This window comes from Acinetobacter sp. CIP 102637 (assembly GCF_000368425.1).
Lineage (GTDB): Bacteria > Pseudomonadota > Gammaproteobacteria > Pseudomonadales > Moraxellaceae > Acinetobacter > Acinetobacter parvus.
This window is the reverse complement of the sequence record NZ_KB849435.1, coordinates 234,743-292,413: the sequence shown is the minus strand read 5'-3', so window position 1 is coordinate 292,413 and position 57,671 is coordinate 234,743. Positions and strand designations below refer to the sequence as shown.

The following is a 57,671-nucleotide window of genomic DNA, read 5'->3' as shown; positions in this document are numbered from 1 at the left end:
GAACAAATCCGAGTCAAACTGCATGAAAAACACGGTGTATCCGTGTCTGTTGAAACTCTTCGCAAGTTTTTGCGAGATTCAGGCATGGTCTTCAAACGCACCCGCCACAGCTTGAAAAAAAAGAGACCCGACCGCATTTGGACAAGCGCAACAGCAGATTGAAGCATTACGTGAGCAAGCGGCACGTGGTGAAATTGTATTGGGCTATGTGGACGAAACAGGATTTTCGGCTACGCCAGATAACCGTTATGCATGGACAAAGATAGGCGATGTTCATGCGGTTGATGCTGTAAGACTAAAGCGAGTTAATGTGATGGGTTGTCTGCTGTCAACGGGTCATCTGATCACCAGTTGCCTACAGGAGTCCGTTAACAGTCGCTGGTTTTATGCCTATTTGATGGGTGTAGCAGCACAGGTGAAACGCAGCTATCAAGTTCCTTTGGTGTTGATTGTTGACAATGCCTCGATTCATCGCAGCAAACAGATGGTAGATTGGCGCAAGCTTCTTGTACAAGAGTATTCAACGACTTTGTATTTTCTACCTGCGTATAGTCCTGAGCTGAATAGAATTGAGATGGTTTGGAAGCAGATGAAGTATAACTGGCGGGATTTTAAGGTGATGAAGGCAGATCAAATAGAGCGTTGGGTTGGGCAGATTTCAAAGGGTTTTGGTAATGAATACATGTTTACTTTTTAGTTGATACTTAAGCAGTCGATGTTGTTATTACCAACAACAAACAAAAGATTATTAACTGATATAATAAAAAAAATAAGTCTTTTTTTTGATTTTTTAAACATATCTCATCTTTTATTTTATTAATTTGATAATCTTCATTTTAAGAGTTTATCTTTTCAACCTATACAAATGGAGAAAATCTAATGATTAAATCTATAGACCTTACAAATACAGAGCGACGTGTATCGACTGCTGAATTTGCATTAAGAATGAATATATCTGAAAAAGAACTATATGATCGAATTATAGTCAAATCATTATAAAACCAATACAACTCAGTCGATGAATTATTTAGAGTTTTTTTCGAATCCTGTATGGATAATAAAGTAGTTTGACTATAAAACTGGTCGCGTGAAAAGACCGATAAAGGATGGACGTAAAAACTTCTGGCTTAATAGCTATGTCCTTACCTGTATTCTAAATGAGGAAAACTCCATTCTTACGTCAAAATGAAATAGATGTTGCTCTAAGTCAAAAACGCCTGATTTTTCTCAGGCGTTTTTTTCAATATTTTCATTCATTCATTCAAGAGTTAAATTCTTATCTAATAAGATCTCTTCTTTTTTAAGAGATTAAAGATCTATAATTAAAAAGGTCACAAATAAAATTTGTGACCTTTTTTGCAACAAACTCATATGTGAGTAACACTATGAGTAAGCTAAATTCTGATATAATAAATTATTTTAAATTACAACAATTTAATATATCAGTGAGTAGTTTACATCATTCCGCCCATACCACCCATTCCGCCCATATCTGGAGCAGCTGGTTTATCTTCTGGGATATCAGTAATCATTGCTTCAGTCGTCAACATCAAGCCAGCAACAGAAGCTGCATGCTCAAGTGCTGAACGGGTTACTTTAGCAGGGTCAAGAATACCCATTTCCAACATATCGCCATATTCACCAGTTGCGGCGTTATAACCGAAGTTACCCTCACCGGCTTTAACAGCGTTGATTACAACAGATGGCTCATCACCCGCATTGGCAACGATCTGACGAAGTGGCGCTTCAATCGCACGGCGTAAAATGTTGATACCTGCTGTTTGGTCTTCATTAATGCCTTTCAAGCCATCAAGTGCATTCACCGCACGAACGAGTGCAACACCACCGCCTGCAACCACACCTTCTTCAACCGCTGCGCGCGTTGCATGAAGTGCATCATCTACACGATCTTTCTTCTCTTTCATTTCAACTTCAGTTGCTGCACCGATTTTAATGACTGCAACACCGCCTGCGAGTTTCGCAACGCGTTCCTGAAGTTTTTCTTTGTCGTATTCAGAAGTTGATTCTTCGATTTGCGCACGGATCTGTTGAACACGTTCAGCGATTTGTTCAGCATTACCAGCACCATCAACAATTACTGTGTTTTCTTTAGACACTGTGATTTTATGAGCAGTACCTAAATCTTGAAGAGAAGCTTGTTCTAAAGACATACCGACTTCTTCAGAGATTACAGTTGCACCAGTCAAGATTGCGATGTCTTGCAGCATTGCTTTACGGCGGTCACCAAAACCAGGGGCTTTAACCGCACATACTTTGATAATACCGCGCATGTTGTTTACAACAAGTGTAGCAAGCGCTTCGCCTTCAACATCTTCTGCAATGATTAGAAGTGGTTTACCTGTTTTAGCAACCGCTTCCAATACAGTGATCAATTCACGAATATTGCTGATTTTTTTATCCACAAGAAGAATGAACGGATTTTCAAGTTCAGCAGTTAAAGTATCTTGCTTGTTTGCAAAGTATGGAGAGATATAACCACGGTCGAACTGCATACCTTCTACAACGTCTAAAGCGTCTTCGAAGCCAGAACCTTCTTCTACAGTGATCACACCTTCTTTACCCACTTTTTCCATTGCTTGCGCAATCAATTTACCCACAGTGGTGTCAGAGTTTGCAGAGATCGAACCCACTTGTTCAATTGCCTTGAAATCATCAGCAGGTTTAGCATTGGTACGGATATTTTCAACCACAGTTCTCACTGCGATGTCGATACCACGTTTCAAGTCCATTGGATTCATACCCGCAGTTACTGACTTGATCCCTTCATTTAAAATCGCTTGAGCAAGTACAGTTGCAGTTGTTGTACCATCACCTGCAATATCATTGGTTTTAGAAGAAACTTCACGAACCAGTTGAGCACCCATGTTTTCAAACTTGTCTTTTAATGAAATTTCTTTCGCAACAGTAACACCATCTTTAGTGATGTGCGGTGCGCCGAAAGAACGGTCAATGACAACGTTACGGCCTTTAGGACCTAAAGTTACTTTTACCGCATCTGCAAGAACGTTTACGCCTGCAATCATTTTTGAGCGAGCTGAATCACCAAATTTTACGTCTTTAGCTGACATATTAAACTCCGAATCTTTTTAAATACTGAATCTGATAATAAATGTGAGTTATGTGTAGATTAGCTTTCAAGCACAGCCAAGATATCTGACTCTTTCATAATCAAGAGTTCTTCACCGTTTACTTTTACAGTTGTTCCCGCATAAGTACCAAACAATACTTTGTCTCCAACTTTAACATCCAAAGCACGTACACCATTGTCAGTGATCTGACCATTGCCCACTGCAATCACCTCACCCTGAGATGGTTTTTCAGCAGCAGAACCTGGAAGTAAAATACCGCCAGCAGTTTTGGTTTCTTCTTCTACACGACGAATCACAACACGATCATGTAATGGACGAATGTTGCTCATAATTAACTCCATCAGACTTAGTCTTTTTTGATAAATTGTTATGACAAGACAAAAGCGCCATAACAAAATTTGATATGCCACTTTTGTGGGGTTAAAAAAAATGGCTTCAAGGGGTAAAAGAAAAAAAATTCTATTTCTAGATGTTTTTTTAAACACAAGAAATCATGAAATGCTGTATTAAACACTTTCTGGGGATTGAACAAATATTTTTAACTTTTCATCAAACCAGTAATGCTCAATCTTGCCATTCCCTAAAATAACATTAAAACTATTGGTTGAGTCATGGTGTAAACGGCTCGAAATTGCAGTGCCTGCATGAATGTCATAGATAGGATGATTGACATTCAAATGATAAATCTTTGTAAGGTCATATACTGCTGTTTGATGTAAATGCCCATGCAACAAGCCAAACAGTCCCGTTTCGCCCCAGCGTTCCAAAGCAATCTTCCCTAAAACAGGACAATCCTTATCATCACGCTGATCAGGAGATATATAGAAAGGCTGATGAAAAACCACCAGCTTTATTTTATTTGAGGGCACATTGTTTAACTTTTCATAGGTTTCATGGATTTGTTCCATGGAAATATGTCCCCGCGTGTGGTAACGCCGCCGAATACTGTTTACCCCCACAATATAAAAATGCTCAGTTTCCAGCGTTGTTTCCAGGCGACCAAAAAATGCCTGATACAATACAAAAGGGGAGAAAAATCGGTTCCAGACCTGATAAAGGGGGATATCATGATTTCCTGGCACCACCAAATAAGGCAATGACAGGGAATCCAGAAATTGTCTGCAGGCATAGAACTGCTTAAAGCGGGCACGCTGGGTTAAGTCACCACTCACCACAATCGCTTCTGGACGATGTTGCTGGCAAAACTGCTGTATGGCCTGAATACATACCTCTCTTTCAGTGCCAAAGTGTAAATCAGACAGATGCAACAGCATTTGGCACCATTACCTTTAAAGCAGATTTTTCAACTGCGAATTTTAGCGGTGTCTGCATTTCCATCAGTTCTCCATCCACGGCCACAGTGAGCTTTTTCTTTTTACACTCTACCTGAATCTGTTCAGCACAGAATGAATAAACATCAGAAGCCTGATCAATTTTCCCCTGAATCAGTGTCCATAACATTTTCAGCAAACTTAACCGATCACTTTTGGCCACCACCACCCCTGCCAGCTTTCCATTGGCAGCACATTCCGCAATCCTCAATTTCATGTTACTGAGCTGAAGCTGGTTATTGCCAAAGAAAACCAGCGGTGTTGCAACAGGATATTTTCGGCCATCTACAGTGACCGTCAATGTTAATGATTTGTGTTCACGCAACAGCACATCCAAACCCGATGTATAGGCATTCAAGGGGAAACGGCCAAAACGCTGGTTATATAATTCACGTTTTTTTATAAATAAGGGATATAAACCCAGACTGGCATTATTCAGGTAAATCTGGTCATTCAGGGTGGCAACATGAACCTTATGTTCAATGCCTGTGGCAATCACCTCCGCAGCCAGACCCAGATCAATTGGGATATTCAGGGCGCGAGCAACATAATTAAATGTCCCTAATGGCATGATTCCCATTGAAATATCGGTATGCATCAATTTTTTGGCAACCGCATTCAAGGTGCCATCCCCTCCTGCCGCCACCACAACACCACGCGAATCGGCCTGCTGATGTCTGAAGAGTACCGATGTCATCATTTCATCAAAATTAAGCTGCTGATTTAACTCAAAAACTTGGATTTCAAACCCATATTGTGTCCAGAACGTCATAAGACGTTCATATTGCTCATCTTGTTGTGCTGCATGAAAACCTGATTTTTGATTATAAATGAGGGATAAAGGCCGTAAATTTTGACTCATACAACTTAACCTGAATAAAGTTAACAATCTTATTTTTGTTTACAAAATCAACAAATAAAAGCTTGTTTGTGTAAATTTCGAATGAACCTCATTCACATAATCAATAATAATTCTCAAAAAACCATAATATTTCAAGATATTGTTTTTTAATATAATTTTAAATAAAAATAACACATATAAAAAATTCAAATAGCGACTTAAAAAATGATCAACTCAATTAAAAACAATTACCTATATATAAATACACATGCTTGCATTAACAGATTCTGACATTCTTTAGTCTTATTTTTTTTATGATTTTATGCTTTAATACAGCCACTTTTTTTACTTCATCTATCTTACTGTCACCCAGTAAATGGAACTTGTACGTTGTACACACTTTAAAAAGGCATCACCATGACCCAAGTGAACGCACCAGAATTCGTTCGTCACCCTAAGCTAATTGCATGGGTGGAAGAAATTGCAAAACTAACCAAGCCAGCAAAAATCGAATGGTGTGACGGCAGCGAAGAAGAATATCAACGTCTGATCGACTTGATGATCGCTAACGGCACCATGCAAAAACTTAACCAAGAAAAACATCCTGGTTCTTATCTTGCAAATTCTGACCCTTCTGACGTTGCTCGTGTTGAAGATCGCACTTATATCTGCTCTCAAAATAAGGAAGACGCTGGCGCAACCAACAACTGGGTTGATCCTGCAGAAATGCGCGAAAAGTTAAATGGTTTATTTGATGGCGCGATGGAAGGCCGTACCATGTATGTGGTTCCTTTCTCTATGGGTCCATTAGGTAGCCACATTGCACATATCGGTATCGAATTAACAGACTCACCTTACGTTGCGGTTAGCATGACCAAAATGGCGCGTATGGGTAAGGCAGTTTATGATGTGTTGGGCACAGATGGCGAGTTTATCCCATGTGTACACACTGTTGCAGCACCATTAAAAGATGGCCAGAAAGACGTTGCCTGGCCTTGCAACCCTGAAAAATATATCGTGCATTATCCAGAAACCCGTGAAATCTGGTCTTATGGTTCAGGTTACGGCGGTAATGCATTATTGGGCAAAAAATGCCTTGCATTACGTATCGCATCAGTGATGGGACGTGAACAAGGCTGGCTGGCTGAACACATGCTGATTTTAGGCGTGACCAATCCACAGGGCGAAAAACATTACATCGCGGCGGCGTTCCCATCTGCATGTGGTAAAACCAACTTTGCAATGTTGATTCCACCAGCAGGTTATGAAGGCTGGAAGATTGAAACTGTAGGTGACGATATTGCATGGATCAAGCCAGGTGAAGATGGTCGCCTATATGCAATCAACCCAGAAGCGGGTTTCTTCGGTGTTGCGCCAGGTACAAACACCAAAACTAACCCGAACTGTATGGCTACCCTGCATAAAGACGTGATCTATACCAACGTTGCTGTAACTGACAACGGTGAAATCTGGTGGGAAGGTCTTTCTAAAGAAGTTCCAGCGAACTTGACCAACTGGAAAGGTCAGCCACATACAGGTGAAGATAAAGCGGCACATCCAAACGCCCGTTTCACTGTTTCTGCTGGTCAATGTCCATCTATTGACGCTGACTGGGAAAATCCAGCAGGTGTTCCAATTTCTGCGTTCATCTTCGGTGGTCGCCGTGCAGACACTGTGCCTTTGGTATCAGAAGCATTTGACTGGGTGGATGGTGTTTATAAAGCCGCAACAATGGGTTCAGAAACCACTGCTGCTGCTGTTGGTCAACAAGGTATTGTACGCCGTGACCCATTTGCAATGCTGCCATTTGCTGGTTATAACATGGCTGACTACTTTGGCCACTGGTTACAATTAGGTAAAGAAGTGGGTGCAAAAGCTGAAGCTGCTGGTAACAAATTACCAAAAATCTTCAATGTAAACTGGTTCCGCCGTGATGCTGAAGGCAACTTTGTATGGCCTGGTTTTGGTCAGAACATGCGTGTGCTTGAGTGGATCATTGACCGTTGCGAAGGTCGTGCAGAAGCGACTGAAACACCAATCGGTCTGGTTCCTACTTATGAGCAGTTAAACTGGGAAGGTATCGATTTCTCTAAAGAACAATTCGACACTGTTACAGCACAAGACAAAGACCAATGGATCAAAGAGCTTGAAAGCCACACTGAGTTATTTACCAAACTGGGTGATCGCTTGCCTCAGGCACTTAAAGATCGTCAGGCTGAGTTATTAAACGCGGTTAAATCTGCTTAATAATTAAAAATACAAAAGGTCGCTTCGGCGGCCTTTTTTATTTGGAGGATTTAGTAACGAAGTGCAACACATTTGTAAGTAGTTGAGAAAGCGATAATACGACAGCTTATCGTTTGGGTTGTTGAACTGACATGTTATTATCCTTGTTATTTTTATGATTTAATGATAGTTTTTAGTTCAAATAAATCAATATTATTTTGTTTAATACTTTATAAATAGGCGTCTTATGCAGCAAGTTTTAGCATCTTATGTGTCACCTCTGCTGCATAAGAGTAGTTAGGGCTTGTGTCACACACTGCGAGGAGTTCGGCTATGCAAAAGACCACGAAACTTCGCCTCATCGGAGGCGTTGTGCTGTTGTTCAACCTTTGGTTGATCGGGCGATACAATCTTCAAGGAATACCAGTCCTATTGCTTACCTTTGGATTTGCATTTGGCTATGAATTTCTTGTCGTGAGACCAGCAAAGCCAAAAAGTGGCTCAGAATCCGACAAGTAGTTATAGTAGGTAGAATAGGGAGCTTAACAACATGAAAAAGAACATTTTGTTCGGGGTGGTTTGCATAATTGCATTCATTCTTTGGAAGGTTGTTTTTTCAACTGATACTGCAAAGAGTGTGCTTGGTGCTGCTGTTGCATCTGGCCAAGAGCTAAATCCCGCACAAATAAAACAAATTGAAGAAATTGCAGCGGAGATTGCGAAGCAAAGTAATGCAAACAAACATCTGCATTTAGATGATATGACTGTATCTTTTAACGCCGTCTCTACAGGTAGAAACGTTCGCTTTGAGAATGTGCTGCGAGTAAAAAATGGGCTTTCCCAAAATGAAATAGCGCAATGGTTAGCCGCAACACAACAAGAAATCATTCCCCAAGCCTGCGCGCAGAATGCAAATAATCCAGCTTTTGAACGAGGGCTTTCCTACACATATTCCTATAGCAGTATCTACAAGCAAAAAATGGGAGATGTTCTCGTTGACAAAACAACTTGCAAAAGAATGGGATACTAGCTACCAACTGTGCCCTAACAATTCATTCAAGTCGACGCCGCTTCGCGGCGCGGCTTAATTCAGGCGTTATGCAACCAAAGAAAACAAAAAAATGGCATTTACCAGAATAGCCCCTCTTATAAGAATATTTGATGAAAACAAAGCCAAAGAATTTTATGTTGAATTTTTGGGGTTCAATATCGACTTTGAACATCGGGACTCCGATGACGCGCGTCTTTACATGCAGGTATCAAATTACTTTCACGAATGCCATCAGTACCTAACATTCGACCCCAAAAAAGCACCCTTTCCACTCCATCAGTACGCCACCTGAGTTAGTCGAACTCAGGTGACGTAGATAACCGTTATTTTAAAGACGGTATACTATACGAATTTTTAAGCAGCTTCGTTACCATGAGTTTTCACAGTAAGGTACGCATCTAGAGCTTCTATTTGTTTCTGAGTGAAGCTAAGACCCAACTTAGAACGGCGCCATAAAATATCTTGACTGCCTGTTACCCATTCAAAGCGACATAAATAATCCACTTCTTTGGCATACAGGCCGTGACCAAAATGTTTTCCGAGTTGGTCAACCGATGTTGCCTCGCCCAATATATTCCAGATCCGTGAACCATAAGTCGATGCCCAGCGTTTTGCCAATGCTTCTGGAGCATCCGTGATTTGTGCACGGATTTCCTGTATCAACTGTTCAACAGAATGCATATTTTCACCGCCAGGCAATGCCTCTGTCGCAGTCCAGCTTCCCTGCATCTCAGGGAAAAATGCCTTGAGCTGTTGCATGGCAGATTCAGCCAATTTACGATATGTTGTTAATTTTCCACCGAATACGGAAAGTAATGGTGCCTGCCCTTTCTCACCTTTGGACAAGGCCAAAGTATAGTCACGGGTAATGGCTGATGGATTATCCGATTCATCATCACACAGAGGACGCACACCCGCAAAAGTCCAAATGATGTCCTGTTGGGTGAGTTGTTTTTTGAAATGGGCATTGCTCACTTCAATCAGGTAATCAATCTCTTCCTGAGTAATTTTCACTTGTGCTGGATCACCCTGATATTCACGATCGGTGGTGCCAATCATGGTGTATTGGTCCAGATATGGAATGGCAAACACAATACGGCGGTCATCATTCTGCATAATAAAGGCTTTGTCACATTCATACAGCTTCGGCACAATAATATGACTGCCCTGAATCAGGCGGATCCCGTAAGGAGATTTAAGCTGCAAATCCTGCTTGATAAATTGCGCAACCCAAGGTCCTGCCGCATTAACCAAGGCTTTCGCCTTAATCTGGAATTGACCATGCTTATTTTCCAGATCGACCAGCCAATATTGCCCATCACGTTGTGCAGAAAGACAACGGGTTCGGGTCACTACATCAGCCCCTTTCTCACGGGCATGCATGGCGTTTAAAACCACCAGACGAGAGTCATCCACAGCACAGTCTGAATATTCAAAACCACGGGTAATAGCAGAGTTTAGCGGGCTATCTTCTTTAAAATAAACATTGTTTGAACCCAACAGCTTTTCACGTTTACCCAAATGGTCATAAAAGAACAAACCTGTACGAATCAACCATGCGGGACGTAAATGCGGACGATGCGGCATGATAAAACGCATTGGGCGGATAATGTGCGGTGCTTTAGCCAACAAGACTTCACGTTCAGCCAATGCTTCACGTACCAAACGAAATTCTTTATGTTCGAGATAACGTAGACCACCATGAATCAGCTTACTGCTGGCAGAGGAGGTATGGCTTGCCAAATCATCTTTTTCACATAAGAATACGGATAAACCACGTCCTGACGCATCAGCAGCGATACCAACACCGTTAATACCGCCACCAATAACAGCAAGGTCATAGATTTTGTCATTTGACTGAGGAGAAGTTTGCATATTATCACCGCAAATTTTCATTATTTTTCGATAATGAAAATTTAAACATATAAAATGAAAATAAACAATAAATTTTGTGCAAAAAAAATGCCAAATTATTGGCATTTTTAACAAATGAATAAAAAAGAAATTGATTATGAAATGGATGATAAATGCTTTAGGTCAATTTTCGAATCATAGAAACAAACTGTGTTTGACCACTAAAGAGATATAAAACAAAGCATTTAATGAAAAATTATTGAGCAACAACCAAATTCACACCTAAATCATGAATGGTTTTTAGATATTGCTCATTGGGTTGCTGATCAGTAAAGATACTATCTACTTGCTTCAATGAACCCAGACGGATCATGGCATTACGGCCAAACTTGCTACTATCCGCCGCCAAGAAAACCTGACGTGCACTTGAGAGGATTTCCTGTGACACACACACTTCCTGAAAGTCAAAATCCAGCAAAGTGCCATCCTCATCAATACCACTAATCCCAATCAGCGCATAATCCGCCTTAAACTGTTTAAAGAAATCAGCCGTTGCCTGACCAATCACTCCACCATCAGGGCGAACTCGACCACTGGCAATCAGTACTTCAAAATCCTCCTTGGTGCTGAGAATTTTGGCCACATTCAGGTTATTGGTAATGATCTTCAGCCCAGTATGGTTGAGCAAGGCATGGGCAATCGATTCCGTGGTCGTTCCAATATTAATGAATAATGACGCATGGTCAGGTACAGCAGCAGCCACCGCCTCTGCAATCCTGAGCTTTTCTTCAAGCATATAGCCGACACGCATCGTATATTCGGTATTTTCAACACTGGAATCATGTGCGGCCCCACCATGATAGCGGCGCAACAAGCCCTCATCCGCCAACTGATTAATATCACGGCGGATGGTTTGGGGGGTGACATCAAAATATTGAGCAAGCTCTTCAATACTGATATAGCCACGCTCTCTCACCAGTTCGAGGGTTTTTTGTTGGCGTAGGATCAAGCTCATGCTCATCCATCCTAAGTTATTTTAAATTACGAATGGCGTTATTTTACCTTAATTTTAAGCCCAGTCACGTGTACGTCCCACAGCTTTCAACCAACCTTGATAAAGTTTTTCGGTTTCATCCTGACTACACGCGGGTGTAAATGTTCGCTCAATGGTCATTCTGCTCTTCAATTCATTCAAATCAGACCAGAAACCAACGGCTAAACCTGCCAGGAATGCCGCCCCCATACCTGTGGTCTCTTTCATGGCTGGACGTTCAACCAAAGTCGATAAAATATCCGCCTGAAACTGCATAAGGAAGTTATTTGCGGTAACACCACCATCTACACGAAGTGTACGTAACTTCTCACCCGAATCCTGCTGCATGGCATCCAGCACATCACGGGTTTGATAAGCAATGGATTCCAGCGTTGCACGAATAATATGCTCAATACTCACGCCACGGGTAATTCCCAGAATCGCACCACGGGCGGTTGGGTCCCAATATGGCGCACCCAACCCCGTAAATGCAGGAACGACATAAACGCCATTACTGTCTTTCACTTTGGTTGCGTAATATTCCGAGTCATGCGAGTCGTTAATGGCCTTTAATTCATCACGCAGCCATTGCACACATGAACCACCATTAAATACCGCACCTTCGAGGGCATAGTTCACTTCACCTCGTGGCCCACATGCAATCGTGGTGAGTAAACCATGTTCAGATTGAACAATACGTTTACCTGTATTCATAAGCAGGAAACAGCCTGTGCCGTAGGTATTTTTTGCCTGTCCCGCCTCAACACACATTTGACCGAACAAAGCCGCCTGTTGATCCCCTGCAATTCCCGCAATTGGAATCCCAATTTCCTGACCACTGATGGTATGGGTATGCCCATATATTTCAGAAGAAGTACGCACCTCAGGCAACATGGCTTTAGGAATATTCAAGGCTTCAAGCAGCTTATCATCCCATTGCAATGTTTCAATATTAAATAGCATGGTACGTGAGGCATTGGTATAGTCAGTTACATGCGCCTGACCATTGGTCAGTTTCCAGATCAACCAGGTATCCACTGTACCAAACAACAGCTCGCCACGTTCTGCCCGCTCTCGGCTGCCCTCTACCTGGTCAAGAATCCACTTGATCTTGGTTGCCGAAAAATATGGGTCAATCACCAGCCCAGTGACCTTACGTACATACTCATCCCAGCCGTCCTGACGAAGCTGGTTGCAGATTTCATTACTTTGGCGGCTCTGCCATACAATCGCGTTATAAATCGGTTTACCTGTTTTTTTATCCCAGATAATTGTGGTTTCACGCTGGTTAGTGATGCCAATCGCGGCAATCTGGTCGCTTGAAATACTTGCCTGTGCTAAAGCCTCAACCCACACCGCACTTTGCGTTGCCCAGATTTCCATTGGGTCATGCTCAACCCAGCCTGGTTGCGGGTAGATTTGGGTAAACTCACGCTGGGCAATCGTAATAACATTTGCATCGTGATCCAACACGATTGCACGTGAACTGGTTGTACCCTGGTCAAATGCAACCACATATTTTTTTTGACTATCTGTAGAGATCATGGCATACCTATTCAGAATTGCCTTATGTATCAAAGCAATAAATGAAATACCTATTAAAAAAATGGGCCTCAACACTGCGATACAGCAACAACTTGTATATAAAAATAAAAAACTTGCACGATTATATGCAAAATTGTTCGAAAACGAAAATTCTTTCTCTCATTTTGAACCCAAATCATGATGAACAGCGTGAGTTTTAAAGATTCATCACAATACAAAATCTAATTTATGCGATACTAAGACTAGAAATAATAGGACTACTAATATGAAAAAAACTAATTTATTGATTATTGTGAGCGGTACACTTCTGGTTGCGGCATGTCAAAGCACTCCACATCAGTACAATGGTGTGACAGGTTATGAAATTGAAAATAAAACGGCAACTTCGGCAACACTAGCCTATACCTTGGCAGCACGTGGCAACAGTGAGGTTGATGAGAAAAAACTACAGCATGCCTGTAAACAAGTGTTAGGAATGGAAAAAACCTATAAAATTTCGATACTCAGTGTCAATGAAATTATGAACCCAACCAAACAGGAACAATATGGGGTGCAACTTGGCAACAGCCGTGCAACTTTTGGTCTATCCAACTCACCTGATTTAAACAACACTGAGGGCTATGCAACACGTCAGGCACTGGAAACACGCCCAACCACACTGAAAGTGGTTCGCTATACCTGTTCATAATGGTTAAAAATAAGGTGGTTGATTTAAACCACCTTAGCTTTATCTGCGTACTTATTATAAGGTCTTATAAAAACTGACATTGCGAAACTCTTTGGCTTCATCCAGATCAGGCCAGGTGGTTGCGCTGCGCTCATCAATCTTCATATATTTAGGGTGACTAAAGTTTTTAACCCGACTATCCGCTACCCAGACTTCTGGTGCGAATTTTAAAAACTCATCCAGAAAGAATCGGTTACACTGATCGTAAAGCACATCCGCAGCCAGCAAGACATCTACCTGTTCTGACTTGTACAAATCATCCAGATACTCAAGCTCGACATTATTTAGCAAGGCATTTTCACGACATGATTCCAAGCTAACCTGATCAATATCACAGCAGATGACCCGCTTTGCCCCTGCCATTTTTGCGGCAATCGCCACCACGCCTGAACCCGCCCCAAAATCCAGCACCACCTTGTCTTTAACATGATGCGGTTCTGCCAATAACCATTGCGCCATTGCTAGACCTGAGGCCCAACAGAAAATCCAGTATGGCGTTTCATTCCAGATACGGCGAATCACCTCATCATCCAGACGCTCAGTTGGGAAAACAGGTGGAATCAGCCATAGGGAAATTGGCGTCTCAGGAAGCTGTTGCGCCAATAAATCTGTATTTGGAATAACTTCATGCAACGCTTTCAGCAATTGCGCAGGTGCTTTGGCAAATTGAAAAGTACAGCTCATATTTCTTTAATTCTATACAATCCCCCTCTTTCATAAAGCATAGGTGTCTACATATCTGTAACCCCCTCCTACCCCCCTTAAAAAGGTGGAGGAACATCATTTGAATCAAGACCTTATAAGATTCACAGGAAGTCTCCCCTTTTAAAGGGGAGATTTAGAGGGGTTAAAAATCAGATAAATCAACATATTAAAACTTGTGTAGACACTTATATTCATAAAGAGAGGGTTAGGGGGGAATTTAATCCAAAGCTTTTTCAGCGGCTTCAACGGTCTGACGAATCAATGTGGTAATCGTCATAGGGCCAACACCGCCTGGCACTGGTGTATAGGCAGATGCAACTTCTTCAATTCCAACAAGTTGAATATCACCTACACCGCCGCCATCACGAGGATGGAAACCAGCATCAACCACAACCGCACCTTGCTTGATCCAGTCTTTCTGAATCAGTTCAGCCTTACCGACTGCACCGACAATAATATCTGCCTGTTTAACCAGCTCAGCAAGATTCTGGGTACGTGAATGGCAAATTGTCACTGTCGCATTGGCCTGTAATAGCATCATCGCCATTGGTTTACCTAAAATCGCTGAGCGACCCACCACAACCGCATGTTTACCTGCGATTTCAATGTTGTTTTCCTGCAAAATGGTCATGATGCCTGCTGGCGTCGCTGAGCCATAAGCAGACTCACCCATTGCCATACGACCAAAACCAAGGCAAGTTACCCCATCCACATCTTTTTCTAGTGAAATAGCATCAAAACATGCGCGTTCATCAATCTGTTCAGGCACTGGATGCTGCAACAAAATGCCATGCACATCAGGGTTGGCATTCAGTTTTTCAATTTCAGCCAGAAGTTGCGCTGTGGTGGTTTCTTTTGGTAATTCAATTTTAAGTGAGTCCATCCCCACACGACGGCAAGCATTGCCTTTCATACGCACATAAGTTGCAGATGCACCATCATCCCCGACAAGGATGGTTGCCAAAATTGGGGTACGCCCCGTTTTTGCTTTAAGTGCCTCTACACGTACCAACAAATCCGCCTCGATTTGTTTTGCCAATGCACGACCGTCTAAAACCAATGCCACAGCGTATCTCCCAAGTGAGTATAAGTAAGCGCTTACTAATTAGATAAGTATGCAAATGATACATGATAATTTGTCCAATATTCTTTTAGATGTTGTTTTTATGTGCATATTCACCCGAAACACTATTGTTTTTTTCCTAAAGATTGCTAATATGTGCATCACCAAGAGATGGCGGGGTGGCAGAGTGGTCATGCAGCGGACTGCAACTCCGTGTACGCCGGTTCGATTCCGACCTCCGCCTCCATTGGTAAAGCCCGAGTGGTGAAATCGGTAGACACAGGGGATTTAAAATCCCCCGCCCACAAAGCGTGCCAGTTCGAGTCTGGCCTCGGGCACCATTTTTCAGCAAATGAAATATGGTGCTAAAAATTCCAGCTTAATGCTGGTTTTTTTATGTCTGAAAATATTTGCAATAAAAATAAAAAAAGCCAAACAGAATGGTTTGGCCTCTACTGAAATAGGATTACGCTACTTGTTGCGCTGTTTTAATTGGCAATAAATTCACATCCAAACTCAACTGATGCTGTCTGGCTGTATCAACACTATATTCAGGCTTCTTGATTGAATCCACATAAACCCACTGTGACTGTACCTGTGCTTCATCAAATTGAACAATTAAATAACCTCTTTGATTTAAGTTGCAATAGTTCAGCTCATCAATCAAGGTGGTAAACGCAAATTCAAACTGTTGCAACTGAGCCAATGGGATATTTAAATATTTTTCCAAACCTGGCGAAGAAACTGAACTGGTTGCCAGCTCAACACCAACAAACACACCATCCTTGCTATATAGATTGGATGACCATGCATTATGGGTGTCCCCTGCAAGTACAACAACTTTTTTCTTTAATTGTGCCAAAGTGCCATACAGAATCTCACGCTCTGCAAAATAACCATCCCAGGCATCCAGATTATAAGGTGCAACGGTGAGAACGCGGGCTTTTTCCTGACTGGTTAAGCTCGGATCACCTTGCTTTAAACGCATCTTTAAGGTGACTAGCTCAGTAATTTGCATATTCATTTTATTTAAGGTGTCGGCAGTTGGATTGCCTGAAGTTATTTCTGCCAATGAAAGCAACAATTCAGCTGGAACCAGCATTTTTGTCATTAAAATCTGCTGCCCCAGTACATTCCATGTGGATGTCGATTGCTGTAGTTTTCCAAGTAACCAATCACGCTGGGTATAACCCATTAAGGTACGTGCTGGATTGGTTAAATCTGCCTGAAACTTTGCAATATCTAAACCATTCGCTGTCATATAGTTGGCATAGTCCAACTGCTCATCACGGGCAATAATACGGGTATCAAGCATAGTCAGTTGCACCAGCTTGCCAAAATCAAACTGGCGATAAATCTTGAGATGTTGTTCATCTATTGGGCGAATTGGCATCCATTCAAAATAAGCCTGTAAAGCTGCCAGTTTACGCTCCATGAACGGCCGCTCACTGGCCTGATGATTCTCTGCTCCATCTCGCCATGTGTCATTGGCCAATTCATGGTCATCCCAAATCACGATAAACGGATGACGTTGATGCAATGCCTGCAAGTCCTTGTCTTTACGGTATAAAGCATAACGCTTGCGGTAGTCATCCAGTTTAATAATTTCTTTATTGTTATCCGTTGCAAGTGTTCGTCCTAATTTTTCCGCATCTTCCGCCGCATAGCCATCCGCACCATATTCATAAATATAGTCACCGAGATGAATCACAACATCCACATTTTGCTTCGCCATTTCCCGATACACATAGAAATAACCTGCTGGATAATTTGAGCATGAACATACCGCAAAACTGACTTTTGAGGTGCTGGTTGCTAAGGTTTTAGTTTGACCGACTGGAGAAATCTTGTCACCAAAGATAAAGCGATAGAAATAACGCTGGTCTGGTTTTAAACCCGTGACATCCACCTTGACGGTAAAATCTTGCGATGCCGAGGTAAGGACTTTATCGGTTTTAATGATTTGCTTAAATTGATTATCTAGTGCAATTTCCCAACTTACCTGTAAACGAGCACTGGCATCATTCGGTGTCAGACGTGTCCATAAAATCACGCGATCCTGCAATGGATCACCACTTGCTACACCATGTTCAAAATTCACCTGAAGTGTTGCCGTTTCTTGGTCTGAACTGTCATTACATCCTGTAAAACCAGTGGAGAGGGACAATGCCCCGAAACCGAATAAGCTTTTTTGAATGAGTTCCCGCCGTGAAATTTTAGCTGTCATTTGATGGCTACCTTAGCTTTTATCGCAATAAATGAATAAAGCTAATGGACATACATGAAGCTTTAATCTCAGTTTGATGAAAGAATTATGAAAACAGTTTGTCCAAGTTTGGTTTTATCCGATAAATACATGAATTGACTGAAAAGAAAGCAAATACGTGGTTTTACTCTTGCCAAGTTTTCAAGTGTCCTCTATTATTGCGCTCATGCCCGAGTGGTGAAATCGGTAGACACAGGGGATTTAAAATCCCCCGCCCACAAAGCGTGCCAGTTCGAGTCTGGCCTCGGGCACCATTTTTCAGCAAATGGAAATATGGTGCTAAAAATTCCAGCTTAATGCTGGTTTTTTTATACCTGAAATTTAGGAATATAAAAAAATGCCTTAATTAAAAAACCAAGGCCTTCAATCTTAATGGTCTGCCGAGCTTCTGGTGAGAATGGACTTAAACGGATATAGCCCATATTTAAATGCTCACCTGATTTGCCCTGCTGGGTTTCAACCAGCTCATCTGCAACAGGGTCTTCTTTTGGTAATTCCCACGCCAGTAACGGCATCCACGCATATAAACGCTGTACCTGTGTTCTGGTCTGAATTTGCCAGGCCACGCGGTTAAACAGGTCTGCACGCATCGGGATGTGACGGTTCGGGAAATACACCATATCTGCCGAACCATTGGCATCGGGGTCAGAAAAAGCCTGTAGATAAACGGTGTTTACGCCCATACCATTAATTCGATCCAGTAAATGTCCCAGATTACGTTCCTGTTGCTGCGGATCAGGATCATAGATATAGTCTAAATCGACATGCATGATTTTTTGCGGACGATTATTGTCACCGAGGTTCAGTTCACGGTTCTTGATTTCCTGTGCAAGTGCACTGGTCGACATATTGCCCTGAATCAAGATACGGCTCATATTCTGAATGGATTGTTTGGCCTGGTCTGCCCCATCATCCAAGGTAATGGTAATCGGCATGCCCAATTCCTTGGCGGTTTTGACCAACTGCATATTGTAGCGGCCATAAGGCCAGACCATGACCCGCGGTGAACGTAGACCATGTGCCTTTAACAGGTCATTATTCTTTTTTAGGTCCTGATAGACACGTGCCTGATAATCGGCATCATTTTCATAACTTTTGCTTTTAGTATCATAAATGCGGGTAATTGCGGCAGGCTCCAGATTACCCTGTGGATTTGCATTAATCCCCTGATGCAAATGATAACTATGGCTGGCAATCTCCACCAAGCCACTATTCTGCATCTCCTTAAGCTCGTCCCAGCTCAAGATTTTGTTCCTTGCGATGCTTTCCCCACCAAAATCCACATTCTGGTTTTCTTTCGGTTCCAGCCATGAACCGACCAAAGCCAAAACCACAGGGATTTTTTTGGCACGAATTACGGGATAGGCATTTTGATAGAAAGATTGATAGCCATCATCCACCGTCAGTAATACAGGTTTACTAGGCAATTTATACTGGCCTTGATGGGCCTTGATCAGTTGATCCACATTAATAAAATGGAAGCCATTATTCTTTAACCAGTCAATATGTTGACTAAACTGCTGTGCAGTAACCGCATAACTTGGGATCAGTGCATCTTTATGCTCTGTGATTTCATGATAACCAATGACGGTTAACGTTGTCGCATCAATTTTTGGATTTTCCGCAAAAGTTGTTGTGGTTGCAACCACACCGAAAACAAGGCCTAAAAATATTTTTAAGGTCGGAGACACTAAACGTGTTGTCATAGAAATATTGTCTCGATACAGGAAAGTCGCTGGGGACGAAGCAGGCATGAATGGTCTTAGGATTTAGGCAACATCATAAGCATTCTAGCGTGTCAGCTGGAAGTAAGGATTGTATTTATAATTTTGCAAACTGAAAATAATCTTAAAAGTGTATATTATGAAATTTATCGTAAAATAATAGATATGATGGAAATACAATCATACCCCCAACCCTTGTGACGGTTAGGAGTATAAAACGCTATACAGACTAATATTCAATAGACTGGAAATTTGGATTTTCTGATAGCTGCTGTAAATAGTAGCGTTCTTTCTGGTAGAAATATTTACATAAACGGTTGACCCACTCACCACGGCGGAACGTCAATATTTTTTTATGGATACCATCATATTCCAGCAGCACAACATTGCGGTCATCTTCGGATGAAGCCAGACGGGTAATCTTATAATTATGAGGTGCATGCTGGTGAGCAGGTTGCAGGGCCCTTACGATTTCAACTTTTTAATCGCCATCAATCCAGTAATGCCGATCCATAAGCGCCTGTTCATTGACCCAAAATCCTGTTTGCGCCCCATCATGCGTATCAATCAGGAAAAAATGGTCCAGCTCTTTTAACAACTCTGATGCAGTGATATCCAAATAATCATTCATATCATACCTCTACTCATTCAAATTTTTATCGCTTGCCTGAGGCAATTACAGCATTTTTATATTTAAGCAACTATCATACGTGACCAAGCACAACCCTAATAGTGACCTTATAAGAAATTTGCCAAATTTTAAAATATGATTTTTTATTCAGCACATTGTCATTTGCAGGGAAATTGCTCTTTGAACTCAAAGATATACAGGACTATATAGAGAATCAACCATTTTTTCTCAGGCTATGAAAAAAATCAGATAAAAAGAAAGTCATTTAAAATCAAAAAGTTATTATACAATTATTAATAATGTTTTATATAACTGATTTTAAAGTGATTTAGCATAAATTCAAGCCTAAACCACTTTATTGTTTCTACAACGAACGGTCTATTCGTCGCGTGTCTTGATATCAAAAAGCTCAATTTCAAAGGTCAGGTTTGAGTTGGCAGGAATAATTTTTCCCATCTTACGTTCCCCGTAAGCCAAGTGTGCAGGAACAATCAGTTTGCGCTTGCCGCCAACCCGCATTCCCATAATGCCCTGGTCCCAGCCCTTGATCACTCGTCCAGTGCCAATCACGGTTTCAAAATAATTACCACGGTCTATTGAAGAGTCAAACTTGGTTCCATCTTCCAACCACCCTGTATAATGGGTGGTAATCAGGGCGCCTTTTACAGCCTCTTTACCCTCACCCACTTTTAAATCAATAATCTGTAATTCCGCACTCATCGCTCTCTCCAAATTTCTTTCAGTTCAACATTATTGCAATTGTTGCCACTGGATGTCGACCTGTCCCTTGTCACTGAGCAAAGTCCATTCACCATCCATGATATTCAGTTGCAACTGCATGGTACGTTCACACAATTGTTCAAGTGCCTGTGTGGTTTGCGGAGCCAGTTGCCAAACCGAGACATTGCCGAGTGTCTTGATTTTGGTATTTTTCTGCCACCAGTCATCTGCCTGCGAACCATAGGCAATCACGGCAACTTTCTTGCAACGCGCACTAGCCTTCTTTACTTTATCTTCCGATGGACACCCAACTTCAATCCATTTTTCCAGCAACCCCGTCAGGTCTTTCTGCCATAAGGCTGGTTCATCGGTTTCAAACAGGTCTTTGGTGAATTCCAGTTGCTCATCCGCATAACGCGCATAGGCGAGAATACGCACCATTAAACGTTCAATGGTTTCTGATGGATGTAATGCCAGCGTCAACTGGTAATCCGCATAGATATGCTCATCCATATTGGCAATATTCAGGTCTGCCTTATATATTGTTGCTTTTAACGCCATAAATGGTGCTCTTAAATATAGTGTGTTCAAATTTGGCGCTAAGCATACTCTATTTTATAGGACAACATGAGCCAATTTGACCAACTGGTTATCCATCTCTATTGATACGACACGCCAAGAACTGCGTTTCAAATGCCAACCAATCCTGCTGGACTTGGGTAATGATTTCTATTCGGTTATCAATACTTTCTTCCGCCGACTTATAGTTAAACTGTTGAGGATTAAAATTAAAGCTTTTCCAGCCCTGATCGGTATTAAAAATTCCCTTGATACGCACCCAGTCTTGCTGGGCACACAATAGGTCTAATAAATCATAAAAATTAAACTGCCAGCGCTTTGGTAATTTCCAACCTGCCACGGTATAGCCCTGGGCAGTCTCGACATAATGATAAGGCAGTTGCTTGATTTCCTGTTCCTGAACGGCGGCCTGTGTTTTTTGCAACTTTAATAAGGGCTGAATTTTACGTTGGACAGGCTGTTGGGCAATATCAATTTTTTCAAGCTCGACCTGCCCCTGCTCAGTCTCAAACCAATGTTGCACATAGGTCTGGTATTCCTGTTTTAACGCCAGATAAGCTTGGTGGTCAGCCTCATTCATCAAATCAATATGTGAGATGACCACGATTTGTGCCGCTTTCAACTGATCGGTATATAAGTTCTGCTGCACCCAGTCTTGGTCATGCAAACGGCTGCCATCCACAACCACCACCAAGGCCCGCATCGCCAGACTGCTTTGCCAATGGGGTTCTGTCAGTTGTTCCAGCAATTGTGCGGGATGCCCTAAACCTGTGGGTTCTATAAATAGTCGGTCTGGTTTGCTTTCACTTAAAAGACGCGCAAGCGCAATTTGCATGGGTAACTGACTACTACAACATAAACAACCACCCAGCAACTCCTTGACAGCATAGCCCTGTTGTTGACTAATTAAGTGCTGGTCAACACCGATTTGACCAAATTCATTCATCAATACCGCCCACACCTCATGTTCAGGCTTTTGGCTCAGTAAATGTTGCAGTAGCGTGGTTTTACCCGCCCCTAAAAAGCCAGAAATAATATGGGTTGCAACGGGTTGAGGTGCAATAAATTTCACAGTGTCTGACAGGTGCAAAAGATTTATTCTAACGGCAAAGTTGCCCATCAAAAAGTAACTTTAGAGATTTTATGGTGATTTACCATAAAACAAACACATCAACACACTTACCTAAAGTCTATAACAATGACCCAAACCCATTCATTCACAATTTATATTTTCAAATAAGGATGAAATACCTTTAAGTTACTTAAAGGTATCACACTGATTGATATCACCCGATTTCAGTCCCAACTGAAACCAATGCATACGCTGCTCACTGGTACCATGTGTGAAACTATCAGGGACAACCTGTCCTGTGGCACGTTTCTGCAAATAATCATCACCAATCTTTTGGGCAGCATCCATCGCTTCCTCGATATCACCCTGCTCTAGAAATTGTGTACGCTGCTGGTTCTGATGTGCCCAGATTCCTGCAAAACAATCCGCCTGCAATTCCAAACGTACTGAAAGCTGATTGCCCTGTGTCTGACTCATTTGTGAACGCGCCTGCTGCACCTGAGAGGAAATCCCCAATAGATTTTGAATATGATGACCGACCTCATGTGCAATCACATAGGCTTGCGCAAAATCGCCTGCTTGATCTTGACGCGCCAACTCAGTTTGATTGTGCTCTCCTGAAATGCCCATTTTTTGGCGCATTTCTTTGAAGAATGAAGTATCAATATAAACTTTTTGATCGGTCGGGCAATAAAATGGTCCCATCGCTGCTTGTGCCGTGCCACAACCAGAACGCACCACTCCATTAAACAGCACCAATCTTGGTGGTTTATAGGACATGCCCAACTGTTGAAAGATAGGAGTCCAGGTATCTTCTGTATCTGCCAGAATGGTTCCGACAAAATCACCGGCTTCTTTCTGGTCGGCAGTCAGGCTTTGCGGCGCACTGCCCTGTGAGGATTGCGCACTAGTCACAGCCTGGGTCGCCTGATAAGCCTGTTGGGGGTCAACCCCAAAAAACTTCCATGCAATAAAAGCAACAATAAGCCCCAGTATACTAATTCCGCCTGCTTTTGCCCCGCCACCACGACGGTCTTCAACATTGGTACTGATTCGACGATCTTTCCAGCGCATAGTGACCTCACATGATTATATTGTCCAAGATTTAAGCCGAAGCCTTTGACCACACTTTTTGAATCAACCCAACAATGATCAGTACAATGGCACCTGCAACCAGACCAATACCCAAATTAATCAAGGTTGGTGTCAATGCGCCAATAACTGAACCAATGCTTGGAATCAGTTCCATATGGTCTACCGTTTCTTCAGTAAAATGATGCAGTAATGGAATGGTATGGCTAATAATGCCACCACCAACCAAGAACATTGCAACCGTTCCAACAATAGAGAGTGTTTTCATCAACACAGGGGCAAAGGCCAGCAAACCACGCCCAATCTTATTTTTAAATTCAGATGCCTGTTGGGTTAAATATAACCCGAGATCATCAATCTTGACGATCATGGCAACAAAGCCATACACGCCAATGGTCATCCCAATGGCAATAACGCTTAATACAGTCACTTTAGTCATAAATGCTGCTGTTGCAACTGTACCTAACGAAATTACCACAATTTCAGCGGATAAAATAAAATCGGTACGAATCGCACCTTTCACTTTTTCTTTTTCAAACTTGACCAGATCAACTTCAACCTGTTGCAGGTTTTCACTCGCCTGTTCGGCTGTTTTGGCTTTTTTGTGGTGCAACATATGCACAACTTTTTCTACACCCTCATAACAGAGGAATAAGCCACCAATCATCAGCAAGGGATTAATCAACCACGGCGCAACCACGCTGATTAAAAGTGCCAGTGGAACCAGAATCAACTTATTCACAAAAGAGCCTTTGGCGACACTCCAGACCACTGGCAATTCACGGTCAGAACGCACACCACTCACTTGCTGGGCATTCAGCGCAAGGTCATCCCCCAATACCCCAGCAGTTTTTTTGGCTGCCATTTTGCTCATCACGGCAACATCATCTAAAACTGTCGCAATATCATCCAGCAGTAATAATAAACCACTCGCCATTTTTATGTCCTAGTTTGTATTTATGCGGCTATTGTAAAGTGGATTAAAGCCATTTTTATATTGATTTATTGAAAATTCTTTGCGTATTTTTTGTAGGCATGTTTTACAGAGACTAGGGTCTGTTGACATTTCACAGATGCTTGCGACAGAGGACATTTTTTAGATGGTACAAGGCATGGCTTACGAAATTTAGCTATCCTAAATGAGTAAGGCATAACGCAGTAGCGGCAAAAAATGCCCCTGTCCCGTAGGGTTATGGCTAAAACTTCCATAAACTGCGTTATGAAACTTGACAAGGGGGTCGCCATTGCCTGCGTTTCATGCCTTGTTTATGTTGTTTTAGCCTATAACGCAAGACATGGCTGAAATGGCAACAGACCCTACCCCTATTCCTGCAATATACCGTACAATATGCTGCATTAAATATTTATCAAATGACTGTATCCTGGAACATATCATGAGCAATGCTGATCAACGTCCAATAATTTTGACAGGCGACCGCCCTACTGGACAACTTCATCTTGGACACTTTGTCGGTTCATTACGCTCTCGTGTAGGCCTACAGGACAGCCATCATCAGCACCTTTTACTGGCCGATGCCCAGGCTCTGACGGACAATGCCGATAATCCAGATAAAGTTCGCAACAATATCCTACAAGTGGCACTCGATTATCTGGCGGTGGGGATTGATCCAACCAAAACAACCATTTGTGTGCAGTCCTGTTTACCTGCCTTGAATGAACTCACCATGCTTTACCTGAACTTTGTCACTGTGGCACGTCTGGAACGCAATCCAACCATCAAGTCAGAAATCCAGATGCGTGGTTTTGAACGTGACATTCCAGCAGGGTTCCTATGCTATCCAGTGGCTCAGGCAGCAGACATCACCGCATTCAAGGCAACTGTGGTGCCTGTGGGTGAAGACCAGATTCCAATGATTGAGCAAACCAATGAAATCGTGCGCCGTATCAACCGTCAAATCGGACAGGATTTATTACCTGAATGTAAGGCGCTGTTATCCAATATGGGACGTTTGCCAGGTTTTGATGGCAAAGCCAAAATGTCTAAGTCATTGGGCAACACCATTGTCTTAAATGCTTCAGACAAAGACATCAAGAAAGCGGTCAATGCCATGTATACCGACCCAAATCACTTGCGTATTGAGGACCCAGGTCAGGTTGAGGGTAATATTGTATTTACCTATCTGGATGCCTTTGATCCAAACAAGGAAGAGGTTGAGGAACTCAAGGCACATTACCGTCGTGGCGGTTTGGGTGACGGAACAGTTAAAAAACGTTTAGAGGGTGTGTTAAAAGAATTGATTAGCCCAATTCGTGAACGTCGTGAAGAATTGGCTAAAGATCCTGATTATATTATGGATATTTTGAAACAAGGCACTAAAAAATGCAGAGATATCACACAACAAACCTTAGATGAAGTAAAAGCGGGCTTGGGTTTATTTAAATTTTAATTTACGTTACTTTTACCACAAAAAAGCCCATATTTCTGGGTTTTTTTAATTAACTCATGGATTTAAGTCTAATTTAAGAACTACCCAATAAAATTTATAACTAACAATTTTCGTCACTTATTAACATCTATTAACAGTAGTTAACATGAATACCTATGAACTTGGTTAAGTTTTTTTATATGATGACTATGTAGATTAGAAAAAACTAATCTTATGATATTTCTCCTTTTCATCGGAACTGTTTTACAGATTCGTAGTTCTACGCAATGATCACCCCAATCATTGCGTTTTTTTTATGCCTATTTCTCGATTGTGAAAACATGTAAGTTTTTAGCAATAAAAAGTTAATTATAGCGGTCTAGCTGATTTTTTGATCTATGATAATTTTTCAATAACTACCACACACTGAGAGAGATTATTATGTCCATTGCTAAAGTCGTCGAAGTCAATTCTAGCAGCAACAAAAGCTTTGAAGATGCAATTCAAACTGGGATTGCTAAAGTCACTGAAACGGTCAAAAATGTTCAAGGTGCTTGGATTAACGAGCAAAAAGTGGTGATCAAAGACAATAAAATTACCGAATATCGTGTTAATTTAAAAATTAGTTTCCTCGTTGAATAAAAAATCTAATTTTTTAAAAATCCCCAAATGGGGATTTTTTTATTGCCATGATTTTAATAACATTTTCCAATTAAACATGATTATGCAAATACTCAAGACCTGATTGATCAATCTACTAAAAATAGTAATCCGAACGATTTAAGTTGAAATTGCCCTCCGTTCGCTTTACTCTTGTAACTGTTTTATTTTTATAAAAATTTTATTTATTATCTCAAAAAGATATAAGAGTAATGCAAATGATATGGGACTTATTAATCCATCCATCAAATATTGTTTTTAGTATTGCTTTAATGCTTTGCCTGTTTATTGGCGTACTTGAATTCATCTTGCTGCTGTTTGGTGGTAGCTCAAGTTTTCTCGAACAGTTTTTACCAGATAGCCTCACCGATGTAGACCATGCCGATGTCGGAGTGGATCATCCAGAGAATCTCTTTACCCAGTTGTTGGAATGGCTGTATTTAGGCAAGGTCCCCTTACTGATCTGGCTCATTATTTTCTTAATTGTATATGCATTAACAGGCCTGATCATTCAGGATATCTTCTTCCACCTAACCGAACATTACCTGTCTGCATGGATTATTGCACCTGCCTGTGTGTTTCTGTGTATGCCCATCGTGCGTATCAGTGCTGCGCTCATCGCCAGGATTATTCCCAAAGATGAAACCACGGTTATTTATAGTGAAGACTTGATCGGCAGGACAGCCCAAATCATTTTAGGGGATGCCAAACCCAACTCCCCTGCACAGGCCAAAGTGAAAGACCAGTTTGGTCAAACCCATTATGTTTTGGTTGAGCCAGAACTCGACATTGTTTTTCAGCAAGGACAAGAGGTTATTTTGACGCAGAGAACCAAGATTGGTTTTCAGGCAATTTCGATTTAATTTTTATATTGGATGATACGAGGGCATTTAAATGTTTAATTCAGCATTGACTGAAATTTTAATTATTACAGGTGTTATTTTTGCGGCACTGATTTTTATAGGGATTATTATTGCTCGCCTGTACACACGTTCCAGTAAGGAAGTGTCTTTTGTACGCACAGGCTTTGGTGGGGAAAAAGTAATTTTAAATGGCGGGGCAATTGTTCTGCCTGTATTGCATGAAATTATTCCTGTAAACATGAATACCTTGCGTCTGGAAGTCAAACGCGCTGCTGATCAGGCGCTGATTACCCGTGACCGTATGCGAGTGGATGTCATGGCTGAGTTTTATGTTCGGGTAAAACCAACAGGTGAATCCATTGCAACTGCGGCACAAACGCTAGGTCGTAAAACCATGTCGCCTCAGGAATTGAAAGACTTGGTTGAAGGCAAATTTGTTGACTCCCTACGTGCCGTTGCAGCTGAAATGGCGATGGAAGAACTGCATGAAAAGCGTGTTGATTTCGTGCAGAAAGTTCAACAGGTGGTATCAGAAGATTTGTCTAAAAATGGTTTAGAGCTTGAAACCGTTTCATTGACAGGTCTAGACCAAACCAGCTTTAAGTTCTTTAACCCTCAAAATGCCTTTGATGCTGAAGGTTTAACCAAGCTGACCGAAACCATTGAAGACCGCCGTAAAAAACGTAACGACATTGAGCAGGATGCTGACCTGGCGATTCGTGCGAAAAATCTGCAAGCTGAACAGGCAAGGCTACAAATCTCTCGTGAAGAGGAATACGCCAAGCTACAACAGGAACGTGAAATTTCAATTCGTAAAGCGGAACAAAGTGCTGAAATTGCAGCGCAGGAAGCAGCTAAAAAACGTGAAGCAGAAGAAGCGCGTATTGCTGCTGAACGTGAAGTTGAACTGAAACGGATTGCTTCCGCACGTGATGTGGAAAATGAAAATATCCAGAAAGCTCAGCTCATTCAAAAAGCGCAGGTTGAGCAGAAGAAAACCATTGAACTTGCAGAGCAGGATCGTGCCATTGCTATTGCAGAAAAGTCCCGTGCCGAATCAGAAGCCAAAGCCCAAGCAGATAAAGCCCGCGCCGAAGCAGTAAAAGCCGAGGAAGAAGTTGTGACTGTGCGTGAAACACAACGTGCGGAACGTCAAAAAGCGGTTGAACTGGTTGCAGCCAAACAAACCGCTGAAAAAGAAGCAATTGCCATTACCGTTGCTGCCGATGCAGGTAAAAAAGCAGCTGCTGATGAAGCCGAGGCAATACGAATTGGTGCAGAAGCCGAGGCTGAAAAAGTACGTTTAAAAGCCAAAGGTGAAGCGGATGCCAAAATCCTGCTTGCTCAGGCATTGGAGAAACAATATCAAGTCGATGCAGAGGGTGCTCGGGCAGTGAATGAAGCAGCCAATACCCTTTCTGCTGAACAGGTGGAAATGCAAATTCGTTTAGCCTTGCTCAAACACTTACCTGAAATTATCCGTGAAAGCGTTAAACCAATGGAAAATATTGATGACATCAAGATTTTACAGGTCAATGGTTTAAATGGTTTTGCAGGTGGTTATGTATCAGGTGAAACAGTTGAAAACACCCAAACCTCTTTGTCTGATCAGGTTGTGAATAGCGCCCTACGCTATCGTTCACAAGCCCCGTTAATTGATAGCTTAATGAGTGAACTTGGCTTACAAGGTGGTGATATTAATGGTTTAACTCAAGGATTGAAACCAAAAGCGGAGTAAGTGTTTAATATCCTCAAACTGAGACTTATTAAATGACAATAAAAAACCCCGATGTTTCCATCAGGGTTCTTTAAAGATTAAAATCAACGAATTACGCCAAACCTTTCTCTTTCAAAACTTGTAGCATGGTTGAACCAAGCTCTGCAGGGCTACGCGTGTAAGCCATACCTGCTTTTTCAAATGCAGCGAATTTCTCTTCTGCTGTCCCTTGACCACCAGAAATGATCGCACCTGCGTGACCCATACGCTTACCTTTCGGTGCAGTTACACCAGCGATATAACCTACAACTGGTTTAGTCACGTTAGATTTGATGAATTCAGCAGCTTCTTCTTCCGCTGTACCACCGATCTCACCGATCATGATGATTGCATCAGTATCTGGATCGTCTTGGAACAATTGAAGCGCTTCAATCTGATTCATACCTGGGATTGGGTCACCACCGATACCGATACAAGTAGACTGACCTAAACCAAGCTTGGTTGTTTGAGCAACAGCTTCATAAGTCAATGTACCTGAACGTGAAATGATTCCAATACGACCTGGTTGGTGGATGTGACCAGGCATAATACCGATCTTACATTCACCTGGAGTGATCACACCTGGGCAGTTAGGACCAACTAAACGCGTACCGTTACCATTCGTTTCCAAGTAACGTTTAGCTTTCAGCATGTCAATTGTTGGAACACCTTCAGTGATCACAACGATTAGGCCGACACCTGAATCAACTGCTTCAACGATTGAGTCTAAAACAAATGGCGCTGGTACATAGATAACAGATGCATCTGCATTTGTTTCACGTACAGCTTCTTTCATTGTGTTGAATACTGGTAGGTCAAGGTGAGTCGTACCGCCTTTCCCTGGAGTAACACCACCCACAACTTTTGTACCGTAGTCTAAAGCTTGTGCAGAGTGGAAAGTACCGTTTTTACCAGTAAAACCCTGTACCAATACTTTAGTGTCTTTATTAATTAATACGCTCATGATTGATACTCCCCTTACGCCTTAACTGCAGCTACAACTTTTTCTGCGGCATCAGATAGGCCGTTCGCAGAAATTAATTTCAAACCAGATTCATCAAGTAATTTCGCACCCAACTCAGCGTTGTTCCCTTCTAAACGAACAACAACGGGTACAGTGACATTTACTTCTTGAACCGCTGCAATAATTGCTTCAGCAATCATGTCACAACGTACGATACCACCGAAGATGTTAATTAAAACACCTTGTACAGACGTATCAGCAAGGATGATTTTGAACGCTTCGATTACGCGCTCTTTCGTTGCACCACCACCAACGTCAAGGAAGTTTGCAGGCTGACCACCATAAAGTTTAATGATGTCCATCGTTGCCATTGCAAGACCAGCACCGTTAACCATACAACCGATGTTACCTTCTAAAGCAACATAGTTAAGATCAAATTCAGATGCTTTTAATTCACGCTCATTCTCTTGAGATTTGTCACGTAAAGCAGCAACTTTAGGTAAACGGTAAAGCGCGTTAGAGTCGATACCTACTTTCGCATCAACACATAAAATTTCGCCATTTTCACGAACTGAAAGTGGGTTAATTTCAAATAATGCAAAGTCATTTTCAACAAATGCTTGGTAAGCAGCTGTCATGATTTTTACAAATTGACCGATTTGCTTGTCTTTCAAACCTAAAGCAAACGCAACTTCACGTGCCTGGAATGGTTGTAAGCCAACGAGTGGATCAACTTCAACTTTGATAATTTTTTCAGGCGTTTCTTCTGCAACTTTCTCGATTTCTACACCACCTTCTGTAGAAGCCATGAAAGTAATACGACGGCTAGAACGGTCTACAACCGCACCTAAGTAAAGCTCACGCTCAACTGGGTATACATCTTCAGCCACAATAATGCTGTTCACTGGCTGGCCATTTGCATCTGTTTGATACGTTACAAGACGAGTACCAATGATGTTGTTTGCAAATTCGATTACATCTTCTTTAGATTTCGCAACTTTAACGCCGCCAGCCTTACCACGGCCACCTGCATGAACCTGCGCTTTCATTACAGCGAATTTACCACCAAGCTGTTCAAACGCAGCAACGGCTTCATCTGCATTTGTTGCCAAAATACCTTCTTGTACTGGCATGCCATATTTTTTTAATAACGCTTTAGCTTGATACTCATGTAAGTTCATTTAGTTACCTACTATGTTGTTTATTGTGGTACAGCCTAAATATTCTTAAAACCAGACTGCTACATATTGAGTAAATGATTGCCTTATAAAACCAATCACCATCATTTAAAAAAGTGTGGCGAACCACACTTTTTGTTTACTTACGCTTACGTTGAATGGCGTGGATTGCACGCCCATCTACAGCTAAAGCGGCTTCATGCACCACTTCAGAGAATGTTGGATGACCGAAAGTCATCAATTGCAAGTCTTCCACAGAAGAAACAAACTCAAGCGCAATCATGCCTTGGTGTGCGATATCAGATGCATTAGGACCCACAACGTGCATACCTAAAAGACGGTCTGTTTTCGCATCAGCAACGAATTTCACAAAACCAGCCGTATCACCAGCTGCCAATGCACGACCATTCACCGCAAACGGGAATTGGCCTGCTTTCACTTCATGGCCTTTTTCTTTGGCTTGCTCTTCAGTTAAGCCCACCCAAGCTGCTTCTGGATGGGTATAGATTATGCTGATGATGGTGTCATAGTTCACTTGAGCAGCATGACCGTGGATACGCTCCACTGCCATTACACCCTCTTCCATTGCCTTATGTGCAAGCATTGGACCGCGTACCAAGTCACCAATCGCATAAACACCTTCAACAGAAGTTGCACACCAATCGTTTACTTCAACTAAGCCACGTTCAGTCAGTTTAATACCGCAATCATCTGCCAATAAACCTTCAGCATAAGCACGACGACCTACACAAACGATCAATTTATCGAAAGTTTGTTCTTTGTCTTCACCGCCTTGGGTATATTTAACAGTCACTTCACGACCATTAACATCAGTACCTGAAACTTTGGCACCGAAACGAATATCTAAACCCTGTTTTTTCAAGATTTTTTGATATTCTTTCGCCAATGCTTTGTCCGCCATTGGCAAGAATGTATCCAGTGCTTCAAACACAACCACTTCTGCACCTAGACGACGCCATACTGAACCCAGTTCGAGACCAATTACGCCTGCACCAATCACACCTAAACGCTTAGGCACTTCTGGGAATTCTAAAGCACCAGTAGAATCAACAATAATGTCTTGATCTACAGGAGCAACAGGAATATTTACAGGAACCGAACCAGTCGCAAGAATCACATATTTAGGCTCTAAAACCTGTACATCACCTTCAAACGGTGTGAATTCTACTTTTTTACCTGCAAGTAATTTACCAGTACCTTGTAACCACTCGATACCATTACCTTTCAGTAATTGAGCAACACCACCCGTCAATTGATCTACAACTTTGTCTTTATGTGCCAACAAAGTGTCTAGATCAAATTTAACTTCACCTGTGGTGATACCATGTTCAGCAAGTTCGTGAACGGTTGCTTCATAGCGTTGGGAAGAGTCAAGCAGTGCTTTAGATGGGATACAGCCCACATTTAGACAGGTACCACCCAAAGATGGCTTACCTTTGTGAATACGTTTTTCGATACACGCAACTTTAAAGCCAAGTTGAGCCGCACGAATTGCCGCTTCATAACCACCTGGGCCACCGCCAATAACAACAAGATCAAATTGTTGAGACATTTTTATCTCCAAAAATGGGCTTAGAGGATCGCTCCGAGCCCACTGATTTATTCTTTAGAATTAAAGGTCAAGGATGAGTTTAGCTGGCTCTTCTAACAATTCTTTGATTGTTACAAGGAAACCTACAGCTTCTTTACCATCGATTAAACGGTGGTCATAAGAAAGCGCCAAGTACATCATTGGCAAGATTTCAACTTGACCATTTACCGCCATAGGACGCTCTTGGATTTTGTGCATGCCCAAAATAGCAGTTTGTGGCGTGTTTAGAATTGGTGTAGATAACAATGAACCGAAAGTACCACCGTTAGTAATAGTGAATGTACCGCCAGTCATATCTTCAATACCAAGCTTACCGTCACGTGCTTTATAAGCATAGTCACGAATACCGTTTTCTACTTCAGCATAGTTCATACGGTCTGTATCACGTAATACAGGAACCACTAAACCACGGTCAGAAGAAACCGCAACACCGATGTCGTAGTAACCGTGATACACGATGTCTTCGCCATCAATAGAAGCGTTTACTGCTGGGTAACGTTTCAATGCTTCAGTTGCAGCTTTCACGAAGAAAGACATAAAGCCTAAACGTGCACCATGACGTTTTTCAAATGCGTCTTTGTATTGTGCACGCATTTCCATGATTGGCTTCATGTTCACTTCGTTGAATGTGGTTAACATTGCAGTTTCTTGAGTCGCTGCAAGTAAACGCTCTGCTACGCGCTTACGTAAACGTGTCATAGGAACACGTTTCTCGATACGCTCACCTACCGCAACGCTTAATGGCGCAGCTGCAGGTTTAGCTTGATGATTTGCAACATCTTCTTTCGTGATACGACCACCGCGACCTGTACCAGACACGTCTGCAGCATTGATACCTGTTTCAGTCAATGCTTTACGTACTGCTGGTGCTTGGTCAGCAACAGGTTGTGCACGCTCAACAACTGGGGCAGCGCCCGCTTCAGTTTTCGCTGCAGCTTGCTCTACTTGATCTTCAGACTGAACAGCTTGAGTTTGAGCCGCGCCAGATACAGCACCCGCTTCAAATTGAGCAATAACTTCGTCTGAAAGAACAGTATCGCCTTCTTTTTTGATGATTGCAACGATTGTGCCATCCGCAGGAGCGACTACTTCCAAAACAACTTTATCGGTTTCAATATCACAGATCACTTCATCACGTGAAACTGCTTCACCAGGTTGTTTGTGCCAAGTTGCAATCGTACCGTCTGCAACTGACTCTGGAAATACCGGTGCTTTAATTTCGGTTGCCATTATTGAGAATCTCCTGATTGTTCAGCTTCAATTGCTAGTGCGTCATTGACGAGCTGAGCTTGTTGTTTTGCATGCAAGTATGGTGAGCCACAGGCAGGTGCGGCAGATGCTTCACGGCCTGCATAGCTAATGCGAATTTGTTTACCAGATTTAAGAACATCTTCGTATAGACGAGGAACGATAAATAACCAGGCGCCCTGATTCTTCGGTTCTTCCTGCGCCCAGACAAGTTCCTGGATGTTTGGATACTGAGCCATGACTTCAGCTAAACGCTGTTCTGGATATGGATACAACTGTTCGATACGAACAATCGCAATATGATCCAAACCAAGCTCACGACGTTTTTCCAGTAAATCGTAATAAACCTTACCGCCACAAAGGACTAAACGCGTCACATCAGCTTTATTGATGTTATCAATTTCATCAATCACAGTCTGGAATGAACCATTTGCCAACTCATCTAAAGTCGAGGTTGCAAGCTTATGACGCAACAATGATTTTGGTGACATGACAATCAAGGGCTTACGAATTGGACGAACCGCCTGACGGCGTAGCGCATGGAAAATCTGTGCTGGTGTTGTTGGTGTCATCACCTGCATGTTGTCTTCAGCACATAGCTGTAAGAAACGCTCCAGACGTGCAGATGAATGCTCTGGTCCCTGACCTTCATAACCGTGTGGCAACAACATGGTGAGACCACATACTCGCTCCCACTTAGTTTCACCCGAAGCGATAAACTGGTCGATCACCACCTGTGCACAGTTTGCGAAGTCACCAAACTGGGCTTCCCAAACAATCAGGCTTTTCGGCAATGTGGTTGAATAGCCGTATTCAAATGCAAGCACCGCTTCTTCTGACAATAAAGAATCATAAACAGCAATACGCGGTTGATTCTCCTTGACATGACATAATGGAATATAAACTGAACCATCTGCCTGATTATGCAGTTTGGCATGACGATGTGAGAACGTACCACGCCCCACATCTTCACCTGTGATACGCACAAGGAAGCCATCATCCAGCAAGGTTGCGTATGCCAGTGTCTCAGCAGCTCCCCAGTTGAGTGGCATTTCACCCGTTTGCATTTTCATCCGATCATCAATGACTTTCTGAACCTGACGTTGCAATACAAAACCTTCAGGCAAAGTATTTAAGGTTTTTCCAAGTTCTTTTAAGCGGTCAATATTGACACTGGTATCCCAGACATCGGTATATTCATGACCCAGATATGGAGACCAGTCCACAAACATCTTCTTGTTCGGCTTAGTCACCAATGCGTTCGCCACATGATTGCCTGCTTCAAGGTCAGCGCGGTAATCCTCAACCATTCTGTCTGCACTTGCACGATCAAGAATTTGCTGTTGAACCAACTGATCAGCATAAAGTGTACGTGTGGTGGCTTTTTTATTAATGATCTGATACATCAATGGCTGTGTTGCGGATGGTTCATCCGCTTCATTATGACCACGGCGGCGATAACAGAACAGATCAATGACAACATCTTTACGGAACTCATGACGGAAGTCATGGGCGATTTGAGTCGCAAAAATTACAGCTTCAGGATCATCCCCATTGACATGGAAGATCGGTGCCTGAATCATTTTTGCAACATCGGTACAGTATTCGGTAGAACGGGCATCACGTGGATCAGAAGTGGTAAAACCAACCTGATTGTTCACAATAATATGAACAGTACCACCAACCGTATAGCCACGAGTCTGTGACATCTGGAAAGTTTCCATGTTCACACCCTGACCTGCAAACGCCGCATCACCATGAACAATCAATGGTAAAACATCATCACCACCGATATCCTTACGGCGAACCTGACGCGCACGCACCGAACCTTCAACCACAGGTCCCACAATCTCAAGGTGCGATGGGTTAAATGCCAGTGCCAAATGCACTTCACCACCTGGTGTCATTACATTTGAAGAGAAGCCCTGATGATACTTCACATCGCCAGAACCTTTTTTGTGCAGGCTTTTGCCTTCAAACTCACCAAAAAGGTCGGCAGGGTTTTTACCCATAATGTTGACAAGCAGATTAAGACGACCACGGTGTGGCATCCCGATCACAACTTCTTTACAGCCTACACTACCTGCACGCTGAATGATTTCGTTGACCATTGGAATAAAGGACTCACCGCCTTCAACACCAAAACGCTTCGCGCCAACAAATTTATTACCCAGATACTTTTCCAGACCTTCAGCAGCCGTCAAACGCTCCAGAAAGCCTTTTTTCTGATCAGGGCTGAAGTTGAATTTACCGCGCGCACCCTCTAAACGTTGCTGAATCCAGCGTTTTTCCTTAGTGTCAACAATGTGCATATACTCTGCACCAATTGATCCACAGTAGATAGCCTCCATTGCCTCAACCATTTCAGCCAATGTCGCTTCTGCTTTGCCAATCGCGAGGTTGCCTGTATTAAATACAGTATCTAAATCAGATTTAGTTAAACCATGTGCAGATAAATCAAGATCTGGAACTTCTTCACGTTTCGCAAGACCTAATGGATCAAGTTTGGCTTTTTGATGACCACGGTTGCGGTAAGCAGCGATCAGTTGTAATACACCAATTTGACGACGCTCATGTTCTGTACTTACAGTGCTTTGTACAACAGGTTGAACCCGGTTTGAATTACGACCCAAAAGGAGGAATTGCTCGCGCACACTGCCGTGTGGTTGATCACCTTTAGGGTATTTATCGAAATATTCACGCCAATCCTCTGACACTGAGGTTGGAGAAGTTAGGTACTGTTCGTAAAGCTCTTCAATATACGCTGCACTATCAGCGGAAAGTTCAGTGTCAAGACGCAGTGCGTCAGCAACTTCTTGCATTTTTGGACCCATTTCCTATTGCAAAAAATAATACAGGTTGCCTTTTAAGCATACCCATGATTCATAGCGTCAAATTGGTAACGAGACACTACTACCCAAGATCATCCAACCCTGAGACATTATTACTACACATCAGGAGTATTCCCTTTGATGTAACAAATGAGCCATGCACTTTCAATTCAAAGCACATAACTCATTTTCATACTCGATGAAATCGAGCAATTTTTTGCAAATCATTTTAGAAAAATTAAATAATTTTTTAACTTTTCTAAATTGACTTTTTAAAAGTAATTTGCATAAATTCATGCAATGTTACTTTTAGATAACATCAGGAATATGCTTATTTTTTGCTTTCATTTACTGGGTGAAATCCTATCATGTAATCAAGTCTGAATTGATTTTTTTGACACATACCATTCATAAACCAGCGAAATACACATATTCAATTATATTCTAATATACCGCCCTTTTTCTAAAAGTTGCACCTTATATCGACCAAAGTTAAAGATTCACTACAAATTTCGCACAAACACCACGCAGAATGCCTAAAAATAAAGCAACTACCCGATTTATATTTGTTTTTATTATTTGACTTAATCATAAAATTTATAAAAATACCACATAACTGTCTGTTGTTTAAGATTGATACACATATTACCCAACCCCATGTTTCCATCCTTATAAACAGCCGCATCCAAAATAAAAAACGGAAGTCCTTTTGGAACTTCCGTTTTTTGGTCAGAGCAAGCGATTAGCCCGCTTGATCTAACAGCATGTTACGAATGTGACCAATTGCCTTGGTTGGGTTTAAACCTTTCGGGCAAACCGATACACAGTTCATGATCCCTTTACAGCGGAACAAAGAGAACGGGTCATCTAAACGAGCCAAACGTTCCTGAGTTGCGGTATCACGAGAGTCAATGATAAAGCGGTATGCATTTAACAATGCAGATGGCCCAAGAAACTTGTCAGGGTTCCACCAGAATGATGGGCATGACGTTGAACAACATGCGCAAAGGATACATTCATATAGACCATCAAGATGCTCACGCTCTGCCTGAGACTGTAAACGCTCTTTTGGTGGCGCTGGCTGATTGTTAATCAAGAATGGTTGAATCTTGTTATACTGGTCATAAAACTGGTTCATGTCTACAACCAAGTCTTTTACCACTGGCAAGCCTGGTAAAGGACGGATCACAATCTTCTCTGGCAAGTCGTTCAGGTTCCACAAACAAGCCAAGCCATTTTTACCATTGATGTTGACACCATCAGAACCACAGATGCCCTCACGGCATGAACGGCGGAACGTTAATGTCTCATCCTGTACTTTCAACGCAAGCAACGCATCAAGTAACATACGGTGCTTGTCGGTTAACTCAAGTTTAAAAGTTTGCATGTACGGCGCTTTATCCTTATCAGGATCGTAGCGGTAGATTTCGAATGTACGAGTGCCTCTACTCATCTTTGTTCTCCCGATTAGAATGTACGTGGCTTAGGTTCGATTGCTTCAACCGTTAATGGGCTGAAACGAACTGGCTTATATTCAAGACGGTTGTCTGATGAATACCATAAAGTATGCTTCATCCACTCATCATCACGGCGGCCGTATGAGTATGTTGGGTGATCAGGTGCCAACTCATAGTCAACAACTGTATGTGCACCACGACATTCTTTACGTGCAGCAGCAGAGATCAGGGTCGCTTTTGCAACTTCATACAGGTTTTCAACTTCCAATGCCTCAACACGTGCTGTGTTAAAGACTTTAGATTTGTCTTTCAAATGAATGTTTCGAACACGTGGCTCAATCGCGAGGATTTCTTTTACGCCTTTGTCAAGCAATGCCTGAGTACGGAATACACCTGCGTGATCCTGTACGATGTCACGGATTGCATCGGCCACTTCCTGAGCGTTCTCACCAGAAGTTGAGTCATCCAGCTTACGGATACGAGCCAGAGTGTTTTCCAGCACATTATTTGGCAACGGTGCATAGTCATCACCGTGATGCTTGGTGACGTAGTCAATGATGTGTTCACCAGCAGCTTTACCGAATACCACAAGGTCAAGCAGGGAGTTGGTCCCTAAACGGTTTGCACCATGTACAGATACACAAGAACACTCACCGATTGCATAGAAACCTTTTACTGGCTTCACATAGTCACGGGTACCTTTATAGGTATATTCTTTAGTGTCCTTATCATAGTGAGCAGAGAATTCAGCCTCTTCCACACCATGCGGCACAACGACCTGACCATGAATATTGGTTGGAATACCACCCATTTGATAATGAATTGTTGGTACAACTGGAATTGGCTCTTTGGTACAGTCAACGTTTGCGAACTTCTTACCAATCTCAAATACAGATGGTAGACGCTTCATAATTGTTTCCGCACCCAAGTGGGTCATATCCAACAGGATATAATCCGCTTTAGGACCACAGCCACGACCTTCCTTAATTTCCTGATCCATAGAGCGTGATACGAAGTCACGTGGTGCCAAGTCTTTTAAAGTCGGTGCATAACGCTCCATGAACGGTTCGCCGTCTTTATTACGAAGGATACCGCCTTCACCACGACAACCCTCAGTCAACAATACGCCTGCGCCCGCAACACCCGTTGGGTGGAATTGCCAGAATTCCATATCCTGCAATGGAATACCCGCACGGGCAGCCATACCAAGTCCGTCACCTGTGTTGATATAGGCGTTTGTTGATGCACGGTAAACACGACCCGCACCACCCGTAGCAAACAAGGTTGCCTTTGCCTGGAATACCGCAATATTACCAGTTTCCTGATCATATGCGGTTACACCAAGAACATCACCCTGTTCATTACGGATTAAGTCAAGTGCAATCCATTCAACGAAGAACTGAGTACCCATTTTCACGTTGCTTTGATACAAAGTGTGAAGTAATGCATGACCTGTACGGTCAGCGGCAGCACAGGCACGTGGAACGGCTTTTTCACCGTAGTTAGCAGAGTGACCACCGAATGGACGCTGATAGATCGTGCCATCTTCATTACGGTCAAACGGCATGCCCAGATGTTCAAGCTCATAAACAACTTTTGGCGCTTCACGGGTCATAAACTCGATTGCGTCCTGATCACCCAACCAGTCAGAACCTTTTACCGTATCGTAAAAGTGGTAATGCCAGTTGTCTTCCTGCATGTTGCCCAGTGACGCACCAATACCACCCTGAGCAGCAACTGTATGCGAACGTGTTGGGAACACTTTGGTGAGTACTGCAACCTGTAAACCTGCCTGAGCAAGCTGATAGGCTGCACGCATACCAGAACCACCACCACCAACGATTACAGCGTCAAATGATAATGTCTGGATATTTGAATAATTTTCTTTAGGGGTTGCCATGATCTGTTCCTATCAATTTGCCCAGAAAATCTGGATACCCCAGATTGCGTACACGAACACTGAAATAATGACGGCAGAAGTCAATACAAGGCGCAAACCTGAAGCTGATGGCCCCATCTGACGAGTCGTTACATAATCAGTAAAGACTTGCCACATACCAATCCAAGCATGTGCAACCAGCGATAATACGGCCAGCAAAGAAAAAATCTTCATTGGCAGAGTCAACATAAAGCCAGCCCACTGTTCATAGCCAAATCCGCTGTTGCAGAGAATCCAGCCAAACAGAACAACAGTATAGGCAGCCAATACAACCGCACTCACACGCTGGATATACCAATCGCGAGAACCTGAACCTGTTAAACCTGTAGCACTTTTCATCAGAACATAATCCATACAAAGGCTGCGATAATACTAACCGCAGACAAGATCAATGCGATTGTAGCTGCGATGCGACCGCTCTGTAATTCTTCAGCAAAACCGAGGTCGGCAAGCAAGTGCTTGATTCCTGCGATAAAGTGGAAAATTAATCCAGCTACAAATACCCATACGATGAAACGTACAATGATATTTCCGAAAACGACATTTTTAACGTAGTCAAATCCTTCTGGTGAAGATAAAGATTTATCCAAAATCCATAAAAGAACTGCGACCAATAAGAAAACGATCACACCTGATAAACGGTGCAGAATTGATGCAATAGCCACGGGTGATTTTAAGTTTACAGCTAAAACTTGACCCATGGACAAATTGACAGGTCTGTTGCTTTTCACAGCGGGCATCCTGTAAGTAGAAACTCCAACTGGAGTTTGTTTGAATTAATTCAAAGGAAAGCTGGCATTGTTAGGCAAGCACAGCTCATGCCTAACCTATAACGACACCGAATTATAAAACGTGAAATATCAAAATACAAACAATCAGCTTTCGCTTTAGTCGAAAAAAATAATAAATAAGAATCATTCACACAAACAATATTTCCCAGATAAATTAAATTTCTGGCGAAATTATTCTATCCATTTGTTTTATAAAAACAAAAATATAAAACTTTTTTTTATGAATAGTTTCAAGCTGGAAAAAATCACCATTATTTATTTCAAAAAAAATATGTTTTTCTCAGTAAAACCCCATTAAATGAGTCGGTTTTAAGCATAGTCATAAATAATACCCCTCATTTATATCTTAAATACAATTAACCACTAATCTATTATTCAGGCCTAATCCATATAAATACATCGATTTATTTTTAATCAATCAATCGCACCATAATGAACCAATTATCCCGTTATATGTCAGCCTTTAAACTGTTTTTTGAACTATTATTTAACGCGAGACCATGAGATATATAGGTTTTTGCTGAGCTAAGCCCTTAATTTTACAGGCATCAAAATATCACCAGAGTAAAAATTTACTTACAATTGTACTGGTGCTTCATTTTTTTTATGCACCTGAAACATGATTTGACATATTATACTCGACCGATGCTGTGAATTTACTCAATTTTTTCTTTGATACTGAATGACTAAGTTGACTGTAGAAATGTCATTTTTTATCCCTAAGTATAATTGACAAAATTTTAGTAGCCACTAATCTTATAGCAAATTTTGACACCGTCTGATTCGCACATGACAAGATTAGGATTTCGAGTCAGATAATCATTCACCAGGACAGGAGATCTATTGAATGTCTGCAGCAACTGGCAAAAAAGCCGTATTACAGCTTGATGGCAAAGAAATTGAATTACCAATTTACAGCGGCACATTGGGCCCAGATGTAATTGACGTTAAAGATGTATTGGCATCTGGTCATTTTACTTTCGATCCTGGTTTTATGGCGACAGCTGCTTGCGAATCTAAGATCACATTCATTGATGGTGACAAAGGTGTGTTATTGCACCGTGGTTATCCAATTGATCAATTAGCGACTCAAGCAGACTACCTCGAAACTTGCTATTTACTATTAAATGGCGAGCTTCCAAATGCTGAACAGAAAGCAGAATTTGATGCTAAAGTTCGCAACCACACTATGGTTCATGACCAAGTAAGCCGTTTCTTCAATGGTTTCCGTCGTGATGCTCACCCAATGGCAATCATGGTTGGTGTAGTAGGTGCATTATCTGCATTTTATCACAATGGTTTGGATATCGAAGATATCAACCACCGTGAAATTACTGCAATTCGTCTTATCGCGAAAATTCCTACGCTTGCGGCGTGGAGCTACAAATACACGATTGGACAGCCATTCATTTACCCACGTAACGACCTAAACTATGCAGAAAACTTCCTGCATATGATGTTTGCTACGCCTGCGGATCGTGACTATAAGGTTAATCCGATTTTGTCTAAAGCAATGGACCGTATCTTTACGCTTCATGCTGACCACGAACAAAATGCGTCTACATCTACTGTTCGTCTTGCTGGTTCTACGGGTGCAAACCCATATGCATGTATCTCTTCAGGTATTTCTGCCCTTTGGGGACCATCACACGGCGGTGCAAACGAAGCTGTACTGAAAATGCTGGCTGAAATCGGTAGCGTTGAAAACGTTGCTGAATTTATGGAAAAAGTAAAACGCAAAGAAGCGAAGCTTATGGGCTTCGGTCACCGTGTTTACAAAAACTTTGACCCACGCGCCAAAGTAATGAAAGAAACCTGTGACGAAGTGCTGGGTGCATTGGGTATCAATGATCCACAACTTGCGCTTGCAATGGAGCTTGAGCGTATTGCGCTTAGCGACCCATACTTCATTGAACGTAAACTTTATCCAAACGTAGACTTCTACTCAGGGATCATCTTAAAAGCGATTGGTATCCCTGTTGATATGTTTACGGTTATTTTTGCATTAGGCCGCACTGTAGGCTGGATCAGCCACTGGTTAGAAATGCACGCTTCTCCATATAAAATTGGCCGTCCACGCCAGCTTTATACAGGTGAAAAACAACGTGACATCAAACGTTAATTTTTAAAGCATGAGTGTGAAGAAGCTGCCAAATGGCAGCTTTTTTTATTGCTTTCTAAAGCTCATCCTCTTCTAGGGCACGCAACAGGTTTGTACTGATCCCATCGGCACGCAGCCAGGCCAGTTCATAGCTTGCCTTGGCTAAAGCCAAAACACGTCGTTCAAACTCATCCCAAATTGGTTTAACCTGTGAATCTGTAATACCAAGCCCACTATCATGTGCCAAATGCTTATTCTTCTCGCAAATTTTCAATGCATGATACAGCTTACGCCCAGCACTTGCGCTTTCCAGAATACGAATGTGCTTGCCGTGGATAAAGCCCTCGACATGCTGGAGACTGGCATTGGGCAGCAATGGCACCAGAATCTGGTCGAGTTGTGCATCCAGACGCTTCCAGACCACCAACCGTTGTTCAGGCGTATAGGTGTTCCACTGAATCACCTCATGATTAAAACGGCGGCATCCACGACACACCAGATCACCAAATACCGTTGAACAACGCCCTGCGCATGGGGTCAATGATGGAATTCGACAATCATTACTCAAAACTTATTCCTCTAAAACCATATTAATTTTATGGTTTTCTCGCTTATTTTCAAATTTCACGCTAAAATATGCGCCTTGTTTTTCCTATCTTAATACATTTGGAGTTATCCATGAACGCTACTGTAGAACAGCTTGCACCTGTAGAACAGCAAGCGACCAATAATTGGGTTGTTGCGGCACTATATCAATTTAAAGAAGTTGCGGATGCGGCCGATCTGCAAAAACGTCTTCTGGACTTAGTGAATGGCATCAATTTATGTGGAACTCTGATTGTCGCTTCTGAAGGAATTAATGGTACCGTTGCTGGCGACCGTGCAGCAATTGACACGGTTCATCAATTCCTATTGAACGAAGGCTTTGCCGCAATGGAATATAAAGAGTCTGTCAGCTCTGAAAAACCATTCCGCAAGATGAAGATTAAACTGAAGAATGAAATTGTTACCCTGGGTGTTGAGGTTAAGCCACGTGACCTGGTTGGCCATTATCTTGACCCAAAGGAATGGAATGATCTGATTAGTCGTGATGATGTGATTCTGGTAGATACCCGCAACGACTACGAATATAAGGCAGGTACATTCAAGGGCGCAATTGATCCTAAAACAGAAACATTCCGTGAATTTCCTGAATATGTAAAACAAAACCTTGAGCAGCACAAAGACAAGAAAATCGCCATGTTCTGTACAGGCGGTATTCGCTGTGAAAAATCCACTTCCCTGCTGTTGCAGGAAGGCTTTAGTGAGGTTTACCACTTAAAAGGCGGTATCCTTAAATATCTGGAAGAAACACCTGCCGAGGAAAGCCTTTGGGAAGGTGAATGTTTTGTATTTGATGGCCGTACTGCCGTGACACATGGGGTTGAAGAAGGTGAGAACATCAAGTGTCACGCATGCGGCTGGCCTTTAACCAAAGAAGAAGCCGAATTACCAAGCTATGAACACGGCGTTTCCTGTGTTTTCTGTATTGATAAAACTACAGAAAAGCAGAAAGAGGGTTTCCGTATGCGTCAGTCACAAATTGCAGCGGCAAAACGCAAACGTCTATAAAAATTAAAAAAAACTGAAAGCCATAGTTCTACTATGGCTTTTTTATGATAACAATAAAAATGATGTAACGATTAGACCATTGAGCTTCATGATTAACCATCCTATGCTAAAAACAATAATCAAATGAACTATATAAGGGTATTATGGGACTTGAAGAATGGGTCTTGTCAGTCATGGAGAAGCTTGGATATTTAGGCATCGCTTTTTTGATGTTCCTAGATAACATTTTTCCTCCTATTCCTTCTGAAATTATTATGCCCTCTGCGGGTTATACCGCCTCCAAGGGGGATTTGAGCTTAATTGGCGTTATCATTGCTGGAAGCGCAGGTTCACTGATCGCGGCGATGATCCTTTATTGGATTGGCCGTAAAATTCCTGAACAGCGTTTATTCAGTTTTATAGAGCATTACGGCAAATTCCTTAGAATCAAGGTTACCGACCTTGAAAAGGCCTTGGGCTGGTTCAACCAGCATGGACATAAAATCGTTTTCTTCGGCCGCATGATTCCAGCGGTACGCTCGCTGATTAGTATCCCCGCTGGAATGAGCAAGATGCCTTTTGGCAAGTTTATGGCTTACAGCGCATTCGGAACCATCATCTGGACAACATTCCTGGCATTTTTAGGCTATCACCTCAGTGAAGATCAGGCCCTAATGTCTTTAATTATGCAACGGGCTAGCTATATTATTTTGGCAATTGTCATACTTTACATCATTTGGAAAATGGCTAAAAAATTTGGGCAGAAAACATAAAAAAGACAAAGACTTCTCCTTTATTATTCATCTAAGTTAAGGAAAAACCATGCAGCATGAGTTTTGGCATCAAAAATGGCAAAAAAATGAGATTGACTTTCATCTCAACCAGCCTCACCCACTACTGGTTAAATATACGGGTTCCTTAAATCTCTCTCCAAATAGCCGTATTTTTATCCCACTCTGCGGTAAAAGTTTAGACATACATTGGCTTTTAGGTCAGGGCTATCATGTAGTGGCAATTGACCTGAGTCCAATTGCCATTCAGGACTTAATCTCAACACTTAGACTTTCCTTTACCGAAACTCGGACTGGAAATCTTAGTCATTTTCACCATCCACAAATTGACCTATTTGTCGGTGATTTTTTTGAATTGACGGTTGAACAGACAGGAAAGATTGATGCGATTTATGATCGGGCAGCCTTGGTCGCCCTGCCAGAAGAAATGCGAAGCCAATATGTCCAGCATCTCATTCAGATTGGTGGTGAAGCATCGCAATTACTGATTAGCTTTGAGTATGATCAATCCATGATGGCTGGTCCGCCTTTTTCCATTTCCACCCAACAGCTTCAAGACTACTATTCCAGTGAATACAACATACAGCCACTCGATAGCCAAACTGAACTGCTCAAAGGAAAAGTGAATGCCCAGGAAAAAAATTTGGCTGCTAAAGAAATAACCCTATCCCAAAATAAAAAACGTCCATAAGGACGTTTAAATACTTAACCTGGCGTATATATGAGCCGCTATCATTGCGGCCTCAAACCTATCCTCAAGCTGGTGTATGGTACATGAGATAAATCTCATTAAGATTATCTGGAATTTCCTCAGCCAGTTCATCCATCAACTGACCATTGCGACGGAAAGACTCCATTTGGGGATCTTCCTCATCAATGCCACTAAACACCATAATCGGCAAAGTCAAATCAACCAGTTGTTCTTCATATTCTGGCGTAAACCAGGCATCTTCGTTCAGGAACATGGCATCAACGAAACCGACGCTCCAGTCACCTAAACTTGAATCCACATCAGCCTCTTCAATTTCAAATGGAAACTCAATTCCATTTTCATTGGCCAAATCCTGACGGATGGATTCCAGCCAGGCTTTAATCTGTTCGATGATCTCACTCGGAACTTTCTTTTGATTGCTCTCGAACAGCTCATCCAGCCAACGATCAAACTTTGGGCCAACGGCAATAGCGCACAAAAAGCCATGAGTCGCCGCAAAATCTAAACCATATTCGTTTTGGTCACCGTCAAGATAATTACTTAACAAGTCTAAATCCAGGGTACTCATTTTTTATCCAGCTCTAAAGTTACATTTTCGACAGCATAACATTTTCAGACACAAAGTCTCAGCAATTTTGCCTAGTCTTCGTCATCGAGGTCATCATCGTCGAAATCGTAGTCAAAATCTTTTAATTCTCGTTCCAAACGACGCTGAGCCAACAGATCATCAATCAAACGGCGTTTTTCCAATGATTCCTTGGCACTGACTTTTCCTGATGATTCATCAAAACCAACATCATCATCGCCGTAGTTATCATCATCTAATTCAAAATCTGTAGAAGACACTAAGTACCTCTTATACGAAAAATATAAATGGGTCTAGCCGCTATTTATCTGTCTCAAACCACCTTGTCAAGTTTTATTTTATTTTTTTACTATAAATCGGTGATTTGTACTTTTTTTCGGCGGTTTTTTTGTGTAAGTATAATCCCAGGACAATACCAATCAAAAAAGTTCCGCAAAAAGGATGGGCTGCTTGAAAAATTATGACACACCCCCATATTCAAGAAACAGACGTGAAATCAATACCATTTTTTATTTAAAGCAAACGGATCAAATCCAGAACATTCCCTGTGAACTATGCTATTATGCACGGTTTTTCACCGCCACAGATTCAACAAAAGAGTAAGCAAAGATGAGCGATATGAATTCCCCTACTTCGCAAGTAGCGGCTCTGATTAGCCGAGGCAAAGAACAAGGTTACTTAACTTACGCTGAGGTTAACGATCATCTACCAGACTCAATTACGGAAAGTGAGCAGATTGAAGACATCATCCAGATGCTTCAGGACGTTGGTATTCCTGTGCATGAACGTGCGCCTGAAACCGATGACACCATGTTTGGTGAATCTACCGAAGCTGCCGATGAGGTTGCCGAGGAAGAAGCTGCTGCCGTACTGGCATCGGTTGAAAGTGAACCAGGCCGTACCACAGACCCTGTACGCATGTACATGCGTGAAATGGGCACGGTTGAACTTCTTACGCGTGAGGGCGAGATCAGTATTGCAAAACGCATCGAGGAAGGTATCCGTGACGTTTTACACTCAATCGCTTACTGGCCAAATGCCGTGGAAGTCGTTTTAAAAGAATATAATGATTTTTTAATTGGCGAGCGCCGCCTTGCCGATATTCTCTCAGGCTATTTAGATCCTGAAACCGATGAGGATATTCCTGAAGTTCTTGAAGAAGAAACGGAGCTTGAGGAAGATAAAAACGCGACTTCTACCACCAAGGAAGTCAAGCTTGATGATGATGATGAAGAGGAAGAGTCTGAGGGCGATGATGATTCTGAAGGTGATTCAGGTCCAGACCCTGAGGTTGCAAAAATTCGTTTCTCTGAATTAGAAAATGCCTGGAAACAAACCAAATCCATCATTGAAAAACATGGTCGCAATAGTGATGAGGCAAAAGCTGCACTAGAGTCTTTGGCTGCCGTGTTCATGATGTTCAAATTTACACCTCGCCTGTTTGACATCATTTCAGAAATGATTCGCGGTACCCATGAGCAAATCCGTGCCAATGAACGTGAAATCATGCGTTATGCGGTGCGTCGTGGCCGTATGGATCGCAATCAGTTCCGTATGACCTTCCCAGAACAGGAATCAAACCCAGCCTGGCTGGATGAGCAGATTGCCAAGGCACCTGCTGAAATCAAGGGCCATCTGGAAAAAGTACGCCCAGACGTTTTGGCATTCCAGCAAAAGATTGCCGACATTGAAAAAGAACTGGATTTAAACGTTAAGGATATCAAGGATATTTCCAAGCGTATGGCGGTTGGTGAAGCGAAAGCCCGCCGTGCCAAAAAAGAGATGGTTGAGGCCAACCTACGTTTGGTGATCTCGATTGCGAAGAAATATACCAACCGTGGCTTGCAGTTCCTTGACCTGATTCAGGAAGGCAACATCGGTTTGATGAAAGCGGTGGACAAGTTTGAATACCGTCGTGGTTACAAGTTCTCGACCTATGCAACTTGGTGGATCCGTCAGGCGATTACCCGTTCGATTGCGGATCAGGCGCGTACCATTCGTATTCCAGTGCACATGATTGAAACCATTAACAAGATCAATCGTGTTTCCCGCCAGTTGCTTCAGGAAATGGGCCGTGAGCCAACCCCTGAAGAGCTGGGCGAACGTCTGGAAATGGATGAGGTTAAAGTCCGTAAGGTGCTGAAAATCGCTAAAGAACCGATTTCGATGGAAACACCGATTGGTGATGATGAAGATTCGCATCTTGGTGACTTTATTGAGGACTCAAACATCACTTCTCCAGTGGATGCCGCGACCTCAGAAGGCTTAAAGGAAGCGACCCGTGAAGTGCTTGAGAACCTGACTGAACGTGAAGCGAAAGTGTTGAAAATGCGTTTTGGTATTGATATGCCAACCGACCATACCTTAGAGGAAGTGGGCAAGCAGTTTGACGTGACGCGTGAGCGTATTCGTCAGATTGAGGCGAAAGCTCTGCGTAAACTACGTCATCCATCTCGTTCAGAGCACCTACGTTCATTCCTTGAAAATGACTGATGCTTAGGGACATCCTGTATCAAGAGCGCAACAATGCTTTGGTGCAGGGCTTGAAGTTAAACACTTCGCCTCCATTTACCTAGTTAGAACATAAGCGCCTGCACTGATGCAGGCGTTTCAAATTAAGAGGTTACTCATGGTAGACCGCACTCCATCTCGCGAATTGCAAGAACATCTTTGGGTTTTCCCGATGGACTATCCAATCAAGTTGATCGGTAATGCTGGGGATGAACTTCGAGTGGCTGTTGTAGATATTTTACAAAAGCACTTTCCTGAATTCGATGGTGGTACAGTAAAAGTACAACCTTCACGTACAGGAAAATACCATTCCTTAACTGCGCAGCTGCGCTTTGAAGAGCTGGAACAGGTTCATGCCTTGTATGCTGATCTTGCCGCCTGTCCTTTAATCAAAACAGCACTGTAAATAGAAATCCAAAATACGAAAGTGTTTTGGATTTTTTTAATAACAATACTTGTTATATAAAATTTTCATGTTCAGGTATTTATCCTAGCTAAAGCATTACATAATTAAGCATCTGATAAAATTGAAAGAATCAAAGGAAACATGCGGTAATGAACTTTGATAAACCCTCCCTCATCATTCGTTGTTTCAAAGACCTACAAGACTACACTACCTTTTTTGAAGCCATGAAAGACTTTACAGTGAATCGGGACGAAAGCACACCTGACGAGGTCTGGTTATTACAGCATCAGGATGTCCTTACTCAGGGGCAGGCAGGCAAGGCGGAACATATTCTCAGGCAAACCAATCTCCCTGTTGTTCAGACCGACCGTGGGGGGCAAGTGACATGGCATGGACAGGGACAACTGGTCGCCTACTTCCTGCTTGATTTAAACCGCCTGAAATGGCATGTACGCACTCTGGTCAGCTTTGCTGAAAAGGCCATGGTTGACCTGCTTCAACAATACAATATTCAGGCCTATGCAAAACCTGATGCACCTGGAGTATACGTTGAAGGGCGCAAGATTGGCTCTCTCGGTTTTAAAATTCGCCGTGGTCGTAGCTATCATGGTTTGGCATTGAACATTGACTGTGACCTGACTGGTTTTCAAACCATTAATCCTTGTGGATACGCAGGTTTAGAAATGGTACGCTTGCAGGACCTGCTCGAAGATTATCCAAGCTTCGAGCAGCTCTGTCATGATTTTGTTTGTTATTTAAAAAATACCAATTTCTTTCATGACCCTGAAGTCAAATCTGAATAAACTACTTTTCAATTTTAAAGAAATAAATTAGAGTAATTACTCTAAATTTGCTTTTGCATAATTTTAACAAGGGATACGCAAGTGATTTCAACCAAAGCAGTGAAGCCCACTTTGCAATTTGCCTACGTAAAACTCATGATGGATGTTGTTGGTCGTGGTTTAGTAATGGCAAGCCAAGTGGACGATGAAGTACAACAGGAAGTTTCCAAGTTTCCTGTTGGCTTTATACTTTCAATGAATGTTTTTCCAAATGGACCTGCATTTGTTGCCCGAGTAACAGAAGAAAAACAGTTGGAGCTTCTCTCCAACTATAAAGGCAAACCTGATTTAACCATCACGTTCAAGCATCTTACCCATGCATTTCTGGTTTTCTCGTTTCAGGAGAGTACTGCCCAAGCATTTGCCAATGACCGCATGATTGCCGATGGTGATGTATCCAGTGCAATCCGTCTTGTGCGTTGCCTGAACAAGATGGAAGCGTTGATCCTGCCTAAGCTGATTGCCAACCTTGCAGTCAAGCGTTATCCAGCTGAATTAACATTAAAAGAAAAATTCACTGGCGCAAAAAATATCTATCTCAAAGTCGCAAAATCATATTTTAAACGGAGCGCATAACATGGCTAAGCCTTATTACGAATTTTTCTGTCCTGTAAAGGTAATTGCAGGTAACGCTGCGTTAGAGCATATTCCGTTTGAGCTTGCAACTCTGGGCGCAAAACGCCCAATGATCATTACCGATAAAGGTGTACGCGCCAACGGTTTACTTGGCCCAATCGAAGCGGCATTCAGCACCACTGATGCCGTGATTGGTGCAATCTTTGATGACGTTCCACCAGATTCAAGCCTGGAAGTGGTACGCCAGGCAGCGGAACTTTACCGTAAGCAAAACTGTGATGCGATTATTGCGATTGGCGGCGGTTCAGTGATTGACACCTCCAAGGCAACCAACATCCTTGTGTCTGAAGGTGGCAATGACTTGCTTCAATACTCTGGTGCGCATAATCTTCCAAAACCATTAAAGCCATTTTTCGTAATTCCAACCACGTCTGGTACAGGCTCAGAAGCAACGATGGTTGCGGTGGTATCTGATACTCAACGTAATGTAAAACTCGCATTTGCATCATATTATCTTATGCCCCATGCTGCGATTCTTGATCCACGCATGACCCAGACTTTGCCACCACACTTAACCGCAATGACTGGAATGGATGCACTCACGCACTGTGTTGAGGCATACACCTGTTTAGCAGCGAATCCATTAAGTGATGCATATGCAAGTGCTGGTATCAAGAAGATCAGTGAAAACCTGTTCAAGGTGCTGGACAACCCAAGTGATGCCCAAGGCCGTTTAGAGTTGGCACAGGCTTCGACCATGGCAGGTATTGCATTCTCCAATTCAATGGTTGGTCTGGTTCACTCACTTGGCCATGCCTTAGGTGCAGTGGCTCACCTGCCGCACGGTTTATGTATGAACCTATTCCTGCCATATGTGCTTGAATATAATAAAGAGATCAATGGCGACAAGATTGGTGAATTATTACTGCCACTTGCAGGTGCAGACATTTATGCACAAACACCTGCCAGCCAGCGTGCAGATAAAGCAATTGCAACTATTTTAACCATGCGTGACCGCCTATTCAGCCTCACCAAGCTACCACGTACCCTGCGTGAAACAGGTAAGGTAACTGAAGCACAGCTGGATGAAGTGGCTGAGAAAGCGTTAAATGATGGTTCTATCATTTACAATCCTAAAGAGGCCAATTTGCAGGAACTACGTGCAATTCTACAAAAAGCCTGGTAATTCATTTATTTAGATAAATAATTATCATTAATAGGCCCTGATCTAAACCAATGATCGGGGCTTTTTTCATTTCAATGAATTTTTATTCATCTGTTTCTCTGCACAACTGGCAAAAAAATTGCTAAAAAAAGCGTAAAAGTACTGACAATGTTTATCAATTTACGATAGATTGGCGAACTTCTTTTTTCTATAGGGGGGATCGTTTTCGTCTCAAACGATCCTTAAACCATAGCTGATCCTTGATCAACGATTATGAGGATAACGCCGTTGACAAATATCTCTGGGACTCCATCGGTAGCTAAGCTGCAAAAAACGCTAGGTCTCTGGCACATTATCATTATTGGCTTAGCCTACATTCAGCCCATGACTTTGTTTGACACTTTCGGACTGGTATCGAAAGAAAGTCATCATCATGTTCCGACCTCCTATATTGTTGCCCTAATTGCAATTTTATTCACGTCGATCAGTTATGGTCACATGATTCGTCGTTACCCATCATCAGGTTCGGCTTATACCTATGCACAAAAATCCATCCATCCCAACGTGGGCTTTATGGTGGGCTGGTCATCATGGCTGGACTATCTGCTGTCACCAATGGTCAATATCATTCTGGCAGGCATCTATCTTGACGCATTATTCCCGACTGTAAACCACTGGGTCTGGGTGATTGTTCTGACCGCCTTTATGACTGGCATCAACTTACGTGGCGCACGTTTTGTGGCGAACTTTAACAGCCTGATTGTCCTCGTCCAGCTTATCGTGATTGCTGTATTCACCTATCTGGTCTATAGCAAACTACAGATGGGATATAACGCCGAAGGTCCAATTACTGCAGAAACACGTTACCAACTCTGGAGCCTGGAGCCATTCTGGAACGACCTGACTTCTGTAGGCGCATTGATTACAGGTGCAACCCTGCTGTGCTTCTCGTTTACGGGTTTTGACTCGCTCAGCTCACTGGCGGAAGAAACCAAGGATACTGAAAAGACGCTGCCTAAAGCGATTTTCCTGACTGCATTATTTGCAGGTATTGTGTTTATTATCAGTACCTACTTTATGCAAATCTACTTCCCGAATGATCCTAAAACTTATTTTGAGGACGTCGCCGCAACCCAGCCTGACATCCTGTTACTGGTGGGTGGTTCATTATTCCAGTCCTATGTGCTTGCCTTTGCGATTGTGACGGTCATGGCATCAGGGATTTCTGCCCATGCAGGTGTATCACGCTTAATGTATGTGATGGGTCGTGATGGGGTCATCAACAAGAAAATCTTTGGCCATATCAGCCCGAAAACCTTTACGCCATCTTATAACATTCTGATTGTTGGATTGGTGGCATTAAGTGCAGGTTTTATGAGTCTGGATGTAGTGATTTCCATGATCAGTTTTGGTGCCCTGATTGCGTTTACTTTCGTGAACCTGTCCGTGATTTCACGTTATGCCTTACGTGATGGTCGAACCAAGAACTTCAAGGACATTGTGAGCTTTGTGATTATTCCTCTCTTGGGCTTTCTCAGCGTTTTTGCCATGTGGCTTGAAATTGAAGACACGGCATTGAAATATGGCTTATGGTGGGCAATGTTCGGTATTTTATACCTTGGTTATAAAACCAAAGGCTTTAAATACAATGCCCCTCAGCATAATGAGTTTGATGATCGTTAAACTGCTCGGAATAAAAAGGCGCTCAATGCGCCTTTTCTATTAATTTTAAAAAAGTTTGAAACAATTTCAATGTCATATATGATGAGGTTTGCTTTAAATCTTTAAACATTTAGCCTTTGTTTCGATAAGCCTTTACGATGACAGAAAATTTTTAATAATCAAGTCAGTGCCTTAAACCCCTGCTGCCGCCAGGCTTCATAGACAATCACCGCAGTTGCGTTGGAAAGGTTCAGGCTTCTTGAATTTTCAGCCATGGGCAAACGAATCCAGTTTTCCTGCGGGAACATCAGGCGTACCTGTTCAGGCAAGCCACGAGTTTCAGGCCCCATAAGTAATGCAACAGAACGGTTTAAATCGACCGTATGCGGTGTGGCAGAACCTTTGGTGGTCAATGGAAAAATATCATTGATGCCAATACCCTTTGCCTTTAAATCCGCGAGGCAAAGTTCGATACTGTCCCAAATCTGCATTCTTGCCCATTCGTGATAATCCAAACCTGCTCGCTTCAGTTTCTTATCATCAAGCTCAAAGCCCAAAGGCTTGATCAAATGCAGTTGCGCACCTGTATTGGCACATAAACGGATAATATTGCCAGTATTGGCAGGAATTTCAGGCTCGTATAGCACAACATGAATCACAAATATTCTCTACATTGCATGTAAGTCCCCCCTGTGAGGGGGGATTTAGGGGGGTATAAATTGAAACATTAATTATGAGATTCTTACAACCATTGTAACTGTTCACGCAGACTCACCACTTCACCAATAATGGTTAAGGTCGGTGCTACGATATGATGTTCAGACACTTTGGCTGCAATATCCGCCAATGTACCCACCAGTACTTTCTGCTCAGGCGTTGTACCTTTGGAAATCAAGGCAACAGGCATGGTTGGTCGTTGACCATGTGCAATCAGTTGCTCACAAATACGCTCCAAGCCCACCAAGCCCATGTACAGCACCAAGGTCTGATTTTCATACACCAGTTCATTCCAGGGTAATTCTGGTGAACCCTCTTTTAAGTGCCCAGTTAGGAAACGTACGCTTTGTGCATAATCACGATGGGTCAGCGGAATCCCTGCATATGCGGAACAACCTGATGCGGCGGTAATTCCAGGCACAACCTGAAAAGTGACACTGGCTTCAACCAGCTCCTGAATTTCTTCACCACCACGTCCAAAGATAAAGGGATCACCACCTTTCAGGCGGCAAACACGTTTACCTTTTTGTGCATACTCCACCAATAAGGCATTAATACCCTCTTGTGGAACGGAATGATTGGAACGGGCCTTACCGACATAAATCTTTTCCGCATCACGGCGGCAGAGTTCCAGAATCGGCGCAGACACCAAGCGGTCATAAATCACCACATCAGCTTGTTGCATCAAGCGTAAGGCTTTTAAGGTCAAAAGCTCAGGATCACCTGGACCAGCCCCCACCAGATACACCTCACCTTTCGGTGCTATCCATTCAGTCAACGCCTGCTGGATCAAATCATTCGCCACATCCAGATTATCATTGAACACCTGCTCCTTTAACGGACTGGCATACAGATTCTCCCAAAAGATACGGCGTTCATCGGGATTGGAAATCTTTTCCTTGACCTGTTTACGCCAAAGACCTGAAAACTCAGCCAGTTTCCCCATACCATGCGGCACAATCGTTTCAATCTGGGTACGAAGTTGTCTGGATAAAACAGGCGATGCTCCATTGGATGCAACGGAAATCACCAAAGGTGAACGGTCAATAATCGCGGGAACCATGAAACGGCAATTCGGAATATCATCCACACTATTCACTAAAATATTACGTGCTTCGCATTGCTCGAAAACGCTTTTATTCACAGCGGTATTGTCGGTTGCAGCAATCACCAAACGATAACCTGTAGCAAGAATATTTTCAGAAAAAGCGGCCTGAATATATTGCCCCATCGATTTGTAAACAAGCTGGCGTAACTCAGGCTCAATCTCAGGCGCAATCACATCGACAATCGCACCTGCCTTCACCAATAAACTTGCTTTACGGTAGGCAATATGCCCACCGCCAACAATCAGACAACGTTGCTGCTGCAACTTTAAAGAGATTGGGAAAATTTCCACGATACGCCTCTATATTTTTTAGATCTGATTGGGCTAAAGCAAAAACTATGCACAAAATGGATGCACAGTTTAATCAATATAGCTTGCACCGCCCATATATGGACGTAAAACTTCAGGAATTTCAATCGAACCATCGGCACGTTGATAATTTTCCATCACGGCAAGCAAGGTACGACCTACTGCAAGACCTGAACCATTCAAGGTATGCACCAATTCGATCTTCTTCTGATCGACACGGTAGCGTGCTTTCATACGGCGTGCCTGAAAATCGCCCATGTTTGAGCAACTTGAGATTTCACGATAGGTATTTTGACTTGGCACCCAGACTTCCAGGTCATAGGTCTTGGTTGAACCGAAGCCCATGTCACCACCACAGAGCAAAATCTTGCGGTAAGGTAAACCCAATGCCTGCAAAATACCCTCTGCATGTGCAGTCAGTTCTTCAAGCGCCTGCATTGAGTGCTCTGGTTTTACGATTTGCACCATTTCAACCTTGTCAAACTGATGCTGACGAATCAGGCCACGAGTATCACGCCCGTAAGAACCTGCTTCACTACGGAAACATGGTGTATGTGCTGCGTATTTGAGTGGCAAACGATCCGCATCTATGATTTCGTCACGCACAAAGTTGGTGACAGGCACTTCTGCGGTCGGGATCAGGTAATATTCTTTTTCACCCTGTAACTTGAATAAGTCTTCTTCAAATTTAGGTAGCTGACCTGTACCACGTAAGCTATCTGCATTGACCAGATAAGGTACATACGCTTCGGTATAACCATTTTTGAGCGTATGCGTATCTAACATAAACTGCGTCAAAGCACGTTGTAGACGTGCCAAAGGACCTTTGAGTACGCTAAAACGTGAACCTGTTAATTTGGTTGCGGTCTCAAACTCAAGACCACCCATCCATTCGCCCAGATCGGTATGGTCCTTGATCTCAAAATCAAACTGGCGTGGTGTGCCCCACTTTAAGATTTCTAAATTATCACTCTCATCTTTCCCTTCAGGCACAGACTCATCTGGCAAGTTTGGAATCGCCAGTGACTTCTGCTCAAGCTCAGTTTGCAGCTCAGCCAAAGCCACTTCAGCAGCCTTGATTTCATCACCAATGGCAGCCATACGTGCCATGATCTCAGATGCATCACCACCCGATTTCTTGATTTGACCGACCTGTTTAGCACCCGCATTACGCTCTGCCTGCAAGTTTTCAGCTTTGGACTGCAATTCCTTACGGCGCGCTTCCAAATCCGCCCATTCCTGAACATCAAGCTGAATACCACGTTTTGCCAAAGCGGCATTGACCGCTTCAATATTATTTCTGAGTAATTTTGGGTCGATCATAATCAATCATGAATAG

General features: G+C 42.5%; 50 protein-coding genes, 3 tRNA genes and 3 pseudogenes (1 of these 56 cut by a window edge). 24 read left to right on the top strand and 32 right to left on the bottom strand.

What is annotated here, in order from left to right; translation table 11 throughout:
• The 3 genes and pseudogenes from F967_RS04555 to F967_RS14670 all read left to right on the top strand — a co-directional run.
• On the top strand, nt 1–162 hold the final stretch of the coding sequence (locus F967_RS04555; protein WP_004677047.1) for a helix-turn-helix domain-containing protein. Its footprint begins 315 nt before the window's first position; only the last 162 of its 477 coding nucleotides appear in the window; its start codon lies beyond the left edge, outside the window; its stop codon occupies nt 160–162.
• On the top strand, nt 158–697 hold the full coding sequence (locus F967_RS04550; RefSeq protein WP_126038012.1) for an IS630 family transposase: 540 nt from the start codon (nt 158–160) through the stop codon (nt 695–697). The genes F967_RS04555 and F967_RS04550 overlap by 5 nt, the downstream gene beginning before the upstream one ends.
• A 182-nt stretch (nt 698–879) precedes the next feature.
• Nucleotides 880–1,189 (top strand): annotated as a pseudogene (locus F967_RS14670) (hypothetical protein).
• Nucleotides 1,190–1,454: 265 nt separating this feature from the next.
• On the opposite strand, the gene groL reads toward F967_RS14670, so the two are convergent.
• From groL to F967_RS04530, 4 genes are all read right to left on the bottom strand, one after another.
• Nucleotides 1,455–3,089, bottom strand: a complete 1,635-nt coding sequence (groL, locus tag F967_RS04545) for a chaperonin GroEL (RefSeq protein ID WP_004755906.1) — start codon at nt 3,087–3,089, stop codon at nt 1,455–1,457.
• A gap of 59 nt (nt 3,090–3,148) precedes the next feature.
• The gene (locus F967_RS04540; RefSeq protein ID WP_004674886.1) at nt 3,149–3,439 is read right to left on the bottom strand and encodes a co-chaperone GroES; all 291 of its coding nucleotides are present in this window, start codon (nt 3,437–3,439) and stop codon (nt 3,149–3,151) included.
• Between the two features lie 177 nt (nt 3,440–3,616).
• Nucleotides 3,617–4,384: a metallophosphoesterase family protein gene (locus F967_RS04535; protein WP_004798457.1), complete on the bottom strand. Its 768-nt coding sequence runs from the start codon at nt 4,382–4,384 to the stop codon at nt 3,617–3,619.
• Nucleotides 4,365–5,303 carry a diacylglycerol/lipid kinase family protein gene (locus F967_RS04530; protein ID WP_004798455.1) on the bottom strand — a complete coding sequence of 313 codons (939 nt, stop codon included), beginning with the start codon at nt 5,301–5,303 and terminating at the stop codon, nt 4,365–4,367. Before F967_RS04530 ends, F967_RS04535 begins: the two co-directional genes overlap by 20 nt.
• Before the next feature lie 396 nt (nt 5,304–5,699).
• Between F967_RS04530 and F967_RS04525 the strand changes: the two genes are divergently transcribed.
• The 3 genes from F967_RS04525 to F967_RS14480 all read left to right on the top strand — a co-directional run bounded on the left by F967_RS04525 (nt 5,700) and on the right by F967_RS14480 (nt 8,851).
• Nucleotides 5,700–7,529 (top strand): phosphoenolpyruvate carboxykinase (GTP), encoded by a 1,830-nt coding sequence (locus F967_RS04525; RefSeq protein ID WP_004798454.1) that lies wholly within the window; start codon nt 5,700–5,702, stop codon nt 7,527–7,529.
• A 529-nt stretch (nt 7,530–8,058) separates the two neighbouring features.
• Nucleotides 8,059–8,538: a hypothetical protein gene (locus F967_RS04515; RefSeq protein ID WP_004798453.1), complete on the top strand. Its 480-nt coding sequence runs from the start codon at nt 8,059–8,061 to the stop codon at nt 8,536–8,538.
• A gap of 91 nt (nt 8,539–8,629) precedes the next feature.
• Nucleotides 8,630–8,851, top strand: coding sequence for a glyoxalase superfamily protein (locus F967_RS14480; protein ID WP_228127271.1), 222 nt, complete (start codon nt 8,630–8,632; stop codon nt 8,849–8,851).
• A gap of 62 nt (nt 8,852–8,913) precedes the next feature.
• Here F967_RS14480 and glpD read toward each other — a convergent pair whose 3' ends face one another.
• The 3 genes from glpD to glpK form a co-directional block, all read right to left on the bottom strand.
• Complete coding sequence (gene glpD, locus F967_RS04505; RefSeq protein ID WP_034431037.1) at nt 8,914–10,434, bottom strand: glycerol-3-phosphate dehydrogenase; 1,521 nt, start codon at nt 10,432–10,434, stop codon at nt 8,914–8,916.
• A 235-nt stretch (nt 10,435–10,669) separates the two neighbouring features.
• The gene (locus tag F967_RS04500) at nt 10,670–11,428 is read right to left on the bottom strand and encodes a DeoR/GlpR family DNA-binding transcription regulator (protein ID WP_004674899.1); all 759 of its coding nucleotides are present in this window, start codon (nt 11,426–11,428) and stop codon (nt 10,670–10,672) included.
• Nucleotides 11,429–11,482: 54 nt separating this feature from the next.
• Nucleotides 11,483–12,991, bottom strand: coding sequence for a glycerol kinase GlpK (gene glpK / locus F967_RS04495; protein WP_004760975.1), 1,509 nt, complete (start codon nt 12,989–12,991; stop codon nt 11,483–11,485).
• A gap of 265 nt (nt 12,992–13,256) precedes the next feature.
• On the opposite strand from glpK, the gene F967_RS04485 reads away from it, so the two are divergent.
• Nucleotides 13,257–13,679 (top strand): hypothetical protein, encoded by a 423-nt coding sequence (locus tag F967_RS04485; RefSeq protein WP_004681484.1) that lies wholly within the window; start codon nt 13,257–13,259, stop codon nt 13,677–13,679.
• Nucleotides 13,680–13,733: 54 nt separating this feature from the next.
• Here the strand turns inward: F967_RS04485 and F967_RS04480 are convergent, their stop codons facing one another.
• Both F967_RS04480 and folD read right to left on the bottom strand, forming a co-directional pair.
• Nucleotides 13,734–14,402: a class I SAM-dependent methyltransferase gene (locus F967_RS04480; RefSeq protein WP_004674906.1), complete on the bottom strand. Its 669-nt coding sequence runs from the start codon at nt 14,400–14,402 to the stop codon at nt 13,734–13,736.
• Between the two features lie 238 nt (nt 14,403–14,640).
• Complete coding sequence (folD, locus tag F967_RS04475; protein ID WP_004674908.1) at nt 14,641–15,489, bottom strand: bifunctional methylenetetrahydrofolate dehydrogenase/methenyltetrahydrofolate cyclohydrolase FolD; 849 nt, start codon at nt 15,487–15,489, stop codon at nt 14,641–14,643.
• Between the two features lie 170 nt (nt 15,490–15,659).
• Here folD and F967_RS04470 point away from each other — a divergent pair.
• Nucleotides 15,660–15,733 (top strand) — tRNA-Cys (locus F967_RS04470).
• A gap of 8 nt (nt 15,734–15,741) precedes the next feature.
• Nucleotides 15,742–15,827, top strand: a tRNA-Leu gene (locus F967_RS04465).
• A 125-nt stretch (nt 15,828–15,952) separates the two neighbouring features.
• Here the strand turns inward: F967_RS04465 and F967_RS04460 are convergent.
• On the bottom strand, nt 15,953–17,713 hold the full coding sequence (locus F967_RS04460) for an alkaline phosphatase D family protein (protein WP_004798450.1): 1,761 nt from the start codon (nt 17,711–17,713) through the stop codon (nt 15,953–15,955).
• Nucleotides 17,714–17,920: 207 nt separating this feature from the next.
• Between F967_RS04460 and F967_RS04455 the strand changes: the two genes are divergently transcribed.
• Nucleotides 17,921–18,006: transfer RNA gene (locus tag F967_RS04455), tRNA-Leu, on the top strand.
• Between the two features lie 114 nt (nt 18,007–18,120).
• Here F967_RS04455 and pgaB read toward each other — a convergent pair.
• The 7 genes and pseudogenes from pgaB to F967_RS04420 all read right to left on the bottom strand — a co-directional run.
• Nucleotides 18,121–19,458, bottom strand: a pseudogene (gene pgaB, locus F967_RS04450) (poly-beta-1,6-N-acetyl-D-glucosamine N-deacetylase PgaB); the annotation flags it as partial.
• Nucleotides 19,459–19,705: 247 nt separating this feature from the next.
• Nucleotides 19,706–20,107: pseudogene (locus F967_RS04445) on the bottom strand (hypothetical protein).
• Between the two features lie 378 nt (nt 20,108–20,485).
• Nucleotides 20,486–20,827 (bottom strand): FKBP-type peptidyl-prolyl cis-trans isomerase, encoded by a 342-nt coding sequence (locus tag F967_RS04440; RefSeq protein ID WP_004798443.1) that lies wholly within the window; start codon nt 20,825–20,827, stop codon nt 20,486–20,488.
• Nucleotides 20,828–20,857: 30 nt separating this feature from the next.
• Nucleotides 20,858–21,388: a YaeQ family protein gene (locus F967_RS04435; protein ID WP_004674913.1), complete on the bottom strand. Its 531-nt coding sequence runs from the start codon at nt 21,386–21,388 to the stop codon at nt 20,858–20,860.
• An 88-nt stretch (nt 21,389–21,476) separates the two neighbouring features.
• Nucleotides 21,477–22,478, bottom strand: coding sequence for a CobW family GTP-binding protein (locus tag F967_RS04430; RefSeq protein ID WP_034431184.1), 1,002 nt, complete (start codon nt 22,476–22,478; stop codon nt 21,477–21,479).
• Nucleotides 22,479–22,664: 186 nt separating this feature from the next.
• Nucleotides 22,665–23,552, bottom strand: coding sequence for a KPN_02809 family neutral zinc metallopeptidase (locus F967_RS04425; protein WP_004798441.1), 888 nt, complete (start codon nt 23,550–23,552; stop codon nt 22,665–22,667).
• A 31-nt stretch (nt 23,553–23,583) separates the two neighbouring features.
• Nucleotides 23,584–24,507 (bottom strand): DUF808 domain-containing protein, encoded by a 924-nt coding sequence (locus tag F967_RS04420; RefSeq protein ID WP_004760958.1) that lies wholly within the window; start codon nt 24,505–24,507, stop codon nt 23,584–23,586.
• 457 nt (nt 24,508–24,964) lie between these two features.
• Here F967_RS04420 and trpS point away from each other — a divergent pair, with 457 nt between their 5' ends.
• From trpS to F967_RS04400, 4 genes are all read left to right on the top strand, one after another.
• Entirely contained in the window at nt 24,965–25,978 is a 1,014-nt protein-coding gene (gene trpS, locus F967_RS04415; protein ID WP_004674920.1) for a tryptophan--tRNA ligase, read from the top strand.
• A gap of 420 nt (nt 25,979–26,398) precedes the next feature.
• Complete coding sequence (locus F967_RS04410; protein WP_004674921.1) at nt 26,399–26,599, top strand: dodecin family protein; 201 nt, start codon at nt 26,399–26,401, stop codon at nt 26,597–26,599.
• A 236-nt stretch (nt 26,600–26,835) separates the two neighbouring features.
• The gene (locus F967_RS04405; protein WP_004798438.1) at nt 26,836–27,480 is read left to right on the top strand and encodes a YqiJ family protein; all 645 of its coding nucleotides are present in this window, start codon (nt 26,836–26,838) and stop codon (nt 27,478–27,480) included.
• A 31-nt stretch (nt 27,481–27,511) separates the two neighbouring features.
• On the top strand, nt 27,512–29,218 hold the full coding sequence (locus F967_RS04400; protein WP_004760954.1) for a flotillin family protein: 1,707 nt from the start codon (nt 27,512–27,514) through the stop codon (nt 29,216–29,218).
• A gap of 91 nt (nt 29,219–29,309) precedes the next feature.
• Here the strand turns inward: F967_RS04400 and sucD are convergent, their stop codons facing one another.
• The 9 genes from sucD to sdhC form a co-directional block, all read right to left on the bottom strand.
• Nucleotides 29,310–30,200, bottom strand: coding sequence for a succinate--CoA ligase subunit alpha (gene sucD, locus F967_RS04395; protein WP_000114637.1), 891 nt, complete (start codon nt 30,198–30,200; stop codon nt 29,310–29,312).
• 14 nt (nt 30,201–30,214) lie between these two features.
• On the bottom strand, nt 30,215–31,381 hold the full coding sequence (gene sucC / locus F967_RS04390) for an ADP-forming succinate--CoA ligase subunit beta (protein ID WP_004798436.1): 1,167 nt from the start codon (nt 31,379–31,381) through the stop codon (nt 30,215–30,217).
• A gap of 136 nt (nt 31,382–31,517) precedes the next feature.
• Nucleotides 31,518–32,951: a dihydrolipoyl dehydrogenase gene (gene lpdA, locus F967_RS04385; RefSeq protein WP_004798434.1), complete on the bottom strand. Its 1,434-nt coding sequence runs from the start codon at nt 32,949–32,951 to the stop codon at nt 31,518–31,520.
• A 60-nt stretch (nt 32,952–33,011) separates the two neighbouring features.
• Nucleotides 33,012–34,220 (bottom strand): 2-oxoglutarate dehydrogenase complex dihydrolipoyllysine-residue succinyltransferase, encoded by a 1,209-nt coding sequence (odhB, locus tag F967_RS04380; RefSeq protein ID WP_004798432.1) that lies wholly within the window; start codon nt 34,218–34,220, stop codon nt 33,012–33,014.
• Nucleotides 34,220–37,060 (bottom strand): 2-oxoglutarate dehydrogenase E1 component, encoded by a 2,841-nt coding sequence (locus tag F967_RS04375; RefSeq protein ID WP_004681504.1) that lies wholly within the window; start codon nt 37,058–37,060, stop codon nt 34,220–34,222. The genes odhB and F967_RS04375 overlap by 1 nt, the downstream gene beginning before the upstream one ends.
• A 751-nt stretch (nt 37,061–37,811) precedes the next feature.
• A complete protein-coding gene (locus tag F967_RS04370; protein WP_004755939.1) occupies nt 37,812–38,522 on the bottom strand; it encodes a succinate dehydrogenase iron-sulfur subunit in 711 nt (236 codons plus the stop codon).
• Nucleotides 38,523–38,536: 14 nt separating this feature from the next.
• Nucleotides 38,537–40,426, bottom strand: a complete 1,890-nt coding sequence (gene sdhA, locus F967_RS04365; RefSeq protein WP_004760949.1) for a succinate dehydrogenase flavoprotein subunit — start codon at nt 40,424–40,426, stop codon at nt 38,537–38,539.
• A 12-nt stretch (nt 40,427–40,438) separates the two neighbouring features.
• Nucleotides 40,439–40,804: a succinate dehydrogenase, hydrophobic membrane anchor protein gene (gene sdhD / locus F967_RS04360; protein ID WP_004652198.1), complete on the bottom strand. Its 366-nt coding sequence runs from the start codon at nt 40,802–40,804 to the stop codon at nt 40,439–40,441.
• Nucleotides 40,804–41,205 (bottom strand): succinate dehydrogenase, cytochrome b556 subunit, encoded by a 402-nt coding sequence (gene sdhC, locus F967_RS04355; RefSeq protein ID WP_051060428.1) that lies wholly within the window; start codon nt 41,203–41,205, stop codon nt 40,804–40,806. The genes sdhD and sdhC overlap by 1 nt, the downstream gene beginning before the upstream one ends.
• 898 nt (nt 41,206–42,103) lie before the next feature.
• Here sdhC and gltA point away from each other — a divergent pair.
• Nucleotides 42,104–43,378 (top strand): citrate synthase, encoded by a 1,275-nt coding sequence (gene gltA / locus F967_RS04350; protein WP_004674939.1) that lies wholly within the window; start codon nt 42,104–42,106, stop codon nt 43,376–43,378.
• A 55-nt stretch (nt 43,379–43,433) separates the two neighbouring features.
• Here gltA and F967_RS04345 read toward each other — a convergent pair whose 3' ends face one another.
• Nucleotides 43,434–43,925, bottom strand: coding sequence for a DUF1289 domain-containing protein (locus F967_RS04345; protein WP_004798429.1), 492 nt, complete (start codon nt 43,923–43,925; stop codon nt 43,434–43,436).
• A 110-nt stretch (nt 43,926–44,035) separates the two neighbouring features.
• Between F967_RS04345 and F967_RS04340 the strand changes: the two genes are divergently transcribed.
• The 3 genes from F967_RS04340 (at nt 44,036) to tmpT (ending at nt 46,429) form a co-directional block, all read left to right on the top strand.
• Nucleotides 44,036–44,968, top strand: coding sequence for an oxygen-dependent tRNA uridine(34) hydroxylase TrhO (locus F967_RS04340; RefSeq protein WP_004798427.1), 933 nt, complete (start codon nt 44,036–44,038; stop codon nt 44,966–44,968).
• Between the two features lie 143 nt (nt 44,969–45,111).
• Nucleotides 45,112–45,720, top strand: coding sequence for a DedA family protein (locus tag F967_RS04335; protein WP_004798426.1), 609 nt, complete (start codon nt 45,112–45,114; stop codon nt 45,718–45,720).
• Between the two features lie 49 nt (nt 45,721–45,769).
• The gene (gene tmpT, locus F967_RS04330; protein ID WP_004798424.1) at nt 45,770–46,429 is read left to right on the top strand and encodes a thiopurine S-methyltransferase; all 660 of its coding nucleotides are present in this window, start codon (nt 45,770–45,772) and stop codon (nt 46,427–46,429) included.
• Nucleotides 46,430–46,493: 64 nt separating this feature from the next.
• On the opposite strand, the gene F967_RS04325 is transcribed toward tmpT, so the two are convergent.
• Together F967_RS04325 and F967_RS04320 are read right to left on the bottom strand one after the other, a co-directional pair.
• Nucleotides 46,494–47,018, bottom strand: coding sequence for a YecA/YgfB family protein (locus F967_RS04325; protein ID WP_004674944.1), 525 nt, complete (start codon nt 47,016–47,018; stop codon nt 46,494–46,496).
• A 71-nt stretch (nt 47,019–47,089) separates the two neighbouring features.
• Nucleotides 47,090–47,296: a PA3496 family putative envelope integrity protein gene (locus tag F967_RS04320; RefSeq protein WP_004674946.1), complete on the bottom strand. Its 207-nt coding sequence runs from the start codon at nt 47,294–47,296 to the stop codon at nt 47,090–47,092.
• Nucleotides 47,297–47,645: 349 nt separating this feature from the next.
• On the opposite strand from F967_RS04320, the gene rpoD reads away from it, so the two are divergent.
• From rpoD to F967_RS04290, 6 genes are all read left to right on the top strand, one after another.
• Nucleotides 47,646–49,529, top strand: coding sequence for an RNA polymerase sigma factor RpoD (gene rpoD, locus F967_RS04315; protein ID WP_004798422.1), 1,884 nt, complete (start codon nt 47,646–47,648; stop codon nt 49,527–49,529).
• A 136-nt stretch (nt 49,530–49,665) separates the two neighbouring features.
• Complete coding sequence (locus tag F967_RS04310) at nt 49,666–49,953, top strand: YbeD family protein (RefSeq protein WP_004798420.1); 288 nt, start codon at nt 49,666–49,668, stop codon at nt 49,951–49,953.
• A gap of 149 nt (nt 49,954–50,102) precedes the next feature.
• Complete coding sequence (gene lipB / locus F967_RS04305; RefSeq protein ID WP_004798416.1) at nt 50,103–50,756, top strand: lipoyl(octanoyl) transferase LipB; 654 nt, start codon at nt 50,103–50,105, stop codon at nt 50,754–50,756.
• An 81-nt stretch (nt 50,757–50,837) separates the two neighbouring features.
• Entirely contained in the window at nt 50,838–51,371 is a 534-nt protein-coding gene (locus F967_RS04300) for a hypothetical protein (protein ID WP_004777944.1), read from the top strand.
• A gap of 1 nt (nt 51,372) precedes the next feature.
• Entirely contained in the window at nt 51,373–52,557 is a 1,185-nt protein-coding gene (locus F967_RS04295) for an iron-containing alcohol dehydrogenase (protein ID WP_004681523.1), read from the top strand.
• 252 nt (nt 52,558–52,809) lie between these two features.
• A complete protein-coding gene (locus F967_RS04290) occupies nt 52,810–54,219 on the top strand; it encodes an APC family permease (protein WP_004798414.1) in 1,410 nt (469 codons plus the stop codon).
• 158 nt (nt 54,220–54,377) lie between these two features.
• On the opposite strand, the gene F967_RS04285 is transcribed toward F967_RS04290, so the two are convergent.
• The 3 genes from F967_RS04285 to serS all read right to left on the bottom strand — a co-directional run bounded on the left by F967_RS04285 (nt 54,378) and on the right by serS (nt 57,655).
• Nucleotides 54,378–54,857, bottom strand: a complete 480-nt coding sequence (locus F967_RS04285) for a tRNA (cytidine(34)-2'-O)-methyltransferase (protein WP_004798412.1) — start codon at nt 54,855–54,857, stop codon at nt 54,378–54,380.
• A gap of 83 nt (nt 54,858–54,940) precedes the next feature.
• Complete coding sequence (gene cysG, locus F967_RS04280; protein WP_004760939.1) at nt 54,941–56,314, bottom strand: siroheme synthase CysG; 1,374 nt, start codon at nt 56,312–56,314, stop codon at nt 54,941–54,943.
• 69 nt (nt 56,315–56,383) lie between these two features.
• Nucleotides 56,384–57,655, bottom strand: coding sequence for a serine--tRNA ligase (gene serS / locus F967_RS04275; RefSeq protein WP_004798411.1), 1,272 nt, complete (start codon nt 57,653–57,655; stop codon nt 56,384–56,386).
• Nucleotides 57,656–57,671 lie beyond the last annotated feature (16 nt).

Bases quoted from the DNA above. Each gene is read 5' to 3' on its own strand.
- F967_RS04515 (WP_004798453.1), top strand. From the start codon at position 8,059: ATGAAAAAGAACATTTTGTTCGGGGTGGTTTGCATAATTGCATTCATT.
- F967_RS04310 (WP_004798420.1), top strand. From the start codon at position 49,666: ATGGTAGACCGCACTCCATCTCGCGAATTGCAAGAACATCTTTGGGTT.
- glpD (WP_034431037.1), bottom strand. From the start codon at position 10,434: ATGCAAACTTCTCCTCAGTCAAATGACAAAATCTATGACCTTGCTGTT.
- F967_RS04440 (WP_004798443.1), bottom strand. From the start codon at position 20,827: ATGAGTGCGGAATTACAGATTATTGATTTAAAAGTGGGTGAGGGTAAA.
- groL (WP_004755906.1), bottom strand. From the start codon at position 3,089: ATGTCAGCTAAAGACGTAAAATTTGGTGATTCAGCTCGCTCAAAAATG.
- F967_RS04480 (WP_004674906.1), bottom strand. From the start codon at position 14,402: ATGAGCTGTACTTTTCAATTTGCCAAAGCACCTGCGCAATTGCTGAAA.
- F967_RS04425 (WP_004798441.1), bottom strand. From the start codon at position 23,552: ATGCGCTGGAAAGATCGTCGAATCAGTACCAATGTTGAAGACCGTCGT.
- tmpT (WP_004798424.1), top strand. From the start codon at position 45,770: ATGCAGCATGAGTTTTGGCATCAAAAATGGCAAAAAAATGAGATTGAC.
- F967_RS04420 (WP_004760958.1), bottom strand. From the start codon at position 24,507: ATGGCGAGTGGTTTATTATTACTGCTGGATGATATTGCGACAGTTTTA.
- sdhA (WP_004760949.1), bottom strand. From the start codon at position 40,426: ATGGCAACCCCTAAAGAAAATTATTCAAATATCCAGACATTATCATTT.
- glpK (WP_004760975.1), bottom strand. From the start codon at position 12,991: ATGATCTCTACAGATAGTCAAAAAAAATATGTGGTTGCATTTGACCAG.
- F967_RS04525 (WP_004798454.1), top strand. From the start codon at position 5,700: ATGACCCAAGTGAACGCACCAGAATTCGTTCGTCACCCTAAGCTAATT.
- rpoD (WP_004798422.1), top strand. From the start codon at position 47,646: ATGAGCGATATGAATTCCCCTACTTCGCAAGTAGCGGCTCTGATTAGC.
- F967_RS04370 (WP_004755939.1), bottom strand. From the start codon at position 38,522: ATGAGTAGAGGCACTCGTACATTCGAAATCTACCGCTACGATCCTGAT.
- sdhD (WP_004652198.1), bottom strand. From the start codon at position 40,804: ATGAAAAGTGCTACAGGTTTAACAGGTTCAGGTTCTCGCGATTGGTAT.
- odhB (WP_004798432.1), bottom strand. From the start codon at position 34,220: ATGGCAACCGAAATTAAAGCACCGGTATTTCCAGAGTCAGTTGCAGAC.
- lpdA (WP_004798434.1), bottom strand. From the start codon at position 32,951: ATGTCTCAACAATTTGATCTTGTTGTTATTGGCGGTGGCCCAGGTGGT.
- F967_RS04290 (WP_004798414.1), top strand. From the start codon at position 52,810: ATGAGGATAACGCCGTTGACAAATATCTCTGGGACTCCATCGGTAGCT.
- F967_RS14480 (WP_228127271.1), top strand. From the start codon at position 8,630: ATGGCATTTACCAGAATAGCCCCTCTTATAAGAATATTTGATGAAAAC.
- gltA (WP_004674939.1), top strand. From the start codon at position 42,104: ATGTCTGCAGCAACTGGCAAAAAAGCCGTATTACAGCTTGATGGCAAA.
- F967_RS04460 (WP_004798450.1), bottom strand. From the start codon at position 17,713: ATGACAGCTAAAATTTCACGGCGGGAACTCATTCAAAAAAGCTTATTC.
- F967_RS04375 (WP_004681504.1), bottom strand. From the start codon at position 37,060: ATGCAAGAAGTTGCTGACGCACTGCGTCTTGACACTGAACTTTCCGCT.
- F967_RS04340 (WP_004798427.1), top strand. From the start codon at position 44,036: ATGAACGCTACTGTAGAACAGCTTGCACCTGTAGAACAGCAAGCGACC.
- trpS (WP_004674920.1), top strand. From the start codon at position 24,965: ATGAGCAATGCTGATCAACGTCCAATAATTTTGACAGGCGACCGCCCT.
- F967_RS04435 (WP_004674913.1), bottom strand. From the start codon at position 21,388: ATGGCGTTAAAAGCAACAATATATAAGGCAGACCTGAATATTGCCAAT.
- sucC (WP_004798436.1), bottom strand. From the start codon at position 31,381: ATGAACTTACATGAGTATCAAGCTAAAGCGTTATTAAAAAAATATGGC.
- F967_RS04540 (WP_004674886.1), bottom strand. From the start codon at position 3,439: ATGAGCAACATTCGTCCATTACATGATCGTGTTGTGATTCGTCGTGTA.
- F967_RS04535 (WP_004798457.1), bottom strand. From the start codon at position 4,384: ATGCTGTTGCATCTGTCTGATTTACACTTTGGCACTGAAAGAGAGGTA.
- lipB (WP_004798416.1), top strand. From the start codon at position 50,103: ATGAACTTTGATAAACCCTCCCTCATCATTCGTTGTTTCAAAGACCTA.
- F967_RS04295 (WP_004681523.1), top strand. From the start codon at position 51,373: ATGGCTAAGCCTTATTACGAATTTTTCTGTCCTGTAAAGGTAATTGCA.
- F967_RS04410 (WP_004674921.1), top strand. From the start codon at position 26,399: ATGTCCATTGCTAAAGTCGTCGAAGTCAATTCTAGCAGCAACAAAAGC.
- sucD (WP_000114637.1), bottom strand. From the start codon at position 30,200: ATGAGCGTATTAATTAATAAAGACACTAAAGTATTGGTACAGGGTTTT.
- F967_RS04335 (WP_004798426.1), top strand. From the start codon at position 45,112: ATGGGACTTGAAGAATGGGTCTTGTCAGTCATGGAGAAGCTTGGATAT.
- F967_RS04530 (WP_004798455.1), bottom strand. From the start codon at position 5,303: ATGAGTCAAAATTTACGGCCTTTATCCCTCATTTATAATCAAAAATCA.
- F967_RS04405 (WP_004798438.1), top strand. From the start codon at position 26,836: ATGATATGGGACTTATTAATCCATCCATCAAATATTGTTTTTAGTATT.
- F967_RS04400 (WP_004760954.1), top strand. From the start codon at position 27,512: ATGTTTAATTCAGCATTGACTGAAATTTTAATTATTACAGGTGTTATT.
- sdhC (WP_051060428.1), bottom strand. From the start codon at position 41,205: ATGCCCGCTGTGAAAAGCAACAGACCTGTCAATTTGTCCATGGGTCAA.
- F967_RS04500 (WP_004674899.1), bottom strand. From the start codon at position 11,428: ATGAGCTTGATCCTACGCCAACAAAAAACCCTCGAACTGGTGAGAGAG.
- serS (WP_004798411.1), bottom strand. From the start codon at position 57,655: ATGATCGACCCAAAATTACTCAGAAATAATATTGAAGCGGTCAATGCC.
- F967_RS04325 (WP_004674944.1), bottom strand. From the start codon at position 47,018: ATGAGTACCCTGGATTTAGACTTGTTAAGTAATTATCTTGACGGTGAC.
- F967_RS04485 (WP_004681484.1), top strand. From the start codon at position 13,257: ATGAAAAAAACTAATTTATTGATTATTGTGAGCGGTACACTTCTGGTT.